The following is a 57,671-nucleotide window of genomic DNA, read 5'->3' as shown; positions in this document are numbered from 1 at the left end:
CAAATCACTTGGAAACGTTGTTTTGGCTCAAGATGCGATTGCAAAATTTGGTGGCAATACGTTGCGAATGATGTTATTATCTACCCATTATCGGGCCCCGGTTAATTTTACGGAAGAAGTCGTAAGGTCAAGCCGGATTGAAATCGATAAAATCGCCCAAGCATACCGCCAATTAGCTGTTTACCTGCAGGAGAACAATAATTTTGATGATAAAAAGAAGGGTTCTCATATGGATAGTTTCTTAGCGGAATTGGCTAATGACTTAAACACTTCGAATGCAATTACGGAACTTTTCAAAGTCGTAAAGGACGCGAATCTCGCTTTGCGTCAAAAAGTTGATATTGAGCAATTACAAGGATATTTCTCAACGATGAGAGATATGATCGGTATTCTCGGATTTGAGATTGATTATCCTCGTTTAAATGCCGAAGACAAGAAGCTGCTTTCAATGTATCGTGAAGCGAAACAAAAAAAAGATTTCGCATTAAGCGATCAACTCAGGGCCTTACTTGCTCAGCGTCACATTCTATAAAGAAAGTAGGTGGAAAATATGACGTTACTCGATAATACATTTACCCTTTTTGCCTCTGTTAGCCCGTTATCGGTTGATAAAGTTATCGTCGACTGGTTCAACAGTTTCGGTATGTGGGGCAATACGGCTCTGGTGGCCGTCAGTCTTCTTATGACCTTCATCCTCTCGGGGATTATTGGATTTGAGCGGGAATATCATGGTCATGCGGCGGGTCTTAGAACCCATATTCTTGTGGCAATGGCCTCATGTCTTGTGATGATTATTTCCGTTTATGGATTTGATAATTTAATCTCTCCCAATCGCGACCCAGCCCGTTTAGCAGCACAGGTTGTCAGTGGCATCGGCTTTTTAGGCGCCGGCACAATTATTCAAACCGGGACCGATATTAAAGGTCTTACCACCGCAACCACGATTTTTCTAACCATGTCCATCGGTTTGGCCTGTGGCGCGGGAAGATTTGTTTTCGCCACGATGGCGACTATCCTTTCTTTCTTCATTCTTGTCAGCCTAAGAAAGATTGAACATTATGCCAACCGCCGTTCGCCAAAAATCACTATCGTTGTTCCTAGCGATGTTTCGGTTCTCAAAGACGCTCATCTTATCGCGGCTCGTTACGGGGTCAACATTCGTGATATACAATCGCAAATGGTTGTCATCAATGGCTTCTCATGCTTACGCGTGACATTAAATTGCGCTTTTGCATCTAAAGCAACCGTTACCGCCTTCAGCGAAGAACTGAAAGATCGAATTAAACCGCTTGAATTTAAGATTTCTACGGACTATTAATAAATGGGAAAAATGTACATATTTGGGCGTAATAGTGTAAAAGCGGCGTTACGGGAACATCAGGTTCAACATTTATTCATAAACTCATCTTTGCATGATGTTGAAATTGATAATCTTATTTCCGCGGCCAAGTGCAGTTTCGAGCGAGTGGATAGCAGTCTGTTGGCAAAATTATCTATGGGTGGCAATCACCAGGGACTTGTAGCGGAAGTAAGTACTTTTTCTTATGCCTCTTTTGATGAAATAATTAAGAAAGCTAAGGAAAAGAAATATCCGCTTATTTTGATTTTGGCAGAGTTGAATGACCCGCACAATTTAGGGGCGATTATTCGCACCGCGGATGCGTTTGGCGTCGATGGTATTGTTATTAAGAAGACCAATCAGGTGGGAGTGACACCGACGGTGATAAAAGTGGCTACCGGCGCGCAACAATATGTTCCAATCGCTCAAGTCACCAATCTTGCCTCCAGCATTCAAACACTTAAGGAGGCTGGATTTTGGATTGTGGCTTCGGATGGAAAGGCCAATCAAACGTATGATATGGTTCGCTATGATACCCCAACCGGACTCATCGTCGGCAGCGAAGGATTCGGGATTCCGGAGCTTTTGCTGAAAAAATCGGATTTTATCGTTAAGATACCGATGGTGGGACATGTTAATTCACTTAATGCCTCAGTGGCGGCCGGCATTCTTATCGCCGGAATTCGCTTTTTGCAAACTAATTATTGAGGAATACAAGGAGGTCTTTATTTTATTTGAAGATGAACAAGCCAGTATTAAAAGAATAGTCGGGCAAGTAAAAGATGAAAACGAGTCGGCGATAAAAGAGTTGTTAGAGCAATTTGCTCCTCTTATTCGCAATACCGCTTTTACGGCCTTTGAAACAACAGGCTTTTCGGGCCTGGAAGTTAATGATTTGATATCGGTTGGTAATTTTGCCATTTATAATGCCGCCAAAAATTATCAGGAGCAGCGGGGACCATTTCCCGCCTATGCTAAACTTTTGGTTCGTCGCAGCATATGGAATTATCTTCGCGAAAATATGGCCAGCAGTCACTCACTGTTAAATGAAGCCCACTCTTTGGATGAAGAATTAAATTACGGAGAAGGTTTAACCCTCATGGATAGCGTAGGCGATGAAGATCCCTACATAAGTAAGCATCTACTTCGTGAAGACGATGTTGAAAATATGGAATCATACTTGCCGTTTTCGCTAACACGGCAAGAAAAAATGATTATTCTTTTTCGCCTGCAAGGTTATTATCCGCAGGAAATAATGCGGGCGATGAATTTGTCAAAATACTATTACTATCTGTTGATTGAAAACATTAAACTAAAAACCAAACAATCTTTTTAATTATTTATTATGTAAAAACTTGGCAGTAAATAAAAAATGCAACAATAATTGTAGTAACGGATAATACGCTACGTAATGGCAAACCATAAATTTAAAACGAAGTGTAGAGTTGTAAATGATGTGAGACTAATTTCTTTAGGGAAAGAAGACTGATTTGCTAATATCATTTAGGCAAACATTTCTTTCATTATTAATTATTCTCTTTTTTGTAAAGGCGTGATTCATTCAAGCGAAGAACTGCAGATATTGTTCAATTGGATTAATTTTTCCTTCTTTTTGTTTTACTAAACTTAATGATTGCAATATCGACTTTTACAAGTTATAATTCTATCGATAAAATTATTACATAAGGATGTGATTTTAGGTGCGGGAAAAGGTTCTTTTAATTTGCTCAGAATGTCTATCACGAAACTATACAACCACACGGCGGAAAGACGCCAGCGTAACAGAGCGTCTTGAGTTAAAAAAATTTTGTCCAAAATGCAACAAGATGACGATCCATAAGGAAAGCCGCTAGGAGGATATTATGTCAGCAAAGAAATATTTTGGCGAAGTCGTCAAAGAAGGAAAAAGAGTTCGGTGGCCCAAGCGGGAAACGATTATTCCTCTTATTGTCGTGGTTGTTATTATCACGGCGATTTCGGCCTTGATTTTAAATTTAGAGGACTTGGCGGCGGCGCGCTTATTAGGCGCGGTTGAAGATGCCTTTAAAGCGATCAAAGGATAGGGAGTTCTAAATGGAAAATAATGAAAAAGATGTTCAATGGTATGTTGTTAATACCTATTCTGGACACGAGAATACAGTTAAACTAAATCTTCTACGGCGTGCTGATTCGATGAATTTGCATGATTTTGTCTTTCGGGTCATTGTCGCAGAAATTGAAGTTGATGTTCTTAAAGATGGTCTCCCCACGGGTAAGAAAAAGATGAAGAATCTTTATCCCGGTTATGTCTTTATTGAAATGATTATGTCGGATGAGGCATGGTATATGGTGCGTAATACCCCAGGCGTCACCGGATTCGTCGGCTCCAGTGGCGGTGGCACCAAGCCATTCCCGGTTCCCCGCGAGCAGATTGAACCGGTTCTAAAACGGATGGGTGAAATTGATGCGAGTATGTATGACCGCTACACGGTTGGAGACTTCGTCAAGGTTATCCATGGATCTTTTGAAGGAACGGAAGGAAGAATTACTTCCATTGATAAAGATACGGGCAACGTTAAACTTGAAGCCGTCTTCTTTGGCCGGCCGACGGTTCTCGAAGTTGAATTCGCGCAAATAGAGAAGATTTAAAAATTATTCCCACGTAAAAGTGGGAATTTTTTTGTTGACAATATGAATGCCCGTTCATATAATGTAGACGGTATATGAATGATTATTCATATTTGGGAGATGCGTTATGACAAGAAAAATATTGCCAACCGAAGATGTGCTAGAAAAAATGGAGCATCTATTGAGTATAACCGCAGATTATACGCGATTAAAAATTTTGTGTGCATTACTAGATGGGCCAAAGTATGTCGGAGAATTGCAAAGCATTGCCGATGCTTCCCAATCGCTAATTTCTCATCAACTTAAGGTATTAAAAGATGCTTCGTTGGTAAAAAATGAGCGAGAAGGCAACCGTGTGAGTTATTCTTTAAGCGATGACCATGTCGCTTCACTCTTGTCAGTGGTTTTTGATCACGCATCCGAGTAGAGGTTTGAATATGAAAAAACTATATGATATCAAAGGTTTCGACTGCGCCAATTGCGCATTAAAAGTATCCCGTCACCTAAGTAGTGATCCAAACATTAAAAGTGCCAGCATCGACTTTGTAAACGAGAAACTGTATGTTGATTACCAAAAAGATGAACTTTCGATTGAGGAATTAAAACGGAAGGCCGCTGAAGTGGAAAGCGACCCGTTAGAAATACGTGAGCACAGAAACTCGCAAGTGGTTAAGACCCCCATTTTAACAAGGGCAATTAAAATAAAAATATTGCGCATTATCATTAGCGCGGTTTTACTTGGCTCAGTCTACTTTTTTGATCGGTATCCGCTCTTAACGACTGCGATGAACGAAGCACTAATCATCGCCGTTTCAATTATTAGTTATTTGCTTATTGGCTATGACATATTATTTAAAGCGGGTAAGAATTTATTTACGGGAAGAAGCGTTTTTGACGAAACGGTTTTGATGAGTGTGGCAACTTTGGGAGCATTTGCCATTCAAAGTTATGAAGAGGCAGTCTTGGTAATGCTTCTTTTTCAAATCGGTGAAATTTTTGAAGATATATCGATTGAAAAATCTCGTCGATCAATTGTTGCCGCCCTAGATTTAAGGAGTGATATCGCCCATGTATATCGCAATGATGAATATATGGATGTCGATCCTTCAATATTGGTAAAAGGTGATGTTATCATGGTGCGCGTCGGGGAGATTATTCCGGTAGATTCGACGGTAATAAGCGGAACTGGATCATTAGATACATCGTCATTAACTGGCGAATTTTTACCTCAAGGAGTGGTTGCGGGGGATGTCGCTTTAAGTGGGACAGTTGTGACGGATGGAATTCTAATTTTGAAAGTCGAAAAAGCCTATCAAGAGTCGACAATTAGCAAAATAATTGAGCTAGTTACAACTTCGGGAGAAAATAAAGCCAAAGCTGAAAAATTTATCGCTCGCTTTTCTCGTTTTTATACTCCAATTGTAATGGCCTTAGCTCTTTTGGTGGCAATTATTCCTCCCCTTTTTAATGGTGATTGGCGCGGAAGTGCCTACACGGCTTTAACTTTTCTTGTCGTATCTTGCCCTTGCGCCATCGTAATATCGGTTCCGCTGGCTTTTTTTACGGGAATTGGATTGGCAAGCAAAAAGGGCATTGTGATAAAGGGAGCCAATTATCTTGATCGACTCAATGAGGTTAAAACAATAATTTATGACAAGACGGGGACTTTAACTACTGGAGAATTTTCTGTTACTAGTTTTTATTTTGTTAAAAGCGATGAACAAATTGCTCGGCAATTATTGGTATCGCTTGAATCACTGAGCGGACATCCGTTAGCAAAAGCCATAACTGGACATTTCAAAGATATTGAAATCTTAAATGTTGACCAGTTTCATGAGGAGACTGGCCGGGGATTAAGGGCGATATATGATGGGAAAGAAGTTTTAGTGGGCAATGGTCAGTTTTTAAAAAGCAATCATATTACTCTCGGCGAGACCATTCAAAGTGGAGTTGTTGTGTATGTTGCTTATGATAAACGAGTCATTGGCCGAGTAGAACTTAACGATACAATTAAACCGGGAGTCGCCGATATGGTTAGTAAATTGCATCGCGAGCATGTCCGTTTAGAAATGTTAACGGGCGATCGCGAAAGTAATGCGGCGCATATCAGTCAAAAAATTGGTATCGATGAATATCATGCCGAACTATTGCCTCAGGATAAAATCCGATATCTTGATGAAAAGCTGACCGGCACCAATCCAAAACAAGCGGTGGCTTTTATTGGCGATGGAGTCAATGATGCCCCATCCATTGCAAAGGCTGATATAGGATTTGCGATGGGAGGAATCGGCAGTGATATTGCTGTCAGCAGCGCAGATGCGGTGATTATGAACGATGATCCACTGAAGGTGGCCACAGCGATAAAAATAGCCCGCATTACCCGGCGGAGGGCAATAAGCAACATCGTCATTGCCCTAATTGTTAAAATTAGCGTTATGGTGCTGGCCTATTTCAATTTGGCCCCGATGTGGCTCGCCGTACTTAGCGATTCAGGATTAGCAATTCTTCTTGTTATAAATTCTCTGTTACTAATAAAAGCAAAAGTGGAATAAAAAAACCACGATGGAAATTTTCTTCCCATCGCGGTTTTACTTAATTGCCGGCGTGTTCGATTGGTTCTTTGTTAATAAAATTACTGAAATCTTCGATGTCACCATTTAATCCAACAACGAATACTATGTCACCGGGATGAATCTTATCGAGCGCTTTCGGGGCGAAAGTTTTGCCTCCGCGCTGAATCAGTATAAGGTTTACCCCAAACTCGTTGCGCGGATTTAAAGCTTGAATAGTCACGGGTCGATAATCATTTCTAATGGTAATTTTGACGACTGAATAATCGCCAGCAAGGGAATAGTAATCGAGAAAGTCGTCGTTTCCTAAACGATTGGCCAGCCCCAGTCCGGCGAGACGTTGAGGGGTAACAACCTCGGTAGCGCCGAGTTTTTTAATAATGGGAATGTAGGTTTCATTATCCATCCGTACAATAACATGCTTGATGTTCATACTCACCAGTAAAACAGTAGTAAGAATTGAAGCCACAGTGTTGTCGCCATAGCAAACGATGGCATGCGAAACATTTTGAATTTCTAGTTCCCGCAGAGCCTTCTCATTTGTGGAATCACAGACAAAGGCTGTAGGGGTAAGTTCAGAGGCGATACGAACGGCTTCCTCATCTTTGTCCAAGGCGATGACATCTTTGTTGAGAGAAACCAACTCTTCAACAATAGACATTCCAAATTGACCAAGACCAATTACGACGAAAGTTTTCTTTTCATTGCTATTTGTCATATTTCCTCCTAGCCGACAATTACGTCAGCTTCTATATTAGCGTAATGTAATTTTTCTTCCCGATTCATGGATTCGCTGACGGATGAAATTAAAGTCATCGGTCCAACTCGGCCAAAGAACATTAACGTACATAGCACTATTTTACTACCGGTCGATAGGTAAGGGGTAATTCCAAAAGAAGTGCCCACTGTTCCAAAGGCGGAGAAGCATTCGAATACAACTGCGGAAAGACCATAAGTCGCGTATATGTCATTGCTGGGATTGTTTTGTTCCAAACGATTTACCACCAACACACCAACCATGATGGCCATAAAAGCAAAGAAGACAAGGGTTGTAGCCTGAACAAAGTTCTTTTGGGAAAAGGAGCGCTTAAAAGCTTGAGCTTTTTTACCGCGGATAAAGCTCCAGCCGGTGATGAGAATCACGAACCAAGTGGATGTTTTAGTTCCGCCTCCGGTTGAAAGCGGAGAAGCTCCGATAAACATCAATAAGAGTAAGATTCCTCGGGCGCCAGTGGTAAGCCCGCTTATTTGAACGGTATAAAATCCTGCGGTTCTAGCCACCACACTTTGAAATAAAGCGTGATAAAAACTGATACCACCCTCATCTAACAAGAAAACTAAAAGCGCACCACCAAAGGTTAGTATGAATGACATCAAAAGAGAAATCTTGGTAATTATGCTCCAATTACGAATGCGCTTTGTTTTCAAAATATCACCGATGACAAGGAAACCAATTCCCCCTAAAAAGACCAGCATAATTGTGTTTAATGTCACAATATAATTTCCATAATACGGCATCAGTGAGGAGTCGCCGATAAGGTCAAACCCGGCATTGTTAAAAGAACTAATGGCTTGGAAAACCGCTTTTCCAACACCGACCCAAAATCCGTATTGAGGGATGAACACAAGCATAAATGGAATAGATCCGATAGCTTCGATTATCAAAGAAATAACGACCATTTGGCGAATAAAACGCAGTATGTTCGCGTTTTGACCGACGCTGAAAGCCCGTTTTAACAAATAGCGATCAAGGACGGAAATTCGTCTTCCAAAAAGTGTGACGGTGAAAGCAAAAATTGTAATAAAACCGAGTCCGCCTAATTGAATCAAAAGTGCGATAACGACTTTTCCAAAGACGGAAAAGGTGTCAACCAAACTACTGTATACATTCAGTCCGGTAACGCATACGGCGCTCGCGGCCGTAAAAAAAGCATCGATGAACTGTGGCATTTCGCGATTTTGATAGGCCCATGGAGTCCATAAAATAAAACTGCCGAGCAAAATGACGAGAAAAAAACTCAATGCCACGGCAAGATATGGAGAAATGTGCAACTTTTTTAAAAGCCGATACATAGTATCCTCAATGAGTTATCAATAACTCTAGCGTGAATATAGCACAAGTCCCAGTAATTGTCTACACGACCGGGTTAGGCTCTTATTGACCGCTAAATAACACTTTTATATAAAATGTTCAATATTTTTTTAGTAAATATAAGAAAAAACGTTGCCTTTAGTCTATTAAACATTTATAATACCAAAGCGTAGGTTGGAGGAGTATGGCTTCTTATAACCTACGGTTTGTTTTGTGGAAGGGTGCACGATTAGCCCTTTGACCACAGCACGGACAACATACTATTTATCAAGGAGGAAAGTCACGTGAGTAAAAAAATCGCTAAGGTAGTTAAACTAGAACTCATTGGTGGTGAGGCTAAACCAGGACCAAAGCTTGCTTCGGCCGGTATTGTCATGCCCAAGTTCTGTACAGATTTTAACGCCAAAACGGGTGACCGGAAAGGTGAAGTGGTTCCGGTTATCATTACTGCCTATGAGGACAAGTCATTTGACTATGTCATCAAGACTTCGCCGGTTGCCGGATTGCTTTTAAAAGCAGCGGGCATCCAAAAGGGTTCTAGCAACGCTAAAACCCAAGTTGTTGGCCATATTAGCCAAGAACAATTAAAGAAGATTGCCGAATACAAATTGCCTGATTTAAATTGCGATGATTTGGAAGCAGCGATGAAGGTTGTCGAAGGTTCCGCTCGTAATATGGGCATTGCTGTCGATAAATAAAACGTGGAAGAGCAGAATGCTCGTTAATACCACCAAGGAGGAAATTTTATGAAGAAAGGTAAAAAGTATCAAGCGGTTGCGTCTCTTGTTGATGCGACGAAGCTTTACGAGATTGCGGATGCGGTTGAGCTCGTTAAAAAAACTTCTACCACCAAATTTGATAGTACCGTTGATGTTTCTTTCCGTTTAAACATTGATCCCCGTCAAGCGGATCAACAAATTCGGGGTACGTTAGTGCTCCCCCACGGCAATGGCAAAACCAAAAAAGTTTTAGTCATTACCAACACCAAACTTGATGAAGCAAAAGAGTCCGGCGCCGATTTCTTCGGTGGCAAGGAAATGCTCGACAAGATTAAAAATGAAAACTGGTTTGCTTTTGATACAATCATCGCCACCCCAGATATGATGGGCGAAATCGGAAAATTAGGCCGGGTTCTCGGACCGAAAGGCCTGATGCCAAACCCTAAAGCCGGAACGGTCACGATGGATGTTGCAAAAGCTGTTGCTGAGGTTAAAGCCGGAAAGATTGAATATCGTCTCGACAAGGAAGCCAATATGCATGTTTCCTTTGGCCGGGCTTCATTCTCCGCTAGTGATCTCGCCGACAACCTAAACGCCATTTGCGAGCGGATAGTTCATGTTCGTCCGTCAAGCGTAAAGGGAGTCTACATTAAGAACGCTGTTATCCATACGACCATGGGACCAGCTATCCATATTACTTTTAATGGTCGCTAATTAAGTTTCGAAAGCATTCAATATACCAAAGACAGCAACGGCTAGATTAAAGCTTAATAATGTTGCCGAGGTGTAGGATAAAGATTATTCTCGAAAACTCCCATCCAGGGAGTTACTCATGGATATTGGAAGCCTCAGAAAATACAAAAATTTTTTACAGGAGGTGGAACTATGAATCAGAGCGCTTTGCAAGCGAAAGAAGCGGTAGTTAAGGAAGTCGTTGAATCGGCCAAAAACGCCAAATCAGTTCTTATCTGCGAATATCGCGGATTGACTGTGGCGGAATTAACTGAACTTCGTCGGTTGCTCAAAAAAGAGAATGCGAAGTTGGCGGTTTATAAGAATTCATTGGTCGAACGTGCGGCTGCTGAACTCGGATATACAAGCCTTAATCCATTGCTCGAAGGACCTAATGCTATCATATTTGCAGATGATGCAATTTCGGGAGCCAAAGTCCTTACCAAATACGCGAAGGCCAACGATAAGTTGGTTGTCAAAGGTGGAATCGTTGAAGGTTCTTTACTTGATGGCAAGCAATTGGTTACTTTATCAAAGTTACCGGGACGCGACGGCCTAATTTCTATGTTCTTGTCGGTGCTGAACGCACCAATCCGGCAATTCGCGGCTACAATTAAAGCCGTTGCCGATGCCCAAAACTAATACCATCAGGAGGAAAAAAACATGGCAAAGTTAACAAAAGAAGAGATTATTGCCTCTCTTAAAGAGATGAGCGTTCTCGAACTCAATGATTTAGTAAAAGCTGTTGAAGAAGAATTCGGTGTCTCCGCCGCCGCTCCAGTCGCTGCGGCCGCTGCTGCTCCAGCTGAAGAAGAAGCTGCTAAGGGACCATCTGAAGTCTCGCTATTCGTTAAGGCGGTTGGCCCAACGAAGGTTCAAGTAATTAAAGCAGTCCAGGCCATTACCGGTCTCGGACTTATGGATGCCAAAAAGTTAGTTGACAAGGCTCCAGTTGCTATCAAAGAGAAGATTTCTCCAGTCGAAGCCGAAGAACACAAGAAAGCTCTTGTCGAAGCCGGTGCTGAAGTCGAAATCAAATAAGTTAGCTAGAGTCTAGACGTTAAAACTCGCTTACCAATAGGCGGGTTTTTCGCGCTTTTAGGGGGGTGAGAATGTGAGCCATTATTTTACCAGTGACGAGGGTGTTAAAAGCCAGCCGCATCTGATTGAATATACGATATCCAACCACACTTTCTCCCTTATTAGTGACTATGGCGTTTTTAGTCAAGGCAAGTTAGATCGAGGAAGTGAGGCGCTGCTTAAGCACCTCACTTCTATCAATCTAAGCGGAACAATTCTCGATCTCGGAGCTGGGATTGGAGTAATTGGAATTACCTTGAAAACATTTTTCCCCGAACTAAAGGTAATCATGCTCGAAATTAATGAACGAGCGATTAAAATGGCGAAGGAAAATATTAGGCGCGACAATTTAGCGGATATCGAAGTTCGAACTAGCGACGTTTGCTCAGCTCTTAGGGAGAACGAAAAATTTGTTGCCGTTGTAACTAATCCCCCAATTCGTGCCGGAAAAAATACCGTCTACAGAATGTTCAAGGAAGGTTACGACCATCTATTTGATGGCGGTTCGCTCTTCTTCGTAATGCGAAAGAGCCATGGCGCACCCAGCGCCCAGAAGTTTGTGGCAGAGTTGTTTGGTAATTGTGAACTAGTGAAGCGAGATCACGGTTACTATATCTTCCATGCAGTACGAAATAACGAGCAAAAATAACAAGCAAAGCGAGGCCATTTATGTCTAACAACTTCAATTTACCTAAAAAAACTTTGACCAATCACCGGATTGATTTTTCAAAAATCTCCGGAACTCTATCTCTTCCTTATTTGGTGGAAATCCAAACGGATTCCTTCAAGTGGTTCTTAAGCGAAGGAATCGAAGAGGTTCTAAAAGATGTATTTCCAATTAACAACTACGCGGACAATTTAGTCATCGAGTATGTTGGATGTCACTTTGAAGAACCAAAATATGACTATTTAGAATGCAAAACCCGAGATTTTACCTATAGTGCTCCTTTAAAAGTTAAACTTCGTTTGCGGTTTAAAGAAACCGGCGAAATTAAAGAGAGCGATGTCTTTATGGGCGACTTCCCGTTAATGACCGATTCGGGCACTTTTATTGTCAATGGTGCTGAGCGCGTTATCGTGAGCCAACTTGTGCGTTCACCAGACGCCTACATGTCAAAGACAATGGATAAGTCCGGAAAGTGGATTTTTGAAGGCGACCTGATTCCGACCAGAGGAACTTGGCTCGAATTTGAAAGTGATGCCAAAGATATTCTCAATGTTCGAATTGACCGGCAAAGAAAGATGTTTGCCTCGATCTTCCTTAAGGCGCTCGGTCTTACGGACGATGAGAAAACATTGGAACTTTTTGATTCCCATCCGGCCAAAAAATCACGTAAAAAGAAAGCGGATGAAAAGGGAGATGACGAATTGTCTCCGTTGGAACTCACCTTGCGCAAAGATGCGGAAACACGGAGTTCAAATCAAGCTCTTTTTGAAATTTTCCGGAAACTTAAGCCGGGAGAACCGTCGACTGAAGAAGGAATTGCCAACTTTATCGTGCAGAAATTCTTCGATCATAAACGCTATGATTTGGGACGGGCTGGACGTTATAAATTTGCTAAGAAATTAGGCATTTATAACCGTTTAACGGACATGATTTTAGCGGAAAATCTCGTCAGTGCCGATGGAGAGATTGTTTTCCCTGCCGAAACCTTATTAACTAAGGAAATAGTCGAGGATTTACAAGCTCAAAAATTCTTTGAGAAAGGTGCTCATGTCGAGCATATTTCCATCAATCAATCTCTAGATTCACATGACGCGGTTAATGTAGTCAAAGTCTATACTAATGATAAGAAAGAGAGAATCGTTTCTATTGTGGGAACGGATTTGACCCTTTCTGATCAATGTGTGACAATCCCCGACATGATTGCTACGTTCTCTTATTTTATGAATATTCAATTTGGCATCGGCCAAACGGATGACATTGACCATTTGGGCAATCGTCGTGTTCGCTGCGTCGGAGAATTAATTCAAAATCAGTTCCGGATCGGACTTTCAAAAATGGCCAAGGCCGTTAAAGAAAAAATGTCCATTAGTGAAATTGATTCCGTGACTCCGCAATCATTAGTTAATATTCGTCCATTAACGGCGAGTATTAAAGAATTCTTTGCCAGTTCGCAACTTTCGCAGTTTATGGATCAAACCAATCCGCTCGCGGAATTAACGAATAAACGTCGGTTATCGGCTTTAGGACCTGGCGGTCTTACAAGAGACAGAGCCAGTTTTGAGGTTCGTGACGTTCACTATTCACATTATGGTCGTATCTGTCCGATTGAAACCCCAGAAGGTCAAAACATCGGTCTTATTAATAACCTCGCTTGCTATGCAAAGGTCAACAAGTATGGTTTCCTTGAAACTCCGTATCGGAAAGTGGAAAGAGGAACCGGAAAAGTTCTTGATCGCAGTGAGTACTTATCGGCCGATCAGGAGCGCGAATTTGTTATTGCCCAAGCCAATGTCAAGCTGAATGCGGATAACATTATTATTGATGAAAATGTCGTAGCTCGTCATGATGGCGAAAACATTGTTGTGTCTCCAACTAAAATTGATTATATTGACGTTTCCCCTAAACAGATTGTCTCGATTGCGGCCGCCTGTATTCCTTTCCTTGAAAACGATGATGCGATGCGGGCCCTTATGGGTGCGAACATGCAACGTCAGGCGCTGCCACTATTAAGACCACACGCGCCTTTTGTTGGCACGGGTATGGAAGCGAAGATTGCCCACGACAGCGGATCTTCCGTCGTGGCCAAAGCCGATGGCATTGTCACTTATGTCGATTCACGGAAAATTATCGTTGATGAGAACGGCACGAAGAAGGTTTATCTGCTTCAAAAATATGCCCGTAGTAACCAAGGAACCTGCTTCAACCAAAAACCGATAGTCAATATTGGCCAAGTGATTAAGACGGGTGACGTTATCGCCGATGGACCAGCGATGGAGAATGGCGATTTAGCCCTCGGACAAAATGTCACGATAGCTTTTATGACTTGGAACGGATACAACTATGAAGACGCGGTTATCATGAGTGAAAGACTTGTGAAAGACGACGTCTACACTTCTATTCATATCGAAGAATACGATGTCAAATGCCGGGAAACCAAACTTGGTAAAGAAGAGATTACCCGCGACATTCCAAACGTGGGTGAAGATGCGAAGAAGTATCTGGATGAACGGGGAATTATTGTTCCTGGAGCGGAGGTCAAAGAAGGCGATATTATCGTTGGCAAGACCACGCCAAAGGGACAAAGTGAACCTTCTCCGGTTGAAAAACTGATGATGGCAATAGCCTCTGACAAGGCTAAAGAAGGAAAAGATACATCCCTTCGGGTTCCGCATGGCGGAGCCGGAACGGTTGTTGACGTAAAAATATTCACTCGTAAAGCCGGAGATGAGTTACCTCCGGGTGTCGATCAAGTTGTTCGCGTTTATATTGCTCAAAAACGGAAGATTTCCGAGGGTGATAAGATGAGCGGACGGCATGGTAACAAGGGTGTTATTTCTCGCATTCTTCCGGAAGAAGATATGCCATTCCTGCCGGATGGCACACCCGTGGATATCATGTTGAATCCACTCGGAGTTCCTTCACGGATGAACATCGGTCAGATTTTGGAAATTCACTTAGGCATGGCCTGCAAGCGTTTGGGAATCAAGATTGCAACTCCCGTTTTTGACGGAATGAGCAATGAGGAAATTTTCGCGCTCATGAATGAGGCCGGACTTCCCAAGGACGGAAAAACCATTCTTTATGATGGCCGTACCGGTGAACGTTTTGATGAACGAATCAGTGTCGGCGTTATGTATATGATTAAATTGGTACACATGGTTGATGATAAACTACATGCTCGGGCGACCGGACCATATAGCCTTGTCACTCAACAACCACTCGGTGGTAAAGCACAAAATGGCGGTCAGAGATTCGGTGAAATGGAAGTTTGGGCGCTCGAAGCCTATGGAGCGGCTCATACTCTGCAGGAAATTCTTACCATCAAGTCGGATGACCGTGTTGGGCGTCGTCGGGCCTATGAGTCAATCATTAAGGGTCGGCCGCTTCCGCAACCCGGCATTCCAGAATCTTTCAAGGTTCTAACCAAAGAATTCCAAGGACTTGCGCTTGATGTTCAATTGCTCGATTCGGATGGTAGTTCCATCGATCTCAACCAAATCGCCAAAGATAATATCGAAGAGGAAAGACGTATTCGTCGTTCAATCCGCGATAAAGACGAAGGCGATGATCAAGAAGAGATTGTCGTGGATGAAACGGAATTAACGTCTACCATTGCAGACGGAGAATAAAAGGAGGAATGAAAAATGTTTGATGTAAATCGCCTGGCGGCTATGAAAGTGGGCCTGGCCTCCCCCGAAAAAATCCGTTCCTGGTCTCATGGTGAGGTAAAAAAGCCCGAGACCATTAACTACCGGTCTCAAAAGCCGGAAATGGAAGGCTTATTTTGTGAACGCATTTTTGGTCCTAGCAAGGACTATGAGTGTCACTGCGGAAAGTATAAGCGCTCACGCAATCGTAATATCGTTTGCGAAAAGTGCGGCGTTGAAGTTATTTCGAGCGAAGTGCGGCGGGAAAGAATGGGGCATATTGAACTTGCCTCACCCTGCTCCCACATTTGGTATTTAAAGGGAATTCCATCGCGCATGGGATTAATCCTTGACGTGTCTCCCAAGCAATTAGAGGAAGTTATCTATTTTGCCGGACACATTTGTTTAAACCCAGGTACATCTAAGGTTCTTTATTATAAGGAATATTTGGATGAGAAGGTTGCCCGTGATGTCTTTAAACTTACGATTCAGGAATTCAAGGATACCCTTCCCGAAGGTTCCTACGAGGCCGCTCAAGCTGAAGAGATTGTGGCTAAGATGGAAAATGTTGCCCAACCATTCGACTTTTACACGGTTTCAAAATTTATTTCTAAATATACGGGAGCCGAATTTGGCGAAGGTGCGGAAGCTATTAAGCGTCTTTTGAAAGAGATTGATCTCGACAAGGAGTTTAATGGCATTACGGAATCGCTCAAAAACTCCACCGGACAACGGCGGCAGAAAGATGTTAAACGTCTTGAAGTTATCGAAGCTTTCCGTAATTCAGAGAATCGTCCCGAATGGATGATTTTAGACGTCATTCCGGTTATTCCACCGGATTTACGTCCGATGCTTCAACTTGATGGCGGTCGGTTTGCCACCAGCGACTTAAATGACTTATATCGTCGGGTTATTACCCGTAACAACCGGCTTAAGAAACTGATTGAAATGAATGCGCCCAGCGTCATTCTTATGAACGAAAAGCGGATGCTTCAGGAAGCGGTTGATGCTTTGATTGATAACGGACGGAGAAACAAACCGGTCACCGGCAGCGGCGGTCGGCCTTTAAAATCTCTTTCCAGTGCCTTAAAAGGTAAACAAGGTCGTTTCCGGCAGAATCTTCTAGGTAAGCGGGTCGACTATTCCGGACGTTCGGTTATTGCCGTCGGTCCAAGCTTAAAGATGTATCAATGCGGTATTCCGGTCGAAATGGCAATTCAACTATTCCGTCCTTTTATCGCCAGTGTTTTAATTACCGAAGGCAAAGCCAACGGGCATCGGAATGCTGACAAGTTAATCGATAAATATGATGAATCGGTTTTCGATATTATCGAGCGGATTATTGGCGAACACCCAGTTTTACTAAACCGGGCCCCAACGCTTCACCGTCTAGGTATTCAGGCTTTCCAACCGGTTCTGGTTCAGGGAAGGGCAATTCGTCTTCACCCTCTAGTTTGTACTGGTTTCAATGCTGACTTTGATGGTGACCAGATGGCGGTTCACGTTCCTTTGGGCAAAGCCGCTCAAGAGGAAGCATTGGATCTTATGCTGGCCAGCAACAATATTCTTGGCCCGAAAGACGGCCGACCAATTGTCACTCCTTCTCAAGATATGGTTATCGGTAACTATTACCTTACGACCGAAGAAGATAAGGAAGAATTTAGCAAGCGGGCCGAGGATGATCGGGCGCGCGGCGACGAGGAAGAAGCCGCTCTTTACGATATGTATGCCGCAAGTGAAGGCAAGGTTTTTAAATCAATTGAAGAGGTGCTTTTAGCCTATCAGACTAAGCAAGTGCATCTTCACAACCGAATTGCCATTCCGGGCTCGGCCTTGAAGAAAAAAGGCTTTACCGTCGAGATGAACAACTCCTATATGTTAACGACCGTCGGCAAGATTATCTTTAACCTAATTTTCCCGGCCGATTTCCCTTATGTCAACGAGCCGACAAAAGAGAACCTTGAAAACGATTTGATTAAATTCTTTGTTCCTAGAGGAACGGATATTAAGTCAGCGATCGCTTCAATTCCTCTGCGTTCCCCCGTTAAAAAAGGCGATATTTCCAGAATAATCGACAGTGTTTTCCACCGCTATGGAACTTCGAAAACATCCGCTGTACTTGATAAAATCAAGGACCAGGGATTCCGTTTCTCTACGGTGGCGGGACTTACGGTCGGTATCGCGGATATTCGTCTTGTTGAAGGCAAGAATCAAATTATTGCTAACGGCGATGCGCAAGTGGCTAAGATTAACCATGCGTTTGCAAAAGGCCTGCTTACCGAAACGGAACGTCATGCTCACGTCATTGAAACATGGCAGGATGTGTCGGATAAAGTTAAGGATGCCTTGACCATTCAGTTTGATGCCGATAAACACAACCCTCTATTTATGATGAAGGATTCCGGAGCTCGCGGTAACATCTCGAACTTCTTGCAGCTTGAAGGTATGCGGGGACTTATGAGTTCGCCAAATGGTGATACGATTGAGCTTCCGATTAAATCCTGTTTCCGGGAGGGAATCTCCGTTTCCGAGTTCTTTATCGCCTCACACGGTTCTCGTAAGGGCGGTGCTGATACCGCATTAAAAACCGCCGACTCAGGCTACTTAACGCGTAGACTTGTCGACGTAGCACAAGATGTCATCGTTCGGGAGGACGATTGTCATTCCGATCATGGCTTTGTTGTCACGGAAATCAGTGAGACCAAGCAAGGACAAAAATCAGTTATTGTCTCCTTAGCCGATCGGCTTATCGGCCGGTATGCGGTTCGGGATATTGTCGATCCGAAAACGGGTGAATTGCTTATTAAGGGCAATACGTTGATTAACGAAGATGATGCCAAACGAGTTGGCAACTCCAATGTTGAATCAGTCGAAATTCGTTCATTGTTCGGTTGCGAAACCAAGGACGGAGTTTGCCGTCACTGCTACGGTCGTAACTTGGCAACGGGCAAAGAAGTTGAAATTGGCGATGCGGTCGGCGTTATGGCCGCTCAATCTATCAGCGAACCCGGTACCCAATTGACGATGCGTACCTTCCATACCGGCGGTGTTGCCGGTGGAGAAGACGTTACGCAAGGTCTACCTCGGGTTCAAGAATTATTTGAAGCTCGCAATCCAAAAGGTGAAGCCGTCATTTCGGAAATATCCGGTGTTGTATCGGGCATTTCGGAGAGCAACGGACGCTTTACGATTGAAGTTAAAAACGATCTTGAAAGCAAGACTTACCTCACTAACTACGGAGCCCGTTTACGGGTGAGCATGAAGCAAGAGGTCAAGAATGGCGAACGGTTGACGGAGGGAACAATCTCTCCGAAGAAGTTACTTGAGGTCAGTGATATTACGGCGGTTGAAAACTATATTCTCAATGAAGTTCAGAAGGTTTATCGAGTTTCAGCCGCGGTCAATATTTCCGATAAGCACATTGAAGTTATCATTCGGCAAATGTTGCGTAAAGTCGTTGTCGTCGATGGCGGTGATACTGAATTATTACCGGGAATGCGGGTCAATGTCATTCGCTTTACCGATATTAATGAGCAGGCGCTTAACGAAGGCAAACGGCCAGCGGTTGCTCGGCCATTAATTCTTGGAATTACCAAGGCGGCATTGGAAACGGAAAGTTTCCTCTCTGCAGCTTCCTTCCAAGAGACAACCCGGGTTCTTACCGATGCGGCGATTAAGGGCAAGATTGATCCTCTTCATGGCTTGAAGGAAAATGTCATTACCGGCAAGCTCATTCCTGCGGGTCGGGGCATGCTTACGCGCGAGGAAGAAACGGGTATGCTTGACGCCTTTGAAGTTCGCGAAAAAATGGAAGAGGTTGATGATCATTATAAAAGCGATTACGATAAGTAATTCGTAAGATAAACCCACCTAAAAATTTAGGTGGGTTTTTTTGTCCTAGAGGCCAAAAAAAATATATAATATAGACATTATGATTAAATTAGGCCTTCCCTTCAAAGCAGAAATGACAGATTCCCTTTTAAAGGCTCTAAAGGAATATTTTATCTTGCTTTTAAGCGGTTTGATGTTTTTTATGTTTATGCCGGATCTTTTTCCGGCCATTTTATTATTGATGATTGCGCTATCGCTTATTGTGAAGTTTGCCGGATCAAAGGATTTTTTTATTCGATTAGATCCGCTCTTTATTGGACCAATTGTGATGCTTCTTTTCTTTTTTACGGGCAGCGGCAGTGAAAGCGAAATCAGCATATACCGTGGCGGACTGATTGTTACTTTTTGGTTAGCGGGAATCTTTTTTATTCTTCTGTCAATTATTTTTCATTTTTTGCCGCCAAGGATAATGAAGCATTTCTTGCCCTTAAAAATCCGTCAGGCTTTAAAAGTTTTCTTCATTATAGGGGGCTTAATTGTTTTAATCTTCACTCAGTTGAATACGTTTTCTTTAATCAACTGGCCGTTATTAGCCCTGACCGTGATCGGTTGTGCGCTGGCGGTTGTACGTATTCTTAAGGTGAAATCAAGGCCGAATGTATTGCGGATAATCTCATTTGCGCTTCTGTTTTTACTTTTGCTTTTTGGCCTTGTCGAAGCGATAGGCAACCGCTCCCTCCTAGATTTTCCGCATATTGTCGAGACTTCTTTTGCCTGGGACACCTATCAATCATCTTTCTTTTTACTCATCAAGCCGCTAAGTTTTCTTCATTTTGATTTGACTAGTATTCTAGTTATACTACCGACGACCTTCGTATATTTTCTAAATAGTTATGATCTAAAAGAAAATATAGACAAGGACCGGGAGATGAATTCACAGTCACTATTGATAACGATGATATTAAGCCTTTTTGCTTTTTCTCCGATCGATATTTTAAATAAAGATACTAAAGCGCAAAAATCAAGAAAACCGGTCTTGATTTTGATCTATGCGATTATTCTTTTGTTGACCGCATTCATAGTGCCGTTAATTTTAGGAATGCTTAAAACCTTTAGTCCCAATGTGTTCATCGTTTTAATTTCTTTAGAATTAATACTTGTCATCATAAAGCCGATTTTTAAGGGGTCAATTGCCATAAATATATCTGCCGATAGAATTAAGGAATATGTTTTAACCGGAATATTTATAATGGGCGAATTAGTGTTGATTTTTGATTTAATTTACTGTGATCGTTTCGGTCATTTTATTCCCTTTGGAACGGGCTTTTATGTTCCCGGTTTCATTCCAATACTTGTCATTTTGCTACTTGTACAATCGTTTTGGCCGGCCAAAAAAAAGAAACCGCTTTCACAATAAACAAAGATAGTTTTTGATTGCCCTCAATGACACTTAGTAATAACGTAAGCATACATGAAAAGAGGATAGAGTATGAAAAAAATTCGTTTATTAATTCCAGTAGCCTCGGCTTTATTGATCGTTGGCTGCGCAAATGGGGGAGGGAGCAGTAGTGAAGTAACTTCTGGCGAGTCAAATACCAGTGTTAGTGAAAGTACAACCAGTGAATCAACGCCTTCGTCTGAAGCGTCCAGTTCGATTGAGATTGTCAATCACCCCAATACACCAAGCAATTATTATCAGTTGAACTCATCAGAGTATTTGACCGGTTCCACTCACTATGATGTCCGCACCTCGGATGGGTATGTGGATATGCCTTCAACTGGAGACCAAAAGTTATTGGTTATTCCAGTCGAATTTACGGATGCTCCGGCATCAAGTCTGCCCGGAGGAGCCGAACAAATTCGCTCTTATATCCATGATACTTTCTTTGGGGAAACCGGCACAACCAGTTGGTATTCCTTGGCTGAATACTATTCAGTTTCAAGTTTTAATCATTTAAATTTTAGCGGAGAGGTTACCGATTGGTGGAGTTGCGGCTTAAGCAAATCAGAAGCCGCTGCCGGCGGAACTGCTAACGTTCATGATATCGTCAATAATGCAGTTGAGTGGTATAAGAGTGTCAACGGAGAAGAATCGACCAAGCAATATGATACGGATGGCGATGGTTATGTTGACGCTGTTTATCTAATCTATAGTGCCAGTATTTCCGGTGACGCAACTTCGTCCGACGATGATTTCTATTGGGCCTACGTGACTTGGACCGACAATAACGCCAATGTGGCTTCGCCGGTTCCTTTCAACTTTATGTGGGCAAGTTGGCAGTTTATGTTTGAGGCGGAATATAAAAGTTCGTCCGGAACATGGAACTACGCAAGCATTGCTAACGGCACCGCTAAAGTTGATGCGCATACCTTTATCCATGAGACCGGTCATTTAATGGGCCTAGAAGATTACTATACCTACGATGAGCCAACCGTCGACTATGAAGCTTTAGGCGGTCTTGATATGATGGACTATAACATCGGTGATCACAATATCTGGTCGAAATGGATTCTCGGCTGGGCGGATCCTATCGTTGTTACGGATTCAACTTCACTTACCTTGGAGCCATCCAATCTTAATGGTCAGTTTGTATTACTTGCACCTAACTACAGGAATCAGGTGTATGGAGAATACATTTTACTTGAATTCTATGCGCCGACAATTTTGAATGAAAAAGACGCGACCAGCAGATACGCCGGTTATTATCCGCTTAATTACAGTGAATATGGAGTGAAGATTTACCACGTTGATGCCCGGATTGCGGAGTATTCATACTCGGTCAGCGGCAACGATGTTACCTTTACCTTAATCGATTATATTGATGCGGTTGGGGAAAGTAATTATTATCAAGGATTGGCTCACTACAATACGAAGAGTTACTCCATGAACCCGGCCTTTAAACTTATTTCAATTATGGAACCGGGCGATCGCGGAACTTTAAAAACGAAAATTCGCCAACAAGGTTCTTCCGATCGGACGCTGGGCTACTATAACTTAGCCTCCAACAGTTTCCTTTTCCAAGAGGGTGACACCTTCGGTTATGATTCATTTACGAATTATAAACTCGACAGCGGCGCGCAACTTGGTTTCCGCTTTGCTGTCACTTCCTTAACTGAGGAAGGGGTAAACATAAGTTTTGACAAATTAGCCTAATATACATTAAACTAAAATACCGGTCATTACTTGGCCGGTATTTTTTAAAGGAGAGCATTCAATATGAGACGAAAAAAAATATGGCTTGGAGTAGTGGCTTCGGCGTTTCTTTTAAGTTCCTGTTCGGGAATATTTAATTTTTCAAGTTCCAATTCGCAAACATATATTCCGCCATCTTCTACAGACGGATATTATAAGGCCGATACGCTGTCGGCAAACTATTATCAATACGGACAAGCACAGGGAACGCAATTTCTTCCAAGTCTTGGCAATCAAAAAATATTAGTTGTGCCGGTTGATTTTTCAAACTCCTATAAGAACAGTCTTCCTGCTGATGCTCTCGATCGCTTGGATAAGGCTTTCTTTGGCAGCAGCGATGATACCTCTTGGCAATCGGTGGCCAGTTTCTATCACGAATCCAGTTATGGTCGGCTTACAATAACGGGCGAGGTCACGCCTTGGGTAAATTTGAGTATCCGGAGCAATTATCTCGATTCAATCAGCGGCAGCCGTGAATATCTTGATCCAACCTATTATGTTCTGGAGGAAGTGTATAAGTCTTTAAGCGCTTCGACTCTTGCCGAATATGATTTGGACAATGATGGTAATATCGATGCTTTATGGCTGGTTTATGCGGCGCCAACATATGCGCAGAGCACATCGATGAGCGATACTTTCTGGGCCTATACTTATTGGTATTATCAAAGTGACTATTTAACTCCGACAGCTGGAAAACCCATCCCCGGGGTCTACGCCTGGGCCAGTTATCACTTCCTTGAAGATGGCTATGGAACATCGGGAATCGATGCCCATACATTTATTCACGAGACGGGACATATACTGGGACTTGATGATTACTATGACTATGATGGTAAAGCGGCTCCCATGGGGTATATCGACATGATGGATGCCAATATTATCGATCATAATGCGTTTTCGAAGATTGCGTTAGGCTGGATTGAACCAACTGTCGTCACGGATTCCTCCACAATTACCATCAGCCCTTCTTACGCCAATCAAGATGCCATTTTAATCAATAATTCTTGGAACGGACTCCCGTTTGACGAATATATTTTGCTTGAGTTCTATGAGCCAAGAGGACTGAACGAAAAAGATTCTCAAGCTCCTTATCCGGATAATAATTATCAGGGTTTTACAATCTCCGGCATTCGCGCCTATCACGTTGACGCTCGGCTGGTTCAAACCCGGTATGATGAGAATTTTGACTTGCAAAGTTTCTCCTATGTCGATGCTATCAGTGAGGGTTATCAAATTGGCAATAGCATTTTCTTCACTGAAATCGCTCATTCAAACACACCATCACGGAGCATAGCTACCGATAATTATCCTTTCCTTTCAATTGTTGATGGAACGAGCAGATTTACCCGTGATTCGGTCGCGGATAACCAAACCCTTTTCTTGGCGGGAGAATCTTTGTCTTTGGGAAATTTCAACGATGGATCAAAAATCGGCTATTCTTTTGAGGTGTTGTCGATTTCTGATGATTCGGCGACCATAAAATTTACGGCACAATAATGCTTTTATTTGTTCGTTTTCTCGGCTAAAAGCCACTATAATGGGGATATGAGTAAGAAATCATTTTTTTTCGGTAATATAATCGGCGGATTGCTTCTTTTAAGCAGTTGTACTTTTACCATAAAAAGCACATTTTATCAATTTGTCTCGTTTAATGAGATTTCTTCGCTTCCTGAGGCGGCGAATTATTATCATGCCAATTTAGATGAAACGGCCTTTACTCAGTTTTATCAACTTAACAATGGCGAATATTCACGCAGATACAATCTATCTTCACAGGGAACAAATAGCGTTTTGGTTTTGCCGATTGATTTCCCTGCTTATCCTTCCAGTGACTTGCCCGGCGGCGGCGATTTTGCTAAGACCATTATTCATAATGCTTTTTTTGGAACGGAGGAATCTTCCATTTGGCAATCGGTAGCAAGCTATTATGATCAATCTTCCTACGGAAAATTTCATCTTACGGGTGATGTCGCAGATTGGTACCGAGTAACGGATGAAGCGATACTTGAAAAGATAACGGCGTTTGAAGGCGGCAATTCTTCCTATAGTAAAACTGCGCTTACTAACGATATCTTGCGATTGGCGGTTGCAAACTATTTACAAAACATTACCGATCAGCAGATGTTTACGGATAAATATGATACGGATAACAACGGCATTATTGATTCTGTGTTTTTGGTTTATTCGCATCCCATCGGCAATACGAGTATCACCCGACCGATTGAAAAAAATGATTCCGGCAGTTTGTTTTGGGCTTTTACCGCGCATGATATCAATAACGGAAATTCAAATTTGCGCGCCAACGGCTACGCTTGGGCTAGCTACTATTTTCTTTATCCGGATTATTCTTTAACAAAAAATCTTCCCGACGCCCATACCTTCATTCATGAAATGGGCCATTTACTTGGGCTTGAGGATTATTATAATACGACTCTTAACGGAACTTTTTCTCCTACTGGCGGCATGGATATGATGGACAGTTCAATCGGCGATCATACCGCTTTTTCTAAAATGCTTTTAGGATGGACTAATCCATATGTTATTACCGGCGATGGTCCTATCACTATCCGGCCGTTTAATACCAGCGGCGATGTCATTCTTTTTTCCGCCGGGTTTGATGGTTCGGTATTTAACGAGTACTATTTGCTTGAATTTTATGCGCCGACCGGACTCAACTATTATGATGCTACCATGGGAAGCAGCAGTCGTTTATTTACTAATTACGGCATAAAGTTATATCACGTTAATGCCGAGGTGACATATCGATATAAGAATGACGGAGTTTCGATCGAAAGCGCCAGTTTTCGCTATAATAATTCACTCACCGCCACTCTTGCGGAGCAAGGGACTCCGGTTCTTTATGAATTGTTAGCAAAATCAGGCGGGGATAAACTCCTTCAGGGACAAAATGCTTCCAATGAAGATATATACTACCTTGGGGATAAGTTTAATTTGGATTTTAGTATTCGAACCGATGAAGACCAATTGCTCAATATTGGATTTGAGGTGACGGATTTTTCCCGGTCAAAAGTGACTATTCAATTTGCCCTTAAATAGTTGATCATATAAAGGAAATTTTGTTTTAGACTGATTTTAATTCGGGTGATAAAAAAGCCGATGAGAGCAATAAGGTTTTTGCTCCATAAATGACATTTACTGCAGAGTTATAAATGATGTGCGACCAAATTCTTCAAAAAACAATCAATCAACGATATTTTCAAATCCCTGAAGTACGCATGACACATAAGTTGTATATATTATGTAGACAACTCAAAAATCCAATGCGATATTTCTTGGACAAACCAGTTAGAGCAATTTGGTATGCAGAGAAAAATAAATGGTGATATTCAGTGGTTGATGTCATTTCCAACATCGCAACTTTTTTAATTCCTAAGAAAGGTCTCACAACAATTGTAAAGTAACATTTTTATTTTATAAATGGTATTTATTTTATTGACAACAATTATCTAAATCGCTATAATCGCTATGTGTGTTTAGGTGCTTTTGGCGCTTTTTTTCTTAGGAAAGATGATACGCCCGGAAATGTGTGCCTAATCAAACTTAACTTAAAAGTAAGAAAGGAAGGAGGACTCGCTAATGCCAACTATTCAACAATTAGTTCGCCAAGGCCGTAGTCAATCAGCTTACAAATCAAAGTCACCGGCTCTTAACAAGAGATGGAATTCACTCGCTAAAAAAGAAACCAATCAGGAATCTGGACAAAAGCGCGGGGTTTGTACTCGTGTTGGAACTATGACCCCAAAGAAACCAAACTCTGCATTACGGAAATATGCCCGTGTGCGTCTCAGCAATGGTTATGAAGTTACTGCCTATATCGGTGGTGAAGGACACAATCTTCAAGAGCACTCAACCGTGATGATTCGCGGTGGTCGTGTTAAGGATTTACCTGGTGTTCGTTATCACATAATTCGTGGTACGCTTGACTGTGCCGGTATCGAAAAACGGCGTCAAGGACGTTCACTCTATGGCACCAAAATGCCAAAAGAGGCTAAGTAACTGTTTATAAATAAGAGGTATATTTTCCAGTATTAAGGAAGGAGGAATTTTATATGCCACGTAAAGGAAGCGTTGCTAAACGCGATGTGTTGCCCGATCCAATTTATAGTTCAAAACTTGTAACACGTCTTATTAACAAAATTATGTACGATGGAAAACGCGGAACTGCGCAAACCATTTTATACAATGCGTTTAATAGAATTGAAGAAAAAACTAGTAAACCGGCTATGGACGTATTTGCCACAGCCTTAAACAACATCATGCCCGAGGTGGAACTAAAAGTTCGTCGTGTTGGAGGTCAGAACTACCAAGTTCCTACCGAAGTCACCGCTGAACGCAAGGTTACATTAGGACTACGCTGGTTAGTTAATTATTCGCGTCTGAGAAATGAAAAGACGATGGAAGAGAAACTTGCCGGAGAAATTATCGATGCCGCTAATGGTGTCGGTGCATCTGTAAAGAAACGGGACGATACGCATAAGATGGCGGAAGCCAATAAAGCCTATGCGCATTATCGTTACTAAGGAAGGGCTAAGTTATGGCACAACGTGAATATGATTTAGCTCATACGCGCAATATCGGTATTATGGCGCACATCGATGCTGGTAAAACGACCACCACCGAGCGTATTCTCTACTACACCGGAAAAATTCATAAAATCGGTGAGGTTCATGAAGGCGCAGCTACCATGGACTGGATGGCTCAAGAGCAAGAGCGCGGTATTACTATTACTAGCGCCGCGACAACCGCTTTTTGGAAAGGCAATCGAATTAACATCATTGACACTCCCGGGCACGTCGACTTCACGATTGAAGTTGAACGCTCCCTACGGGTTTTAGATGGTGCGGTCACGGTTTTGGATTCAAAAAATGGTGTCGAACCCCAGACGGAAACGGTCTGGCGGCAAGCTAGCAAATATCACGTCCCTCGGATTGTTTTTGCAAATAAAATGGACGCGATCGGAGCCGACTTCGAAATGTCGGTAGCTTCAATTGGCGAACGCCTTGGAGCGAATGCCGCCGCCATTCAATTCCCGATAGGTGCATCCAATACTTTCATTGGAATGATTGATTTAATAAAGATGGAAGCAATTGTCTATGATGATAATCTCAATGACGCTCCGTCCATAACAGAAATTCCCAGTGAATTAAAGGATAAAGCTCACGAGTATCACCAAAAATTATTAGAGGCCCTTGCCAATTTCAACGATGATTTAATGATGATTGTTCTCGAAGGTGAAGAACCACCGGTTGAGATGATCAAATCAACGATTCGGGCAGCGGTTTTGACCGGTAAGTTCTTCCCCGTACTATGCGGATCAGCTTACAAAAACAAGGGTGTTCAACCTTTGCTTGATGCCGTCATTGACTATCTTCCATCACCGATTGATGTCCCGGCTGCTAAGGGCGAAAAAATTGATGGTACGGAATATGATTGCCCATCAGATGACGATGCCCCTTTAGCCGCGTTGGCTTTCAAAATTGCGACCGATCCATTTATTGGCCGGTTGGCATATGTTCGGGTTTATTCGGGCGTATTAAAAAGTGGATCTTATGTTCTCAACTCCACCAAAGGAGTCAAGGAACGTATTGCTCGACTTGTATTAATGCACAGTAATCATCGGCAAGAAGTGGATGAACTTCACGCTGGAGATATCGGCGCGGTTGTTGGTTTCAAAAATACGACGACCGGCGATACGATTTGTAGCGAGGACTTCCAAGTTATTCTTGAGAGAATGGAATTCCCCGATCCTGTCTTGGAAGAAGCGGTTGAGCCCAAGAGCAAGGCCGATCAAGAAAAGATGATGGTGGGACTATTGAAACTGGCCGAGGAAGATCCAACATTCAGAGTTCGTACCGATAGCGAAACGGGTCAGACCATTATCGCTGGTGTCGGCGAACTTCACCTTGATATCATCGTCGATCGTTTACGGCGGGAATTTAACGTTAATGTTAACGTTGGTGCTCCTCAAGTTAATTATCGGGAAACGATTCGTTCGAGTGCGGAGTGTGAAGGAAAATACATTAAGCAATCAGGCGGTCGCGGACAATACGGACACGTGTGGATTCGCTTCGAACCCAATCCGACCAAAGGATATGAATTTGTCGATGCCATTGTCGGTGGAAGTGTTCCTAGAGAATACATTAAGCCAACAAACGATGGCTTGCGCGATGCTCTCGATCGCGGTTTGGTTGCCGGATTCCCGGCGATTGATATCAAAGCGACACTCTTTGATGGATCCTATCATGAAGTTGACTCTTCGGAAGCCGCTTATAAAATTGCCGCCTCTATGGCATTAAAAGAAGCGGCCAAAAAGTGTAATCCTGTAATTCTTGAACCGATTATGAAAGTTGAAGTTACGGTTCCGGAAAATTATTACGGTGATGTTGTGGGCGATATTGCTCGCCGGCGTGGAAACATGACGGGTGAATCTCATCGTGGTAATGCCAAAATCATCGAAGCCGAAGTTCCGTTAGCCGAAATGTTTGGCTATGTTACCGATCTTCGTTCGATGACGCAAGGTCGTGGAATGTATACGATGCAGTTTGATCATTATGGTGAAACTCCTCGCTTCGTCCAAGACGAAATTATTAAGAAATCAGGCGGCGTTTCGGCCCGCTGATTGCCGCGCAAGCGGCTTATTGCCGGATATTGATTTTTATTCAAACTTTGCTATTATGATATCGTTGAATTATCAGACGATCTCACAAGGAGGAAATTCACATGGCAAAAGAAAAATTTGACAGAAGTAAAGTCCACGTTAATATCGGTACCATTGGTCACGTTGACCACGGCAAAACCACTTTAACGGCGGCCATCACCAAAGTCCTCGCGGAACAAGGTGGTGCGAAAGCGATGGCCTACGATCAAATCGATAGTGCTCCGGAAGAAAAAGCTCGTGGTATTACAATTAATACTGCTCACATTGAATACCAAACTGCGAAGCGTCACTATGCGCACGTCGACTGCCCAGGGCACGCTGACTACGTCAAGAACATGATTACCGGTGCCGCCCAAATGGATGGTGCGATTCTTGTTGTTGCCGCTACTGATGGTGTTATGCCACAGACCCGTGAGCACGTCTTACTTGCTAAGCAAGTCGGCGTTCCTTACATTATTGTCTTCTTAAACAAAACTGATCTTGTCGACGATCCAGAACTCGTTGACATCGTTGAAATGGAAGTTCGTGATCTTCTTACCGAATACGGATTCCCTGGCGATTCAGTCCCGGTCATTCGTGGTTCAGCGCGGAAAGCTCTCGATGGCGACAAAGAGTCAGAAAAAGCTATTCTTGAACTTATGGATGCCGTTGACGCTTACATTCCTGACCCAGTTCGTAACAATGAACTCCCATTCTTAATGCCAATCGAAGACGTTATGACCATTTCCGGTCGTGGCACCGTCGTTACTGGCCGTGTTGAACGGGGACTTATCAAAGTTAACGATACGGTTGAAATTATTGGTATTAAGCCAACAATCAGCAGTGTTGTTACCGGTCTAGAAATGTTCCGTAAAACCCTTGACTTCGCCGAAGGCGGAGACAATGTTGGTGTTTTGCTCCGGGGTGTTAACCGTGATCAAGTTGAGCGTGGACAAGTCCTTGCTAAACCCGGATCCGTTCAACCGCATAGCAAATTTACGGCTCAAGTCTACGTTTTAACCAAAGAAGAAGGCGGCCGTCACACGGCTTTCCTTTCCAACTACCGTCCACAATTCTTCTTCCGTACTACCGATATTACCGGTGTTATCACTTTACCAGCTGGTACTGATATGGTTATGCCTGGCGATAATGTTGTACTTACGGTTGAACTTATTCACCCAGTCGCGATCGAACAAGGAACTAAGTTCTCTATTCGTGAAGGCGGCCGGACCGTCGGTGCTGGTACCATTACCGAAATCATTAAGTAATTGGTTATTGGACGCAAACAAAAAATGGCTCTCGTGTAATTACGGGGGCCTTTTTTTATTCTTTAATAATTTTCAATTAACCTATATAATATTTATATGTCGTTTTAAGAAGGAATTAATAGAAACATGGAAGAAAATGCTAATTTAAAAGTTAAAGAATCACCTCGGGAAGCGCGTACCGCTCCTTTACCCCGACCAGGGAGACGGATTGGAGCAGCAGTAATAGACCTTTTTCTTTTTGTTATTGCTCTTTTTGCGGTTGACTTGGGGGTGATGAATCCAATTATGGATGGGGCAGTCGCTATTTCCGAGCGACGGACCACCTTTACCAATGATCAAAAAGACTCGCGCTTATACGTAGTTACTTATGTTGATGGCAACGGTTCGGAAATTTCCGAACCGACCAGCGATGATATTGAAAACGGGACTTTTAAAATAACCTCGCTTGATGCCGCTAAATACTCGCAGGCGGTATATGAATATTACACAGTTTATAAAGTTGCGCGGATTAATGACTTAAATAACGAAGACCCAGAACGAGCCGGCGCTAACCAAGCAATTAAGGATGCCATGGGAGAAGATTTTGCCAATGATCCTACCGAATGGTATATTGCCAACATTCTGCAAGCGGATGTTGAAGATTCCTTATTTACGTTAACTGCTCCTGCTTCCCCCAGTGGACTTGAGAGCAGCGAAAACCCCAGTGATACGAGCGCGGTTACCTCGGAATCACAAACTACCAGTGAAGGATCAAGCAGCGAAGAAGTCGGCAAGGATGTCTTTTTACCGGAGGGTGTCTATTTTAAGGCAGACACCACGGATAGTGATTTAACGACCTTTTTTACAAGTCACTATTCCAATGCAGTATCGGATTTTAATGCCGAACCCGACCATGCGCAAACTATCAGTTACAACAATATGATTTTAATTGTTTCAATGGTTGTTTCCAGTATGATCGTTTACCTTTTATTCCCACTTGTTTTTGCCGGTGGCGCTACCTTAGGTAAGAAACTTCTCAATTTGGGAGTTGTTAACACCTACGGATATAAGGCGAGATGGTGGCAAATTGTCGCCCGCTATCTAGCAACTTTCATCTTTGAAATTTTGCTGGGATATATGACAAGCTTCATCACCACATTCATTTCATTCACGATGCTGATGTTTGGCAAAAAGGCTCGAGCTGCCCACGACTTTATCGCCGGCACACGGCCGGTTGATACGAAGGAAGCCAAAATTTATCGTGATGCAATGGAAGAAGATGAACTTGATCCGTTACCGCTTTTTGAAAAGCCATCTGCGCAAGAACAAACGGAGAAGAATGCATCAAATTCCTTCTATGATCGCTTAAGCGAAGATGAAAAAGTGGTTGATGCCGAGTATGAAGATAAGGAATCAAGTCATCTTGAAGATGACGGCGATGACTCAAAAAAGAGCAAGTAATAAATGCAAAGCAAGCATATTGTCTTAGCGGATACTTTTCGGCGCTTATTTTCGATAATCATCGATGTTGCCATTGTTTTTTTTGGCGCAGCCATGCTTTTTTCTTATATTGCCGTACCCATTGTTAACCAATACTATCAAGGAAACGAACTGGCTGATCAGGCTTACGCCATTCAAATATCATCCGGCCTTTTTCAAAGTGGAGAAGATAACGGAGGAGTTATCGCTTATAGCGAAGAAGAGTATCCTAAGGCGATTTATAACTATTATGTTACGAGTGGATTGGCCTCTATAAATTATTCTTCAGAAGAATACTATAGTAATTTTTTAAAGAAAGACGCGGAAGATACGCTCTTTAATTGGTATGTGGATATTCCTGATAACGAGCCTTGGAAAGTCGCTTATCCTGACGATAAGGAAGCGGATGTTAAAGCGCTTTATAAAGATTTATATCAAAAAGCAATCGATGATTTGGAGATTAATCCCGCTTATTCCGACTTAAACAATAAACTGAGTAACCGTCAGGGAGCGGCGCATCTTATATCCTTGGTACCGATGGTTTTAATAGTATATCTGGCAACCCCACTTTTATTTAAAGATGGAGCTACGTTGGGCGAGTGGTCGCTGGGTATCGCCCATGCAAATTCTCTGGGCTACCGGATGGATAAAGGGCAAATTGTTTTTCGCGGATTATCGTTTATTCTGATAAATTATATCGGCCTATTTCTTGGGGGGCCCATAATTTCTTTCGCGATGGCGGCGATTAGAAAAGATAGGCGTAGTTTAACGGATTTATTGGCCCTTTCAATTACGGTTAACCGGCGTGAGTCGCTAATTTTCAATGATGTAAACGAAGAGGAAAGATTCGATAAAAAAATTGTAACGCAGGCAAGAATAAATGCGGATCAAATTGCTCAGGCAAAGAAGGAAATAGAAGAAGAGCGGAATCGATAATAGTTGAATTTAACTGGTTTTTTCGGTAAAAATATGTCGACAAGCTTTGTTTTATCGCCCGTATACCGATGATATGGGCTTTTTAAGTAATTTTTTAAGTAAGCCCTTACATTTTTTCTATTTTTTTCGGTGGTTAATAAGAAGTAAGTATGCTAATATAATTTAGTGCTAAACGCAGTGTGTTCTGTAGGAGGAAAAACCATGGAAGTAAAGCTTGAACACTTAACAAAGATATTCCCCGGACGAAAAACTAAAGAAGGTATCAGTGAGGATGTACATGCCGTTGATGACATGAGCATCATCGTTCCCGACGGAAAATTATTGGGCCTATTAGGTCCATCAGGATGTGGAAAATCCACCACTCTTTATATGATTGCTGGATTACATAAACCAACTGGCGGAAAAATTTGGTTTGGCGATTTGGATGTTACTAACGTTCCGCCGGAAAATCGGGGAATTGGATTAGTTTTCCAAAACTATGCCCTTTATCCGCATTTAAGCGTAAGACAAAACATTCAATTTCCTTTGTATAACGTTCGTCCAAAGTTAAGCAAAGAAGAAATGGAAACATTGGCTCAAGAGGCCGCTAATTTGGTTGATATCGGAAATCTTTTGGATCGAAAACCAAAGGAATTATCCGGCGGACAACAACAACGGGTGGCAATCGCTCGGGCTTTGGCTAAACGTCCGCGGGTTTTGTTACTCGATGAACCATTATCCAACCTTGATGCCCGCTTGCGGTTACAGACTCGGGAAGAAATTAAACGTATTCAACGTTCAAGTGGAGTAACAACCGTTTTCGTTACCCACGACCAGGAAGAAGCGATGTCGATTTCTGATGTTATCGTTGTTATGAACCACGGTGTCGTTCAACAAATTGACGAACCGCAAACCGTTTATGATGAACCAGCCAACTTATTTGTCGCCAAATTCCTCGGTAACCCGGCGATCAACATTTTTGAAGGCGAATTAAAAGCCGGCAAATTATATATTGATGGCAAATTGTTTGATTCGGGTTACAAGAGCAAGGGAAAATTCTCTTTATTGGATGAGGGTATTTTCCAAATTGCTGCCGAATTTGGGTTTAAACCTTCATTTGAAGAATATATGACAATGCTTAACGGCGAAGCGGTTAAGCCCTTTGTTCCTACTAAGGGCAACCCGGTTCCATCGGGAGAACCGGAAAAGATTCCGTTTGCTCTCACTTTGGAAAACATTTATCTATATGTTTCTAACAACGGGTGCCATTTAAAGGCCGATGATTTTAAGCAAAAGGTATTTTCTTATCGGGCTTCGTTAGGCGTAAATCGTCCAGTGATAATTGGTATCAGACCAGAGTCTTTCTCTTTAGTCAAAGTCGAAAGCGAAGGCATTATTCCGTTGGACATCCGTTATATTGAACATATCGGACGGGATATTTCCATTATTGGTAAAGTTCATGATCAGGAAAATTCCAAAGTCCGGGTTATTATTCCATCGGAATTAAGAAAAGATATTCTTGGAAAAGACAGAATCGACATGTTCGCCAAGCGCTTCTACGTTTTTGAAGAGAGTGGCGAGAGAATTAAATAAGGAGGCGGCATGAGAAAAATCGTAAAAAGTCCCGATGCGGAAGTTTCTTCCGGCGGAACTTCGCTAAAACTCAGCGAACGCCCGACCTTAGAAACCCGCAAGCCTAAACGCAATATATCAATTTCGGCCAAGGCGTGGATTGCCTTGATACCAGCTTTATTTTTTCTAACAATATTTACGGTATATCCAATCATCAATACCACCATTATTGCCTTTATTAATAATTTTAACTGGCAAGATGGCGCGGGCTCTTTTGCCCTCAGCAATTATTTTGTTCAGTTGGCAAACTCCCAAAACCCGGATCTTTTGACGCCGGTTACCGCCCCGTCATTTGGTTTTCAAAATTTCTACTATGTATTAACGAGTTCGGATTTTCTACGCTCGCTTCTTAATACAGCTATTCTTACTTTGGTTTCGGTTCCGTTGACTATTCTCATATCCTTACTGATTGCGGTTTTCCTGAACTCGCTAAAGTGGATGCGCGGAGTTTATCAAACCATTTTCTTTCTTCCGTATGTTACCAATACGATTGCTCTAGGAATGGTGTTTAATGTTATGTTTGGCCCGTATGAATCGGGGCTAGTCAATCAACTTATGGCCCTATTTGGCGTTTCGTCGCGGTCGTGGATTTCAACGGGTATCTCCGGGGTTATCGCTCCGACGAGATTCACCATGGGCGTGGCTATTATTACCTATACAGTTTGGACCGGGATTGCCTTTAAAATTCTCGTTTTTATGAGTGGCCTTGCCAGTATTGATCGTCAATATTACGATGCGGCTAGAATAGACGGCAGCAGTCGATTCACTATTTTTAGGCGAATAACAGTTCCACTACTCAGCCCTCAGTTACTATATATTACAATTACGTCGTTTATTGGTTCATTTAAAGCCTATACGGGAGTTATGTCTCTATTCGGCAACGGATCAGCTAATAATGGCGCTGGCGACTTCGGCGGTGCGTCAACCACCGAATGGTTGACAGTTGTTGGTTATATTTATGCTAATCGTCAATTGAGACTTCCAGTAGCGGCAGCCGGTTCGGTTGTTCTATTGATTATCATTCTTTTGATTACCGTGATACAGATGCAGGTTTCGAAAACCCGCGTTCACTACTAAGGAGGAAATCTTATGGCACAACATGAAATGTACTTCGCTAGTGAAAAAGAACGGAAGATTTGGAAGACCAAATTTGTTATTTCTCGGGTTCTTCTATTTACCTTTTTGACTTTATTCGCTTTGTTTATTTTGCTACCGTTCTGGTTTATGATTGTTACTTCATTAAAATCATCGGACGCTTACCAGATTGAGCAGCAAAGAAAAATTCTTCGCTTATTTATTCCATTCAATGAGATATCGTTCTTGAATTTCTCAAAGATTTTTGGGACTAAAGGTAACTTCGGGCAGTATTTTCTCAATACGGCCATCGTGGCAATTGCTTCAACCGCATTTACCGTCGTTACCTCAGTTTTGGCGGCCTTCGCTTTTGCTCGCTTAGAATTTAAAGGAAAAAATCTTCTGTTTACCGTCTTCTTGGCAACGATGATGGTTCCAGGCGAAATGATGATTATCACTAACTATCAGACGGCAATTTCATTGCAATGGGCAAATACTTTCGCCGCTTTGATTTTGGTACATGGTATCAGCGTTTTCTATATTTTCTATCTGCGACAAACATTCCAGCAAATTCCAAATGAATTATACTTGGCATCGAAAGTTGATGGTTATGGAGAATTCCACTACTTGGTCAAAGTCATGGTTCCAATCGCCATGCCGACCATAGTAACAATCATCATCTTAAATATGATGGGTTCGTGGAATGCCTATATATGGCCGAACCTAATTGCAAGTGGTACTAACCCAATCACGGGACAGGATATGAAGTTGGTTTCCAACGGCTTAATGAGTTTATTTACCAGTGAATTCAAAAGCGAGGATACCGTCAAGATTGCTGGCTCCATGGTTGTTACAGCACCTTTATTGTTAGTCTTTATTTTCTTCCGGAAATATATCATGCGTGGTGTTTCCAGAAGTGGAATTAAAGGCTAAAATAGAGTATGGTTAGAATATAGATTGTTGCAAAAAAACAATTGAAAGGAGTTTTTCAGAGGACATGAAAAACAAAGTTCGTTTCTTAAGTTTAGCGGCGCTTACTTCTGTTGCTCTTCTCTCGGGATGCGGAAACAAGAAGTCAATTACTTTTTGGACGGGATTCGGGGCTACGGTCAACGGCGTATTACAGCCATTAATCGATCAATTCCAGAGTGAAAATCCGGAGTTTGCGATTAAGTATGAGACTAAAGGTGGATATGACAATTTACAGCAAGCCATCAATCTTTCAGTTTCAAATTCAGCCTATCCCAACATCGCTGTTGGTTATCCAGATCATATGGCAAGCTATATGATGGCTAACATTCTTTTACCGCTTGACAGTTATATCGCGGGCGAAGATGGTGTTGATCTTACCGATTTCAACCAAGACTATCTTGTGGAAAATCAAAGTTTGGCTTTCCACAAAAATCAGGATGGGACTAATGACTATGAAAATCCATACACCATGGGGCTTCCATTCAACAAATCGACGGAAGTAATGGTGGCCAATCAAACGTTCGTTGATTGGATTATGGCCAAGGATGAAACCAACACCATTAAAGTTCCAGAGACCTGGCAAGAAGCAAAGGTTGTCGGTGAAAAGATTCTTACAATTATGAAAGACGGCGACTATTACGGAAAATATATCGATTTAGACGGAAACATTTTGGTTCCGGCGGGCGATAAATTGACTTCTGAAGAAAAGGCTCAAGTTTTATTGGATTTAACACAGACCAACGAAAACAACTTCCGTCCTTTCTCATGGGATTCAACGGCAAACTTCTTTATCACGATTGTCCGTGATTGGGGTGGAACTTATACCGAGATGGGTAATGATATCCGCAGCGGGTATCTCCAATTTGATTCAGCTGAGACCCGTGCTGCCTTATCGTTCTTCCAAGAGATGGCGCATGAAAGCGTTATTGGTGTTCCTCAAAACTGGGGTGAATCAAGTTTCTCCTCGACACCATTCAATGCCAATAAGACTATTTTTACAATTTCTTCTTCGGCGGGTGTCACTTCGAACATTCCACCGAATAATGCTTTTAAAGTAAGCATCAACGCCATTCCTTTTAACCAAGGAGAGACCAAGTATGTTATCTCCCAGGGAACTAACTTGATGTTATTTGATCAAGGCAGCGACGAAGCAAAAGCTTATAGCTGGAAGTTGATTAAGTATTTAACCACCCAGGTTAATGATAGATTTGCTTTAGGAACGGCTTATTATCCGGTTACTAAAACAATGGCTAACACTCAGACCTATCTTGATTTCTTAAGCAATACCGATGGTAAAACAGCTTCCCAATTGGCAGTAATTAATGCGGCTCAATTGAATGTTGATGTTTATGATGCCGAAGACAGTTCTTGGGTAAAGTTTGTTGATCCAGGATTCTATGGCTCTTCAGAGATTCGTTCGGCGGTAAGCAACATTGTCCCCCGCGTTTTCAATGATGAAGGGGCGACGGTTGATGGTGTTTTAGCCGACATATTGACGACTTTGAAACCATATATCAAGAAATAACAAGGAGAAAAATAATGAAAAAAGTAACTTCAACAATTTTTGGTCTTGTCGCAGCTTTTGCTCTTGTCGGTTGTTCCGGCAGCGGTGAAAGTGTTGATGCTTCCTCGTTGGTCTCGACAGCAATCAACAATCCGGCGATTTTGATTTACAACAATCGCGGAATGTTAAACACCGAGACAATCGAACTAGATGGCAATACCGAGGAAACGGTTACCATCACGACTCAACTTACAGTTAGTGGTCATCCGGTTGGCATTCAATGGGTGCCAAATTCAGGCAGCGTGTTTTCTTTCGGTGCCGAAGACGATAATCACCACATTGTTGCCACTCCAAATTATCCGGAAGTGGGCGGCGATAATATCGGTGCCACATTGACGGCCAAGGCCATTTTTGATGGCGTTGAATCCGATCCGATGACTTACACCTTTGTTTTCAAAGCTCCTGAGAAGAAATTCGAAAAAATGCCGTTGAGCGAAATCCGGACTAAAGCTACAAGTAAAGAACGGGTTTGGGTTGAGGGCGAAGTTACGGCTATTATGCCTGACTTTGATATCGCCTATATCCAAGAATATGGATATGCCATTGGTTTATATAAGTTATCTACCTCCGGTAGTCAAATAACTTTGCTTGATGGATCAACTCGGGACATTCAAATTGGTGACTATGTTAAGGCCATTGGTGAATATTCACCTTACAATGGTTTGGCCGAAGTCAGCTTTATTGAAAGTCTGGTTGAAGTGGAAAAGCCGGTCGGATTCGAGCTCGGCGAAGTCAAGACGCTTACCGGCTCTGATTTTGAAATTGATCCGATGACACAAATGTTCCCCGTTACCAATTACGACGGAACACTCGTCCAGGTAAATGGTCTTGAATTTGTTAAGTTTACGGATAAAGATGGAAACACAATTAGTGCGCTTCCAACGGATGGTAAAACTCACTCCAATATTGTCTGTATGTTAGGTGACACCCAAGTTTCAATCTATGTTTCCTATCATATCGGTTCCGCCAATCAAACCGCGATTGCTGGGTTCTTCAGTTCATTATCGGCTGGAGCCAAGTTTAACTATAGTGGTATTCTTGGTTGGTACACCAATCCGAATTTGGGCATTATTTCGGTCAGTGATTTGTCACTCGCCTAATAATCCTAAATAGTTCTGATTACTAAAGGCTTAGAGAAAAACTCTAAGCCTTTTTTCCTTCTTGCAATAAATCGTTTCTTGATATACAATAACAACGCTTTGTTGCGGACCGTTAGCTCAGTTGGTAGAGCAGCTGACTCTTAATCAGCGGGTCTAGGGTTCGAGTCCCTAACGGTTCACCATGAGATAAATTCTCCCTTTCGAGGGAGTTTTTTATTTTTAATTCCAGCGCGTATAATATGAGTATCAGGAGCGAGCATAAAATGGGCAAAATGAATCTAACATTAGCGCGACGTTATCTGGCCGCTTTAAAAAGAGGCCAAGCGCAAAAATATCTCAATCGCGATGATCTCGCAAAATTAATCGGAGTTTACTCGGATGTTGTAGCCTTGGATTTAAGTTTCTTTGACCCCCTGGTTAATATGGATTTTGACTATGATCTTCTAACACTGATTCCGAGCATCGAAATTTACATTGCCGGGATTGTCAAACAAAAAAGCAAATCCTCCAAGAAATTACATATAAAGCGCGATGAACTAGATCGCTATAGTTCAATTGGGGAATTTGTTTTTGCCAAGATGACAATCGGGTCCAGCGGAATCGTCAATAAAAATGTCACTCTTAGCGATAAAGATTTGCTTTTGTTAAAAAAACTTATTTTGCGCGAAATTAAAAATCGAAATAAAAAGTAAATATCTTTTTGACCCACAAGCCGGCATTTGGTAGACGGGCAATTTTTTTTGAAAAAAGTGGAGGGAAACCTTAATTTTAGATGTTTATTATTGTATAATAAAAAGCGGTTATGAAATGATGGAGGAAAAATATGTCAGAAATTAAAAAATCATTCTTATCCGTCGATGGAAATACGGCAGCAGCCTTAGAAAGTTATAACTTTGCTGAAGTCGCTGCGATATATCCTATTACACCATCGTCCCCTATTGCGGAATACATCGACCTCTATGCTTCTCAAGGAAAGAAAAGTTTCTTTGATAACACGGTAAAAGTCGTTGAAATGCAATCGGAAGCAGGGGCGGCGGGCGCAGTCCATGGTGCCTTACAGGCCGGCTCTTATGCCGTTACCTATACCGCTTCACAGGGACTCTTATTGATGCTTCCAAATATTTATAAGATCGTGGGCGAAATGTTACCTGCTGTCTTCCATGTTGCGGCTCGTAGTATTGCGACCCGGGCGCTTTCTATTTTTGGTGATCACCAGGACATCTATGCCGTTCGGCAAACCGGTGCGACGATGATCTGTGCTCATAGTGTTCAAGAAGTGGCTGATTTGGCGCCGGTGGCGCACCTTGTGGCCATGGAATCTATGAACCCGGTTATTCACTTCTTTGATGGTTTCCGTACCTCGCATGAAATTCAAAACATTGAATTTGTCGATAATGAAGAGTGGAAGAAACTATTACCTTTAGATAAGATTGAGGAATTCCGGAAACGGGCACTTAATCCTCATGGCCACGCGGTTACTCGCGGTGGGGCCGAGAATGATGATATTTACTTCCAGGGAAGAGAAGCCGCGAATCTACATAATGACGCGGTTATCGGAATTGCTGAGAAGTATTTTGCCGAAGCAAGCCGGCTAACCGGCCGTGAATATGCTCCGTTTGTCTATGTGGGCGCTAAAGATGCGACCAAAGTCATCATTGCGATGGGCTCAGTTACCGAGACAATTACGGAAGTGGTCGAAGATTTAAATAGAAAAGGAGAAAAGATTGGATTAGTTAAAGTTCATCTTTACCGTCCTTTTTCAGCCAAGCACTTGGTTAACGTTATCCCAAGCACGGTTAAGAAAATTGCCGTTTTGGACCGGACAAAAGAAATCGGCGCCTTGGGTGAACCGTTATATGTGGATGTAGTTACGTCCTTTGCCCAAGTCGGTCGGCAAGTCGACGTTATTGTCGGCGGTCGCTATGGACTTAGCAGTAAAGACACTCAGCCGAAGCATATTAAAGCCGTCTTTGACTTCCTTGACAACAAGCCATGGAACTCATTTACTATCGGCATCGAGGATGACGTCACCCATTTGAGTGTTTCTCCGGATGAAGAGTATGTCCTCAAGCATGACTATCGTTCCTGCTTGTTCTACGGATTAGGTTCGGATGGAACGGTTGGCGCCAATAAATCTTCCATTAAAATTATTGGTGATGCCACCGGACAATACGCGCAAGCTTACTTTGCCTATGACTCGCGGAAGTCAGGCGGAGCAACTCGCTCTCACCTGCGGTTTGGCAAATCGCCGATTCACTCAACCTATTACGTTGAGAATGCGGATTTTGTCTCCTGTTCCCTTGATTCCTATCTTTTCCAATTTGATATGGTTAGAAATCTCGGTGAGGGAGGAACCTTCCTGCTTAACACCGATATGGACGATGAGACATTGGAAAAAACGATGCCGAATCGGATGAAGTATCTCCTAGCCAAGAAGCATGCAAAATTCTATGCTATCGATGCAAATAAAATTGCGGAAAGCATTGGCATGGGACGTCACACCAATACGACTTTACAAGCGGCGTTCTTCTATCTCAATCAGGATATTATGCCTTATTCTGAGGCCCAAGATTGGATGAAGAAACTCGCCAAAAAGACCTATGGTCGTAAGGGCGACGAAATTGTTCAAAAGAACTATAAAGCGATCGACATGGGGGCCGAGGGTCTCCGTGAAGTAAAAGTAAAAGCCGAGTGGATTAAGTTGAAGCCGGTAAAAGAAGTAGTTACCACCGGTGATGACTATTTTGATACATTTGTGACTCCAATCGATAAATTGGAAGGTAACGATTTACCAGTCAGCCGTTTCACTAAGGATGAACTTCTCGATGGAACAATGCAGAATAACGTTACATTCAAACAAAAACGGAAAATTGCCTCTATGGTTCCGCATTGGAACAAGGACAATTGTATTCAATGTAATACCTGCTCGTTTGTCTGCCCCCACGCTACAATTCGGCCTTTCTTAATCAGCGAAGAAGAGATGAAGGGGATGCCGGAAGTCATCAAGGATGATGTGCTTCAAGCGATGGGACCAAATGTCAAAGAATTTAAGTTCCGGATTCAGGTTTCAACGGCCAACTGTGTCGGATGTGGACTATGTGCCGTCACTTGCCCAGGCAAGGGCGGACAAAAGGCCCTTACCATGGTCGAAGCCCGTGGCGAATATCCGTTGGAAGCCGGTGCTGATTACCTATATCAACACGTTTCCTATAAGGCGGATAAGTTCCCGACGAACTCACCAAAGGGTGTTGGATTCCTTCGTCCTTATCACGAAATCAGTGGCTCTTGCGCTGGTTGCGGTGAAACTCCTTACTATCGTTTAGTTACACAACTGTTCGGAAAAGATATGATGATAGCCAATGCGACCGGTTGCTCCTCAATCTATTGTGGCAGCACTCCGGGCACGCCATTTATTTCGGATGAGAACGGTGATGGTGTGGCTTGGGCCAACTCTTTATTTGAAGATAACGCCGAATTTGGCTTCGGTATGCGGACGGCTAATGACTACAAGTTATCGACCATTTGCAAAATTCTCGATGCCAATAAGGCGGAAGTTGAGCCTGAACTGCAAGCGCTGATTGATGAATATGAGAAGAGCATTAAAGATCGGGAAGCTTCACGGAAGATTATTCCCGGTTTGATTGCAGCCTTGAAGAAGAGCGCTAATGAACCGATAAAAGAAGCGCTGAAATATGAGGCGGATTTCCTTGATAAATCAATTTGGATTGTCGGTGGCGATGGCTGGGCTTACGATATCGGTTATGGTGGTTTAGATCACGTTTTGGCCAGTGGCGCGGATGTTAATATCCTTGTCCTTGATACCGAAATTTATTCCAATACCGGCGGCCAGGCTTCCAAATCGACACAAACCGGCGCTATCGCTAAGTTTGCTGCCAGCGGTAAGACTGGAGCCAAGAAGAATTTAGCGCTTATGGCGATGGCCTATGGCGATGTTTATGTCGCTCAGGTTTCACTCGGTGGCAATCCGATGAAGACCATTCAAGCCTTCAAGGAAGCCGAATCCTATCATGGACCTTCGATTATTATCGCCTATTCTCCATGTACGGAGCATGGCATTAAAGGTGGACTGTCCAACCACAACACAGTGGAGAAAAAAGCGGTTGAATGTGGCTATTGGCCAGTATTCCGCTATGACCCACGCAAAGAAGTTGCTGATAAATCAGGCTTAGAGATCGACTGTAAGGAACCCGATTACAGCAAGTTTAGAGAATTTGTTATGGGTGAGACACGGTTTGCTCAATTGCCGGCGGTGAACCCGGACAATGCCGAATTCCTCTTGAACAAAGCCCAAGAAGAAGCTAAAAAACGGTTTGACCGCGTTAAGAAATTTGCCTAATAAAAAATGCCTCCCGAAGTTTTATCGGGAGGCTTTTTTAATATCGAACTATTATCTTTTAATCTATAAACAAATAGCTTGTCATCGATAGAGATCCAAACGTATAACCTTTGTTGAACACTTCAATCTGATCTTTCGAAGTTACTAGGCCCAGAATATATAGCAAAGGATAAAAGTGATCAAGATAGGGAACGGCTAAATGGCTGCCCGATAATGAAGTATAGGAAGTGACCTTATCGAATTTTCGATCCAAGATTGCTTTTTCTATTTCATCATCAAACGCTTGAGCCCAAATAAATGGGTCATCAAGGTGTCGGGAATCCATAAGCCGAAGGTTATGAACGATATTGCCACTGCCGATGATTAAAACATTTTTATCGCGCAGAGAAGATAATTCCCGGCCGATATTAAAGGCTTCGTCTGCTGATATATTGCCATTAACGCTCAATTGTAGGACCGGAATATCGGCCTGCGGGAACATTTTTGATAAAACGGACCATGTTCCGTGATCAATTCCCCAACTATTATCAACTTGGATTTCGCCTTGAGTAAGCCGGATAATTTGCTCAGCTAGACGGGGACTACCCGGAGGATGATATTTCAACTGATATAATTCAGCCGGAAATCCATACATATCATAAATTTGGCGCGGTAAATCTAAATTATTGATGACGTTTTTGTCGGTAAACCAATGAGCGGAAATAACAAGAATTGCGTCTGGACGGACAATCCTTTTAGCAATTTCTTGCCACCCGTGCGTATATATATTATCTTCGATGGCATTCATTGGCGAGCCGTGGCCAATAAAAATAACAGGTTGCTTTTTTGACATAAGTTATCCCTCTTTCTAAATGATAGCAAAAAAAAGAGAATAAAAAAATGGTCGGAACGAGGAGATTTGAACTCCCGACCCCTACCACCCCAAGGTAGTGCGCTACCAAGCTGCGCTACGTCCCGACCGCAATATCTATTATACTAACCTGCCTTAAATTTTCAATTGCCAAATTTATAGCATATTCTTTTTGATGGTAAAATTGCGGTAACAAACCTAAGGTAAAAAGCCAAGCCGAGGTAATATTGCTTTTCTTCCTTTAGTCTGATGGTAAAAAAAGTAGTCAAAACAATATCATGATTTGCTTACATGGGGTAAAATAACTAAATGAGGTGTTACTAACTATGTCCCGTGATGAAATTATTATTAAAGGCGCTCGCAACAACAATCTAAAGAATATTGATTTGACGATTCCCAAAAATAAACTGGTCGTTTTTACTGGGCTGTCCGGATCTGGAAAATCGACTTTGGCCTTTGACACGATATATAACGAAGGACAGAGGAGATTTGTCGAGAGTCTTTCAAGTTATGCTCGGCAGTTTTTGGGCGGAGTGGAAAAACCGGATGTTGATAGTATCGAAGGATTGTCCCCGGCCATCAGTATCGATCAAAAAACGACATCAAATAACCCGCGCTCCACCGTGGGGACGGTTACGGAAATATACGACTATCTACGTCTTTTGTATGCGCGAATCGGCATACCTTTTTGTCCAACGCACAACGAACCAATTATCGCTTTTACCGCGACGGAAATTGTCAATATGCTGATGGCAAATCCCGAACGTACCCGCCTACAGGTGCTTTCACCGATTGTTCGTGATGAAAAAGGGACCCATAAGGAAACTTTGGAGAAAATTCGCGCTCAAGGCTTTGAGCGACTTAGAGTCGACGGAAGCATGGTCAGAATCGGTGAACTGGCCGAGTTAGAAAAAAACAAGCGTCACAGCATTGATATTGTTATTGACCGTATTGTCTTAAAAGACGATATTCGTTCACGGCTTTTTGATGCCGTTACCTTAGCGTTAGATTGGAGTCATGGCTATATCCGAGTCTTGGTTGATGACGACGAGCGTTTTTTCTCCTCCCATCATACCTGCAAGTACTGCGGCTTTTCGGTACCTAAGCTTGAACCTCGGCTTTTTTCTTTCAATGCGCCAATCGGCTGCTGCCCGGATTGTAACGGATTAGGAATAAAACAAGAAGTAGACCCGGAGCTGTTGGTCCCGAACCCTAATCTTTCCATTAACCAAGGGGCAATTGATTATTACAAAAATACCGTAGGAACGACGAATCTTGAATGGCAAGAATTTGCCCTTCTTTGTGACTTATATAAAATTCCTCGGAATATCCCCTTTCGGAAATTGGAAGCTGAGCAGCGACATATTATCTTTTATGGTTCTCCGGTTCCACATAAGTATGTTTTAAAGTCCTCTTCGGGAAATCTCAATCATCGCGATGGAATAATTGAGGGCGTAAAGAATAAGATTGAACGTCTTTATCGTGATACCTCCTCGGAATTTATGCGGGACTATTATAAGAAGTTTCTTCGTGACACAGTTTGCACGACTTGCCACGGCGCTCGTCTGAATCCGGCGGCTCTTTCGGTCCGTATCAATGATAAAAATATTTATCAAGTGACGCAGATGTCGATCCGTGATTCTTTAACGTGGTTTCTTAGTTTGGATGAGCATTTAAGTCCGACTGAGAAAGAAATATCGAAATTAGTTACAAAAGAAATAACCAATCGTCTTCAATTTTTGGCCAATGTTGGCCTTAATTATTTAACTTTAGATCGAATGGCGATGACCCTGTCCGGCGGTGAAGCCCAGCGAATTAGATTGGCCACGCAAATCGGTTCCCGCCTAAGTGGAGTTCTCTACGTTCTTGATGAGCCATCAATCGGACTTCATCAGCGCGATAATGACCGATTAATTGCGACGATGAAGGGCATGGTGGATTTAGGCAACACGCTAATTGTTGTCGAACATGATGAAGATACTATGCGCGCGGCCGATTACTTGGTTGATATTGGCCCGGGAGCGGGAATCCACGGTGGCGAAGTAGTAGCCACCGGCAGTATTGAGGATTTGGAAAAAGCTCCGCGCTCATTGACCGGAAAATATTTATCCGGCGAAAAATATATTCCCTTACCGCCGGTTCGCTTAAAGGGAAATGGAAAGTACTTAACCATCAAAGGCGCACGACAAAACAATTTAAAAAATTTGACGGTGAAAATCCCCCTAGGAGAGTTTGTAGCCATAACCGGAGTTTCCGGATCGGGCAAGTCATCTTTGATAACTGAAATTTTGTATAAGGGTTTGAAAAGAGCCATTGGTCAGGGGGAAAGTTTAATTCCCGGCGACTTTGATTCAATAGAAGGAACCGAAAATATTGACAAGATCGTCGATATTTCGCAGGAGCCAATCGGGCGTACCCCACGTTCCAATCCGGCGACTTATACCAAAGCGTTCGATGAAATCCGCGACCTTTTTGCGGAGACAGTCGAAGCTAAAAGCCGTGGATTTAATAAAGGAACTTTTTCTTTTAACGTCCCCGGAGGAAGATGCGAGAATTGCCAAGGAGCAGGGGTTACCCGGATTCCGATGAATTTTTTGCCTGATGTCTATGTTAAATGCGATGTATGCGACGGCCATCGATATAATGAAGAAACTCTGTCGGTTACCTACAAGGGTAAAAATATTTATGATGTATTAAATATGACGGTGGAAGATGCGCTGGCTTTCTTTGTTAATCGCAGCTCAATTGAAAGAAAAATACAAACTTTGAATGATGTGGGTTTGGATTATATTAAACTTGGCCAGCCGGCAACGGAACTTTCCGGTGGGGAAGCGCAAAGAGTTAAATTGGCTTTTGAATTACAAAAAAAGCCCACGGGCAAAACTATTTATATTTTGGATGAACCGACGACAGGTCTTCATACGGATGACATTGCCCGCTTACTTGATGTTTTGCAAAAAATTGTCAATAATGGCGACACGGTTGTGGTAATCGAGCATAATCTTGATGTTATAAAAGTAGCTGATTGGATAATAGATTTAGGCCCCGAAGGAGGAGATGGTGGCGGACAAATTGTTGCAACTGGGACTCCGGAGCAGGTCGCGGACAATCCAAAATCTTACACCGGGCAGTACTTGAAACCAATCTTGGAAGCTACTCGGAAAGCAATGCGGCGGTATGCCGATTGAGTTAATGTCTCTATTGTGCTAAACTCGGGAAGTGATTGAGGAATTGTAATATGTACGCTAATTTTATTTTTTGGCTTGGTATCCTAGTTACCCTTGTAGGCGGGGGATTGTTTTATTTGTATTTTTCACCGATTTTCAAGGCAAATAATCAGAGTATTTCATTTAAAAACATTGCTTATCGAAAGTTGTTTGTAGCGGTTGTAACGATAGCAATTGGAATTCCGATTTTATTCGCGGGCATAATTTCCATGAATGAAATATCGGGTTTAATTGGCTATAAAGTAATGACCATCGGCGGCGGTTTATTATTTGGTTTAGCCTTTTCGGTATTCCTCTTTGGCTTAATATTCTTTTTTGGAAAAGATAATGTTGGCAAATTCAAGCGCATGGTTAAATATAGCGCGATAATTGGCGGCCTGTTGTCTTTAATCGCAATCTTTATTATCTTGGATGGTTTCACTTATCTGGAATTGATTACCTATCCGTTAGTGTATCAAATAGTTATTTATAAGGGATTTTCCGTTCATTTTTATGCTCTATTTATTCTTGGTGGAGCGATATTAGTTTACTTTATCTGTGATCATTATTTTTATATTGAGTATGGGAAACATGGATTAATTGAAAATCTGTTTTATATTGCTTTTCCGGCTGGGATTGTCGGTGCACGCCTCTGGTATGTGATCGGCAATTGGTATCGTGAAGGATTTAATGAAAGGCCACTGGACGCATTTGCGGTTTGGGATGGAGGACTTGCCATCATGGGCGGGGCCCTTCTCGGTGGTATCGTAGGCATTCTATTTTTAAAATGGAGACGAAAATGGATTCCGACGCGCCATGCCGCTGATTTAATTGTTCCAACTATTTTAATTGCCCAGGCAATCGGACGATGGGGTAATTTCTTTAATCAAGAGGTATATGGAAATATCACCAACAGCGCTTATTGGTGGTTCTTGCCCGAGTTTATTGTTCGCCAAATGACAATTTCGGGCTCAATGCGCGTTCCGCTTTTCTTGATTGAGGGAATTGTCAACCTGTCGGGGTATTTTATAATTCGCTATGCCGTCGGTCACGGGTTAAAAAAGTATACCAAGATGGGCGATTTGGCGCTTCTATATGTTATATGGTATGGCTTGACCCGCTTTATTCTTGAGCCGATGCGCGATCCCGCTTTTAATATGGGAACAAACGATAAATGGTCATGGATTTGGTCAATCGTCTTTATTGCGCTTGGAGTTTTGGCGATTGTTGCCAATCATCTATATGAGCGTTATCATACGCCTAAAACGGGCACAATTGACGATGGCAAAGTCGCAATTAAAGTGAAAAAGTAATAGATATGTATAAAGCTATTGTTTTCGATATGGATGGGACTCTTGCCGATACTGACTTGGTGATTGTTGCCACTTATATCAAAATGTTTAAAAAGTTTCGCCCTGATTTTGTTCCGTCTTTAAAAGAAATGGTGTATTTTTCCGGGCCGCCGCTTGATTTAACTCTGAAAACTTATTTTCCCAACTACGACTATGATTTTATTCTCAAGGAATATAAGCGTTTATCTAAACCCAACTATAAAAAATACATTCTTCCCTTTCCTAACGAAAGAGAGGCACTGGAAAAATTGAAATCCTATGGCTATCATCTAGTGGTATTAACCAATAAGGTTCATTCGGCAACGATGCTTTCGCTTGCGTTAATGAACATACCGGCGTCTTTATTTGATATGATAATCGGTAGTGACGATATGCCCCTTCCTAAACCGGACCCAAGCGGGATGCGAATCGTCATGGAAAAATTGCGTCTTCAGTCAAATGAGGTTCTCTATGTTGGAGACAATGGGGTTGATTTTCAGCTTGCCGAAAATGCGGGGATTGATTCCATGTTAGTTACTTGGACATTGAGGGAGATTCCCCAATATGCCAAGCCCAAGTATTTTGTTTCTTCATTTGCCGATATAGTGGAGGTATTAACTAATGGATAGAAAAACAGATGTGACAATTGTCGGCAGCGGTCCTGCCGGAATAACAGCGACCATTTATTTAAAAAGAGCGCTCATTGATGTTGTCTTGTTAGACAAATATGTTCCGGGCGGAAAAGTGAATTTTACGGCGGAAATTGAAAATTATCCCGGATTTAACAAAATAACCGGTCCCGATCTTGCCGGAAAGTTCTTTGAACAAGTTCAAAACTTCGGGGTTGAAGTTACTTATGGTGATGTACTTGATATTGAAAAAAAAGACGATGAATTTAAGGTTATAACCGACGACGGAACGATTACGAGCAAGTTTGTTATTTTTGCCACGGGTACCGATGAGCGCAAAATGAATATTCCCGGCGAAGATGAATTCAAAGGAAAAGGTGTTAGTTACTGTGCGGTTTGCGACGGATCTTTTTATAAAGGAGAAAACGTGGCTGTTGTCGGAGGTGGGAATTCCGCGCTTCAAGAAGCGCTTTATCTTTCCGGCTTCGTTAAGAAAGTCTTTCTTATTCATCGCCGACAGGGCTTTAGAGCTGATGAACTATTGGTGAAAAAAGTGAAATCGACGGGCAATATCGAATTGGTTCTCGACAGTGTAACTTTGGCGGTTGAAGGAGAAAAGTTTGTCTCGGGAATAAAAATTAAAAATGCGATCACCGGCGAAGAAAAAATATTGCCGGTCAAAGCCGTTTTCCCATACATTGGGCAAATCCCGGCGACTAAAGGGCTATCCAAACTTCAGGTCCTTGATGAGCATGGATATGTTATTGTGGATGAAAATATGGAAACAAAGGTTGGCAACTTATTTGGAGCCGGCGATGTTGTAAAAAAGAATCTTCGCCAAATAGTTACAGCGACTAATGATGGGGCTATCGCGGCGATAGAAATAACCCATCGTTCTCTTTAGAGATGATAACCATTAGTAGGCAAAGGATTTTGCCTACTTTTTATTAATCGAAGATTAACAACAGCTGACTGCGGTTACTTGTTACCTTTTAAAAGCACTTCATCAACTAAGCACTAAAGTTCCTTTCTCATTACATTTACATTGCTTTTTAGATTACTTTTACTGATTATTGTTTATAGATATACTTTTAAGGAGAATTTAAAATGGCTAAAAGAAATTCATATTATTTAGCGGGTTTGTTGGCTTTCGTGGGAATTCTGTTGTCTACGATATGTTGGATAATTGAGGGATTAGGCGGAAATATACCATTTATTGCTTGGATAGGATCATTGTCACTCCTTTTGGCGGCTTTTATTTCCGCATGGAGTTTTGTTTCCACCCAAAAAATAACATGGCGATATGTTTATTTTGTTTTGGTTGTTCTGTCAATATTTGGCTGGCTGATCGGCAGCAACATAATACACTTTTAAATCAATTTAAATTTTGTTTCATAAAAAAACCGGTACACTCTATTTCAGATAGGTAAAAGAAAACGGTTAGTTTGCTTTTTGAAGACCAATTTTTTGCCATAGAAACGGTCTCAATTATTTAGCAAACGGAAAATATCAATATTATTTGAAAAGAAACTATCAATTTATTTTTCTTTTTTTGTTATTTGATTGTCGTTTTTCATTGTAAAATAAAAGGCGAGGTAGTCTGATGAAAAAACAACTGGTTATTTTAACGGGATTAAGTGGCGCGGGACGTTCGACCGCCTCTTTTGTGCTGGAAGAATTAAAATATCGAGTTATTGATAATTTACCGGCGGAACTGATTGAAAGCCTACTGAGTCTTTTGATTAACGAACCCAGTCATCATAGTGCCAAGACCGCCATAACGATAAACATTATGGAAGCGGAGAAACTTATTCTATCGCTCAAAAACAGCAAAGATTTCGATATAAAATTATTTTTGTTCGTGGCATCTAAGGAAGATATTATTAGCCGATATAAGTTAACCCGGCATTCACATCCGCTTCAAGTCAACGGATTGTCGCTTGAGGACGGAATAGATAAAGAAATGCAAATGGAGACTCGGATTCGTGAGCAAGCGGATTTTTTTATCGATACCAGTAATATGCGAGTCATTGATTTGCGGAAGCAAATGTTTTCAATACTAAAGAATTCAAAAACTCCGGCCATTAAAATCAATCTTGTCTCTTTTGGCTTTAAATATGGACTTCCTTTAAATGCCGACATTGTTTTCGATGCACGATTATTACCGAATCCGTTTTATATTCCTGAGCTAAGAAACAAAACAGGAAAAGATCAAGCGGTTGTGAAATTCTTGAACAATCAAAGTCAAAGCGAAGAATTGATCAATCGCATTTTCTCATATCTTACCTTTTATTTATCGAAGGCGAGCGACGAGGCTCGGGGAATGATTGTGGTGGCAATTGGGTGCAGCGGTGGTCAGCATCGTTCGGTTTATTGCGTTGAAAAAGTGGCGGAAAAATTAAAGGGAACATTTTCTATATCAGCCACACATCGCGATCTTAGACGGGGTGAGCGCTGATGTTTGATTATATTTCCTTTACGATGATGGTTAAAGAAGACATCGTACGTCCCAAAGAAGAGGGCGAGACTAAATATGCTTTAGCGCGGAAAAAAGCTATTCTTTCCGCCTTTATGCGGATGAACGGTTCGCTGTCGATCGCAGCGCGCCAAGCGCGCCTTTTGCTACGAACAGAAAACGCCAAAGTGGCAAAATATATTTACTCTTTAATAAAAGAATTCTATGGAATCGACCCATCCTTTCATTATCAAAAAAATATGCATTTTAAGAAGAATACATATTACATTATTGCAATTGAAGACCGGGTGGATTTTATTCTTGAAGATTTATCAATATCCTTTCCAGGTGGAGCGATTGATCGAAAAATTGTCTATAGCGACGATACGGCCAGCGGTTATGCAACCGGAGCTTTTTTGGCTCGGGGCTCGGTTAATTCGCCAAAAAGTGGCAATTATCATTTAGAAATAGCAACTAAAGACGAAGTTTTAGCCAACAAACTTTGCCGCCTTATCGAACGTTTTCATCATGCCAATTTTACGCCCAAAGTCATTCAAAGACGCGATTACCATGTGGTATATTTGAAAAAAAGCGACCAAATTGGGGAATTTCTGATCTTTATTGGGGCGACAGCTTCCTCCCTGCAATATGAGAATGTGCGCATTGATCGCGATATGCAGAATGCTTCACAAAGAATGGCGCTTTGTGACGAGCATAATTATCAGCGAACTCTGTCTAGTGCCCAAAATCAGATTGCCGATATAAAACTGATTGAACAAAAAATCGGCTTTAATCACTTTGATAATCCTAAATTGCGGCTTCTTTGCGAACTTCGACTGAACTACGAAGATGCTAATATGCAAGAATTAGCCGATCGCATGACGGAAAAATTGGCAACTGAGCGACCTATTTCCAAAAGCAACGTAGCCCATCTATTTCGCAGTCTGAATAAGATTGCAGAAAATTATCGGCGAGGAAAATAGAGTGTTTGGTATCAAAGAACAATTGGGCATGAGAATTGTCTATCTGCGTAAGAACCGGCATTGGTCACAGGAAGAGTTGGCTTTTCGCTCCGGCATAAATAAAAATTATCTTTCGGACTTGGAAAATGGCCGGCGCAACCCATCATTGACGGTCATCAGCCGGATTGCGGCCGCACTGGGAGTTTCTCTTTCCGAACTGTTTAAAGGCTTAGAAGATCTTTAATCGGTCAAAAAATGCCGAAAACGATACCTTTTTTTGATTGTCTCTCGCCAACAAATAATTTTTGCGCGCTTTCCGCTTATATCACCTACAAATTTATTAAATTTGTTGTATAATAAAACCGCAAAGTAATAAGGAGGACATTCAGATGTCAGTTAAACTTGCAATTAATGGCTTTGGTCGGATTGGTCGCTTGGCTTTCCGTCGGGCCGAAGAATCTGGCGAATTTGAAGTCGTTGCCATCAACGATTTAACCGACGCCGATAACTTAGCCTATCTTTTGAAATATGATACCGCACACGGAAACTTCGCTAAAGATGAAATTTCTGTCAGTGCCGATGGCAAGTCCATCATCTTTAAAGGCCGTGAAATCCCGGTTATTGGACAACCCGATCCAAACTTGATCAAGTGGTCCGATTATGGAGTTGATATCGTTCTTGAGTGCACAGGCCGTTTCAAAGGCTATGAAGATGCTAAAGTCCATGTTGAAGTGGGCGGAGCTAAAGGCGTTGTTATTTCGGCACCGGCCGATAAGGGAACACCAACCTTCGTATATGGTGTCAATAGTCAAAAGTTAACCAAGGACATGATTGTTATCAGCGGTGCCAGTTGCACAACCAACTGCTTGGCTCCAGTAGCAAAAGTTCTTAATGAAAAATTTGGTTTAAAGGGTGGATTTATGACAACCGTTCACGCTTATACCAATGACCAGACTACGCTTGATCTCCCTAAGAAAAAGAATCTTCGTCGGGGACGGGCGGCCGCAGCCAACATTGTTCCAACATCAACTGGAGCAGCGAAAGCAATCGGCTTGGTTTTACCGGAAATTGACGGACGTCTCCAAGGCGGAGCACTCCGGGTACCGGTAATTGATGGATCTTTGGTTGATCTTTCACTTCTTTTAGAAAAGAAAGTCACGGAAGAAGAAATTAACGCAGCGATGAAAGAAGCTAGTGAGACAACACTAAAAGACGTTCTCGGCTATACCGAGGATGAAGTCGTAAGTTCCGATATTATCGGCATTACTTATGGTTCATTATTTGATGCCACCCAAACGAAGGTTTTCGAAAAGGACGGCACCCAATATGTCAAAGTGGTTTCCTGGTATGACAACGAATATAGTTATACCTGCCAATTCGTCCGTTTAGCCGGCGAAATGGCCAAAGTCTTGGGCGTTAAATAATCATAAAAGATTAGAGGAAGCGCCCTTAGTGGGCGCTTTTTTTCAAAAAACAAGGAGATTAAAAATGAAATTAGTCAGTGACTTAGATGTCAAAGGCAAAAAGGTTCTTGTCCGAGTTGACTTTAATGTCCCATTAAAGGATGGAGTTATTCGGGATGATAACCGAATGGTCCAAGCACTTCCGACAATTAAGGAATTGCTCGATAAAGGCGCGGCGGTTATCTTAATGAGCCATCTTGGAAAAATCAGTTACAAGAAGACCCCGGAAGAAATTGACGAAGCTAAGAAGAAAAACAACATGGTTTTTCTGGTTAACCATCTTCAGGAGTTGCTTCCTAAGAATGATGTCAGTTTTTGCCCAGATACACGGGGCGAAAAACTGGCCTATTTTGTCGATATGCTTAAACCAGGAGAAGTATTACTCGTCCAGAACACCCGTTATGAAAAGGGCGAGGAAAAAAATGATTCGGTCCTTTCTCAAGAATGGGCTTCAATAGCCGATGCCTTCGTGATGGATGCGTTTGGCAGTGCCCACCGGGCACATGCTTCGACCTATGGCGTTCCCGAAGTGATGAAAGCGGAGGGGAAACCGGTCGCAGTCGGTTTCTTGGTTGAAAAAGAAGTCGAAAATTTAACGCGCTGTGTCGAAGTAAAACCGGAAGACCGCCCCTATGTCGCTATTTTGGGCGGATTCAAGGTTAGCGATAAAATCAAAGTCATCGACTCACTTCTAAAAAAATGCGATAAGATTTTAATTGGTGGAGCGATGGCATATACCTTTAAGAAGGCGTTGGGCTATACGGTTGGCACTTCGCCAGTTGAAAGCGATCAATTAGATTACGCCAAAAAGTGCTTTGAAGAAGCAAAAGGGCGCATTCTTCTACCGGTGGATAGCGTCGTTACCAACGGATTTGAAGGTTGGACAGAGAAAAAGGTCGTGGGTCAAGATATCCCTGAGGGATACGAAGGCATGGATATCGGCCCTGAAACGGCTAAAATATATGCCTCTGAAATTGCCAAATCAAAAATGGTATTTTGGAATGGGCCTATGGGCGTATTTGAACAATCAGATTTCGCTGTTGGCACCATTGAAATTTGTAAGGCGATCGCTGAATTAAAGGGCGCTTTTACCGTTATTGGCGGTGGCGATAGTGCAGCGGCCGTTGCCCAATTCGGCTATAAAGATGAGTTTAGTCACGTTTCAACTGGCGGAGGAGCATCATTGGAGATGATTGAAAATGATGGTCACTTGCCGGGAATAGATATTATTAGAGGTTAAAATGGGACGCAAAAAATTATTAGTTGGCAATTGGAAAATGAATAAGACGATTTTAGAGGCGGAAGCTTTTGCTAAAGCCTCATTGGACTTATCTGCCTTTGCCGAGCAACGCGAAATTGAAATCGGAGTATGCCCGACTTTTCTTGGATTAAAAACGGTTAAAGAAATCAATCCGAAATTGATTGTTGGTTCGCAGAATTGCAGCGAATTTGATCATGGTGCCTATACGGGTGAAATTTCAATTCCTATGCTTAAGGAGATTGGAATCAATTGGTGTCTTATCGGACATTCGGAAAGACGCTCGTATTACGGAGAAACCAATGAGCATTGCAATGCCAAGATTAAAGCTTTAATTGCGGCTGACATGGTGCCTTTGTATTGCGTTGGCGAAACCCTTGATCAGTTTGAAAAGGGCGAAACTAAAGCGGTGGTTGAAGAACAGATTCGCATCGGCCTTTCAGGTCTTTCGGCCGATGATGTTCGGAATTTAGTCGTGGCTTATGAACCGGTTTGGTCAATTGGCACCGGTAAAAATGCCAGCAAGGAAATAGCCCAAGAGGTCTGCGGATATATTCGCAAGCTCCTCCGTGCTTCCTTTGGAGAAAATGCGGAGAAGATTCGTATTTTATATGGCGGTAGTGTCAAACCGGTAAATGTCAAAGATTATTTGTCTGAACCGGACATCGATGGGGCTCTTGTCGGCGGAGCTTCGCTTGCCGTTGAAAGTTTCCGCGAACTCATTGCCAACATTGGCGAATAAAAAACAAAACAGAACTTCGGTTCTGTTTTTTATTATTTCCAACTTTAATATATGATATATTGTTTTTATATGGAGGCAACATTATGGCAACTTATGTAGATACGTCAACCAGGGAAAGAAATCGGCTTTTGTCAGCGTCTTTCGGCTGGATGTTTTTAGGCTTACTCATAACAGCGGTCGTCGCTTTTGGAACGGTTGGAATATTGTCCTTAGGTTTAAACGGCGCCAATCCGGAATTAGCTTTGAGTAAGTACCTTTGGCTTTTGGTCGGAAGCGCAATTTTTCAAATTATCTTAATTATTTATATTCAAGTTCGAGTGTTTAGACATGGTGGCGATGCCAATATTCTTATTCCTTATATATTATATACAGCGAATATGGGACTTATGTTATCGACTCTTATTTTGACCTACGAATTGGAAACGTTAGGCATCGCTTTCGGTTTAACCGCTGGCGTATTTGGAATTATGGCGCTCTATGCTCGCTATACTAAGCGCAATCTTTCTGGAGTCGGTCTCGTAGGAATCGGCCTCTTCTTTGGCAGCATCATTCTTATGCTGATAAATATCTTTATGCGGTCGACGCAAATTATGTGGATTGTCAGTTTTGTATCTTTTGGCGCCGTCATGCTTATTACTATGTATGATGTTTGGCGTATTACCAAAATTAGTGAGTCGGGTGTGGAGTCGCGCAACTTGGCTTTATACTTCGCTCTTACTCTTTATGTCGACTTCATTTATCTGTTTATGCGAATACTTCAATTCGTTGCCGCCGCTCGCAGCCGTTAGTGTAAGAATAAGGTCCTCCAATCCGGAGGACCTTTTATATTATTGAAACATGGCTATTCAATTAAATTAATCAGTATTTTTACTTTACAGGTGGCTATTTAAACGCCTAAATAGCGCCTTTTTTGTTTTATAGAAAAAAAGTTATTTTTTTAAAACAAATGTCTTGCAATGCCCAGTAAGTTAAAGTATAGTTAACAACGTTGCAACCGCTAAGGCGGAAAACAACAATCCGCTCTTAACTATGTTAAGGGGCGCAAAAAATGTCGAGCGAAAGATAAAAAAATCGCTTGACAACAAGCAAACCCAATGATAGTATAGTTAAGCGCAAATCAAGCGCAAGCCTATCATCTGTGAGAGCAGATGGCGCATCTGATCTTTGAAAACTAAACAGAAGTACAAGCAAAACAAACGTCAATTTTTTAACCAGTATGAATAATTAGACTAGGAAATATAACTTAGAGAGTTTGATCCTGGCTCAGGATGAACGCTGGCGGCGTGCCTAATACATGCAA

General features: G+C 42.2%; 47 protein-coding genes, 2 tRNA genes, 1 rRNA gene, 1 pseudogene and 1 other annotated feature (1 of these 52 running past the window's edge). Of the genes and pseudogenes, 47 read left to right on the top strand and 4 right to left on the bottom strand.

Annotated features, from left to right (window positions below):
• The 9 genes from cysS to PKC96_00215 form a co-directional block, all read left to right on the top strand.
• Positions 1 to 532 carry the final stretch of a cysteine--tRNA ligase gene (gene cysS / locus PKC96_00255; GenBank protein ID HML99756.1) on the top strand. It extends 797 nt beyond the left edge of the window, so only the last 532 of its 1,329 coding nucleotides appear in the window; its start codon lies beyond the left edge, outside the window; the stop codon is at positions 530 to 532.
• An 18-nt stretch (positions 533 to 550) separates the two neighbouring features.
• Complete coding sequence (locus PKC96_00250) at positions 551 to 1,318, top strand: MgtC/SapB family protein (GenBank protein HML99755.1); 768 nt, start codon at positions 551 to 553, stop codon at positions 1,316 to 1,318.
• A gap of 3 nt (positions 1,319 to 1,321) precedes the next feature.
• The gene (gene rlmB, locus PKC96_00245) at positions 1,322 to 2,047 is read left to right on the top strand and encodes a 23S rRNA (guanosine(2251)-2'-O)-methyltransferase RlmB (GenBank protein ID HML99754.1); all 726 of its coding nucleotides are present in this window, start codon (positions 1,322 to 1,324) and stop codon (positions 2,045 to 2,047) included.
• Complete coding sequence (locus tag PKC96_00240) at positions 1,971 to 2,675, top strand: sigma-70 family RNA polymerase sigma factor (GenBank protein HML99753.1); 705 nt, start codon at positions 1,971 to 1,973, stop codon at positions 2,673 to 2,675. Before rlmB ends, PKC96_00240 begins: the two co-directional genes overlap by 77 nt.
• A gap of 364 nt (positions 2,676 to 3,039) precedes the next feature.
• Positions 3,040 to 3,192 carry a 50S ribosomal protein L33 gene (rpmG, locus tag PKC96_00235; protein ID HML99752.1) on the top strand — a complete coding sequence of 51 codons (153 nt, stop codon included), beginning with the start codon at positions 3,040 to 3,042 and terminating at the stop codon, positions 3,190 to 3,192.
• 9 nt (positions 3,193 to 3,201) lie between these two features.
• Positions 3,202 to 3,402 carry a preprotein translocase subunit SecE gene (secE, locus tag PKC96_00230; protein HML99751.1) on the top strand — a complete coding sequence of 67 codons (201 nt, stop codon included), beginning with the start codon at positions 3,202 to 3,204 and terminating at the stop codon, positions 3,400 to 3,402.
• 10 nt (positions 3,403 to 3,412) lie between these two features.
• On the top strand, positions 3,413 to 3,967 hold the full coding sequence (gene nusG / locus PKC96_00225; protein ID HML99750.1) for a transcription termination/antitermination protein NusG: 555 nt from the start codon (positions 3,413 to 3,415) through the stop codon (positions 3,965 to 3,967).
• Between the two features lie 106 nt (positions 3,968 to 4,073).
• Positions 4,074 to 4,373, top strand: coding sequence for a metalloregulator ArsR/SmtB family transcription factor (locus PKC96_00220; GenBank protein ID HML99749.1), 300 nt, complete (start codon positions 4,074 to 4,076; stop codon positions 4,371 to 4,373).
• A 10-nt stretch (positions 4,374 to 4,383) separates the two neighbouring features.
• On the top strand, positions 4,384 to 6,498 hold the full coding sequence (locus PKC96_00215; GenBank protein HML99748.1) for a heavy metal translocating P-type ATPase: 2,115 nt from the start codon (positions 4,384 to 4,386) through the stop codon (positions 6,496 to 6,498).
• Positions 6,499 to 6,538: 40 nt separating this feature from the next.
• Here PKC96_00215 and PKC96_00210 read toward each other — a convergent pair whose 3' ends face one another.
• Together PKC96_00210 and PKC96_00205 are read right to left on the bottom strand one after the other, a co-directional pair.
• Positions 6,539 to 7,234, bottom strand: a complete 696-nt coding sequence (locus PKC96_00210) for a TrkA family potassium uptake protein (protein HML99747.1) — start codon at positions 7,232 to 7,234, stop codon at positions 6,539 to 6,541.
• 8 nt (positions 7,235 to 7,242) lie between these two features.
• Positions 7,243 to 8,589 carry a potassium transporter TrkG gene (locus tag PKC96_00205; protein HML99746.1) on the bottom strand — a complete coding sequence of 449 codons (1,347 nt, stop codon included), beginning with the start codon at positions 8,587 to 8,589 and terminating at the stop codon, positions 7,243 to 7,245.
• Between the two features lie 303 nt (positions 8,590 to 8,892).
• On the opposite strand from PKC96_00205, the gene rplK reads away from it, so the two are divergent.
• The 25 genes and pseudogenes from rplK to nifJ all read left to right on the top strand — a co-directional run bounded on the left by rplK (position 8,893) and on the right by nifJ (position 43,475).
• Positions 8,893 to 9,306 (top strand): 50S ribosomal protein L11, encoded by a 414-nt coding sequence (gene rplK / locus PKC96_00200; GenBank protein HML99745.1) that lies wholly within the window; start codon positions 8,893 to 8,895, stop codon positions 9,304 to 9,306.
• Positions 9,307 to 9,354: 48 nt separating this feature from the next.
• On the top strand, positions 9,355 to 10,041 hold the full coding sequence (gene rplA, locus PKC96_00195) for a 50S ribosomal protein L1 (protein HML99744.1): 687 nt from the start codon (positions 9,355 to 9,357) through the stop codon (positions 10,039 to 10,041).
• 7 nt (positions 10,042 to 10,048) lie between these two features.
• Positions 10,049 to 10,168: a sequence feature (ribosomal protein L10 leader region), on the top strand.
• Positions 10,169 to 10,212: 44 nt separating this feature from the next.
• The gene (gene rplJ, locus PKC96_00190; GenBank protein HML99743.1) at positions 10,213 to 10,701 is read left to right on the top strand and encodes a 50S ribosomal protein L10; all 489 of its coding nucleotides are present in this window, start codon (positions 10,213 to 10,215) and stop codon (positions 10,699 to 10,701) included.
• Positions 10,702 to 10,722: 21 nt separating this feature from the next.
• On the top strand, positions 10,723 to 11,100 hold the full coding sequence (gene rplL / locus PKC96_00185) for a 50S ribosomal protein L7/L12 (protein ID HML99742.1): 378 nt from the start codon (positions 10,723 to 10,725) through the stop codon (positions 11,098 to 11,100).
• A gap of 73 nt (positions 11,101 to 11,173) precedes the next feature.
• Positions 11,174 to 11,788, top strand: a complete 615-nt coding sequence (locus PKC96_00180; GenBank protein HML99741.1) for a methyltransferase — start codon at positions 11,174 to 11,176, stop codon at positions 11,786 to 11,788.
• 20 nt (positions 11,789 to 11,808) lie between these two features.
• On the top strand, positions 11,809 to 15,435 hold the full coding sequence (locus PKC96_00175) for a DNA-directed RNA polymerase subunit beta (GenBank protein ID HML99740.1): 3,627 nt from the start codon (positions 11,809 to 11,811) through the stop codon (positions 15,433 to 15,435).
• Between the two features lie 15 nt (positions 15,436 to 15,450).
• Complete coding sequence (rpoC, locus tag PKC96_00170; protein ID HML99739.1) at positions 15,451 to 19,305, top strand: DNA-directed RNA polymerase subunit beta'; 3,855 nt, start codon at positions 15,451 to 15,453, stop codon at positions 19,303 to 19,305.
• Positions 19,306 to 19,384: 79 nt separating this feature from the next.
• Positions 19,385 to 20,701 (top strand): hypothetical protein, encoded by a 1,317-nt coding sequence (locus tag PKC96_00165; GenBank protein HML99738.1) that lies wholly within the window; start codon positions 19,385 to 19,387, stop codon positions 20,699 to 20,701.
• Positions 20,702 to 20,773: 72 nt separating this feature from the next.
• Positions 20,774 to 22,438 (top strand): hypothetical protein, encoded by a 1,665-nt coding sequence (locus PKC96_00160; protein HML99737.1) that lies wholly within the window; start codon positions 20,774 to 20,776, stop codon positions 22,436 to 22,438.
• A 63-nt stretch (positions 22,439 to 22,501) separates the two neighbouring features.
• Positions 22,502 to 23,974, top strand: coding sequence for a hypothetical protein (locus PKC96_00155; protein HML99736.1), 1,473 nt, complete (start codon positions 22,502 to 22,504; stop codon positions 23,972 to 23,974).
• Between the two features lie 48 nt (positions 23,975 to 24,022).
• Positions 24,023 to 25,534 (top strand): immune inhibitor A, encoded by a 1,512-nt coding sequence (locus PKC96_00150; protein ID HML99735.1) that lies wholly within the window; start codon positions 24,023 to 24,025, stop codon positions 25,532 to 25,534.
• A gap of 540 nt (positions 25,535 to 26,074) precedes the next feature.
• Positions 26,075 to 26,494, top strand: a complete 420-nt coding sequence (rpsL, locus tag PKC96_00145; protein ID HML99734.1) for a 30S ribosomal protein S12 — start codon at positions 26,075 to 26,077, stop codon at positions 26,492 to 26,494.
• Positions 26,495 to 26,547: 53 nt separating this feature from the next.
• A complete protein-coding gene (gene rpsG / locus PKC96_00140; protein ID HML99733.1) occupies positions 26,548 to 27,018 on the top strand; it encodes a 30S ribosomal protein S7 in 471 nt (156 codons plus the stop codon).
• Between the two features lie 14 nt (positions 27,019 to 27,032).
• Positions 27,033 to 29,117 carry an elongation factor G gene (gene fusA / locus PKC96_00135; protein HML99732.1) on the top strand — a complete coding sequence of 695 codons (2,085 nt, stop codon included), beginning with the start codon at positions 27,033 to 27,035 and terminating at the stop codon, positions 29,115 to 29,117.
• A gap of 101 nt (positions 29,118 to 29,218) precedes the next feature.
• Complete coding sequence (gene tuf, locus PKC96_00130) at positions 29,219 to 30,403, top strand: elongation factor Tu (GenBank protein HML99731.1); 1,185 nt, start codon at positions 29,219 to 29,221, stop codon at positions 30,401 to 30,403.
• Positions 30,404 to 30,529: 126 nt separating this feature from the next.
• A complete protein-coding gene (locus PKC96_00125; GenBank protein HML99730.1) occupies positions 30,530 to 31,843 on the top strand; it encodes an RDD family protein in 1,314 nt (437 codons plus the stop codon).
• Positions 31,844 to 31,846: 3 nt separating this feature from the next.
• Entirely contained in the window at positions 31,847 to 32,797 is a 951-nt protein-coding gene (locus PKC96_00120; protein HML99729.1) for an RDD family protein, read from the top strand.
• 201 nt (positions 32,798 to 32,998) lie between these two features.
• Positions 32,999 to 33,769: pseudogene (locus PKC96_00115) on the top strand (ABC transporter ATP-binding protein).
• A 609-nt stretch (positions 33,770 to 34,378) separates the two neighbouring features.
• Positions 34,379 to 35,485 carry a sugar ABC transporter permease gene (locus PKC96_00110; GenBank protein HML99728.1) on the top strand — a complete coding sequence of 369 codons (1,107 nt, stop codon included), beginning with the start codon at positions 34,379 to 34,381 and terminating at the stop codon, positions 35,483 to 35,485.
• Positions 35,486 to 35,497: 12 nt separating this feature from the next.
• Positions 35,498 to 36,415 carry a carbohydrate ABC transporter permease gene (locus tag PKC96_00105; protein HML99727.1) on the top strand — a complete coding sequence of 306 codons (918 nt, stop codon included), beginning with the start codon at positions 35,498 to 35,500 and terminating at the stop codon, positions 36,413 to 36,415.
• A 64-nt stretch (positions 36,416 to 36,479) separates the two neighbouring features.
• Positions 36,480 to 37,979 (top strand): extracellular solute-binding protein, encoded by a 1,500-nt coding sequence (locus tag PKC96_00100; protein HML99726.1) that lies wholly within the window; start codon positions 36,480 to 36,482, stop codon positions 37,977 to 37,979.
• A gap of 14 nt (positions 37,980 to 37,993) precedes the next feature.
• Entirely contained in the window at positions 37,994 to 39,118 is a 1,125-nt protein-coding gene (locus tag PKC96_00095; protein HML99725.1) for a hypothetical protein, read from the top strand.
• A 106-nt stretch (positions 39,119 to 39,224) separates the two neighbouring features.
• Positions 39,225 to 39,300 (top strand) — tRNA-Lys (locus PKC96_00090).
• Positions 39,301 to 39,381: 81 nt separating this feature from the next.
• Complete coding sequence (locus PKC96_00085; GenBank protein ID HML99724.1) at positions 39,382 to 39,810, top strand: hypothetical protein; 429 nt, start codon at positions 39,382 to 39,384, stop codon at positions 39,808 to 39,810.
• Positions 39,811 to 39,950: 140 nt separating this feature from the next.
• Positions 39,951 to 43,475: a pyruvate:ferredoxin (flavodoxin) oxidoreductase gene (nifJ, locus tag PKC96_00080; GenBank protein ID HML99723.1), complete on the top strand. Its 3,525-nt coding sequence runs from the start codon at positions 39,951 to 39,953 to the stop codon at positions 43,473 to 43,475.
• A 58-nt stretch (positions 43,476 to 43,533) separates the two neighbouring features.
• Here nifJ and ygiD read toward each other — a convergent pair whose 3' ends face one another.
• Positions 43,534 to 44,307 (bottom strand): 4,5-DOPA dioxygenase extradiol, encoded by a 774-nt coding sequence (gene ygiD / locus PKC96_00075; GenBank protein HML99722.1) that lies wholly within the window; start codon positions 44,305 to 44,307, stop codon positions 43,534 to 43,536.
• A 48-nt stretch (positions 44,308 to 44,355) separates the two neighbouring features.
• A tRNA-Pro gene (locus PKC96_00070) sits at positions 44,356 to 44,432 on the bottom strand.
• A 219-nt stretch (positions 44,433 to 44,651) separates the two neighbouring features.
• Here PKC96_00070 and uvrA point away from each other — a divergent pair.
• The 13 genes from uvrA to PKC96_00005 form a co-directional block, all read left to right on the top strand.
• A complete protein-coding gene (uvrA, locus tag PKC96_00065; protein HML99721.1) occupies positions 44,652 to 47,513 on the top strand; it encodes an excinuclease ABC subunit UvrA in 2,862 nt (953 codons plus the stop codon).
• 50 nt (positions 47,514 to 47,563) lie between these two features.
• Positions 47,564 to 48,844 carry a prolipoprotein diacylglyceryl transferase gene (lgt, locus tag PKC96_00060; protein ID HML99720.1) on the top strand — a complete coding sequence of 427 codons (1,281 nt, stop codon included), beginning with the start codon at positions 47,564 to 47,566 and terminating at the stop codon, positions 48,842 to 48,844.
• 5 nt (positions 48,845 to 48,849) lie between these two features.
• The gene (locus PKC96_00055) at positions 48,850 to 49,491 is read left to right on the top strand and encodes an HAD family hydrolase (protein ID HML99719.1); all 642 of its coding nucleotides are present in this window, start codon (positions 48,850 to 48,852) and stop codon (positions 49,489 to 49,491) included.
• Complete coding sequence (gene trxB / locus PKC96_00050; GenBank protein ID HML99718.1) at positions 49,484 to 50,395, top strand: thioredoxin-disulfide reductase; 912 nt, start codon at positions 49,484 to 49,486, stop codon at positions 50,393 to 50,395. Before PKC96_00055 ends, trxB begins: the two co-directional genes overlap by 8 nt.
• A 203-nt stretch (positions 50,396 to 50,598) precedes the next feature.
• Complete coding sequence (locus tag PKC96_00045) at positions 50,599 to 50,865, top strand: hypothetical protein (protein ID HML99717.1); 267 nt, start codon at positions 50,599 to 50,601, stop codon at positions 50,863 to 50,865.
• A gap of 229 nt (positions 50,866 to 51,094) precedes the next feature.
• On the top strand, positions 51,095 to 51,949 hold the full coding sequence (gene rapZ, locus PKC96_00040) for an RNase adapter RapZ (protein HML99716.1): 855 nt from the start codon (positions 51,095 to 51,097) through the stop codon (positions 51,947 to 51,949).
• Positions 51,949 to 52,929, top strand: a complete 981-nt coding sequence (gene whiA / locus PKC96_00035; protein HML99715.1) for a DNA-binding protein WhiA — start codon at positions 51,949 to 51,951, stop codon at positions 52,927 to 52,929. The genes rapZ and whiA overlap by 1 nt, the downstream gene beginning before the upstream one ends.
• Before the next feature lies 1 nt (position 52,930).
• Positions 52,931 to 53,152 carry a helix-turn-helix transcriptional regulator gene (locus tag PKC96_00030; GenBank protein ID HML99714.1) on the top strand — a complete coding sequence of 74 codons (222 nt, stop codon included), beginning with the start codon at positions 52,931 to 52,933 and terminating at the stop codon, positions 53,150 to 53,152.
• A 145-nt stretch (positions 53,153 to 53,297) separates the two neighbouring features.
• A complete protein-coding gene (gene gap / locus PKC96_00025) occupies positions 53,298 to 54,332 on the top strand; it encodes a type I glyceraldehyde-3-phosphate dehydrogenase (GenBank protein HML99713.1) in 1,035 nt (344 codons plus the stop codon).
• Between the two features lie 64 nt (positions 54,333 to 54,396).
• Positions 54,397 to 55,611, top strand: a complete 1,215-nt coding sequence (locus tag PKC96_00020) for a phosphoglycerate kinase (protein ID HML99712.1) — start codon at positions 54,397 to 54,399, stop codon at positions 55,609 to 55,611.
• 1 nt (position 55,612) lies between these two features.
• Complete coding sequence (tpiA, locus tag PKC96_00015) at positions 55,613 to 56,371, top strand: triose-phosphate isomerase (GenBank protein HML99711.1); 759 nt, start codon at positions 55,613 to 55,615, stop codon at positions 56,369 to 56,371.
• A gap of 83 nt (positions 56,372 to 56,454) precedes the next feature.
• Positions 56,455 to 57,159: a Bax inhibitor-1 family protein gene (locus PKC96_00010; protein HML99710.1), complete on the top strand. Its 705-nt coding sequence runs from the start codon at positions 56,455 to 56,457 to the stop codon at positions 57,157 to 57,159.
• A gap of 452 nt (positions 57,160 to 57,611) precedes the next feature.
• Positions 57,612 to 57,671: ribosomal RNA gene (locus PKC96_00005) — 16S ribosomal RNA — on the top strand; the annotation flags it as partial.

The organism is Bacilli bacterium (assembly GCA_035326105.1).
Lineage (GTDB): Bacteria > Bacillota_I > Bacilli_A > RFN20 > CAG-826 > UBA7706.
This window is presented reverse-complemented; position numbering and strand designations above follow the sequence as displayed.

Excerpts from the sequence above, each read along its gene's own strand:
- PKC96_00045 (HML99717.1), top strand. The coding sequence starts at position 50,599 with ATGGCTAAAAGAAATTCATATTATTTAGCGGGTTTGTTGGCTTTCGTG.
- PKC96_00110 (HML99728.1), top strand. The coding sequence starts at position 34,379 with ATGAGAAAAATCGTAAAAAGTCCCGATGCGGAAGTTTCTTCCGGCGGA.
- PKC96_00250 (HML99755.1), top strand. The coding sequence starts at position 551 with ATGACGTTACTCGATAATACATTTACCCTTTTTGCCTCTGTTAGCCCG.
- rlmB (HML99754.1), top strand. The coding sequence starts at position 1,322 with ATGGGAAAAATGTACATATTTGGGCGTAATAGTGTAAAAGCGGCGTTA.
- rplL (HML99742.1), top strand. The coding sequence starts at position 10,723 with ATGGCAAAGTTAACAAAAGAAGAGATTATTGCCTCTCTTAAAGAGATG.
- rpsG (HML99733.1), top strand. The coding sequence starts at position 26,548 with ATGCCACGTAAAGGAAGCGTTGCTAAACGCGATGTGTTGCCCGATCCA.
- rpoC (HML99739.1), top strand. The coding sequence starts at position 15,451 with ATGTTTGATGTAAATCGCCTGGCGGCTATGAAAGTGGGCCTGGCCTCC.
- PKC96_00150 (HML99735.1), top strand. The coding sequence starts at position 24,023 with ATGAGTAAGAAATCATTTTTTTTCGGTAATATAATCGGCGGATTGCTT.
- ygiD (HML99722.1), bottom strand. The coding sequence starts at position 44,307 with ATGTCAAAAAAGCAACCTGTTATTTTTATTGGCCACGGCTCGCCAATG.
- lgt (HML99720.1), top strand. The coding sequence starts at position 47,564 with ATGTACGCTAATTTTATTTTTTGGCTTGGTATCCTAGTTACCCTTGTA.
- rapZ (HML99716.1), top strand. The coding sequence starts at position 51,095 with ATGAAAAAACAACTGGTTATTTTAACGGGATTAAGTGGCGCGGGACGT.
- PKC96_00165 (HML99738.1), top strand. The coding sequence starts at position 19,385 with ATGATTAAATTAGGCCTTCCCTTCAAAGCAGAAATGACAGATTCCCTT.
- PKC96_00210 (HML99747.1), bottom strand. The coding sequence starts at position 7,234 with ATGACAAATAGCAATGAAAAGAAAACTTTCGTCGTAATTGGTCTTGGT.
- PKC96_00175 (HML99740.1), top strand. The coding sequence starts at position 11,809 with ATGTCTAACAACTTCAATTTACCTAAAAAAACTTTGACCAATCACCGG.
- PKC96_00055 (HML99719.1), top strand. The coding sequence starts at position 48,850 with ATGTATAAAGCTATTGTTTTCGATATGGATGGGACTCTTGCCGATACT.
- PKC96_00220 (HML99749.1), top strand. The coding sequence starts at position 4,074 with ATGACAAGAAAAATATTGCCAACCGAAGATGTGCTAGAAAAAATGGAG.
- PKC96_00100 (HML99726.1), top strand. The coding sequence starts at position 36,480 with ATGAAAAACAAAGTTCGTTTCTTAAGTTTAGCGGCGCTTACTTCTGTT.
- rplA (HML99744.1), top strand. The coding sequence starts at position 9,355 with ATGAAGAAAGGTAAAAAGTATCAAGCGGTTGCGTCTCTTGTTGATGCG.
- trxB (HML99718.1), top strand. The coding sequence starts at position 49,484 with ATGGATAGAAAAACAGATGTGACAATTGTCGGCAGCGGTCCTGCCGGA.
- PKC96_00085 (HML99724.1), top strand. The coding sequence starts at position 39,382 with ATGGGCAAAATGAATCTAACATTAGCGCGACGTTATCTGGCCGCTTTA.
- secE (HML99751.1), top strand. The coding sequence starts at position 3,202 with ATGTCAGCAAAGAAATATTTTGGCGAAGTCGTCAAAGAAGGAAAAAGA.
- gap (HML99713.1), top strand. The coding sequence starts at position 53,298 with ATGTCAGTTAAACTTGCAATTAATGGCTTTGGTCGGATTGGTCGCTTG.
- PKC96_00105 (HML99727.1), top strand. The coding sequence starts at position 35,498 with ATGGCACAACATGAAATGTACTTCGCTAGTGAAAAAGAACGGAAGATT.
- tpiA (HML99711.1), top strand. The coding sequence starts at position 55,613 with ATGGGACGCAAAAAATTATTAGTTGGCAATTGGAAAATGAATAAGACG.
- nusG (HML99750.1), top strand. The coding sequence starts at position 3,413 with ATGGAAAATAATGAAAAAGATGTTCAATGGTATGTTGTTAATACCTAT.
- PKC96_00205 (HML99746.1), bottom strand. The coding sequence starts at position 8,589 with ATGTATCGGCTTTTAAAAAAGTTGCACATTTCTCCATATCTTGCCGTG.
- rplJ (HML99743.1), top strand. The coding sequence starts at position 10,213 with ATGAATCAGAGCGCTTTGCAAGCGAAAGAAGCGGTAGTTAAGGAAGTC.
- PKC96_00020 (HML99712.1), top strand. The coding sequence starts at position 54,397 with ATGAAATTAGTCAGTGACTTAGATGTCAAAGGCAAAAAGGTTCTTGTC.
- PKC96_00095 (HML99725.1), top strand. The coding sequence starts at position 37,994 with ATGAAAAAAGTAACTTCAACAATTTTTGGTCTTGTCGCAGCTTTTGCT.
- uvrA (HML99721.1), top strand. The coding sequence starts at position 44,652 with ATGTCCCGTGATGAAATTATTATTAAAGGCGCTCGCAACAACAATCTA.
- PKC96_00010 (HML99710.1), top strand. The coding sequence starts at position 56,455 with ATGGCAACTTATGTAGATACGTCAACCAGGGAAAGAAATCGGCTTTTG.
- rpsL (HML99734.1), top strand. The coding sequence starts at position 26,075 with ATGCCAACTATTCAACAATTAGTTCGCCAAGGCCGTAGTCAATCAGCT.
- tuf (HML99731.1), top strand. The coding sequence starts at position 29,219 with ATGGCAAAAGAAAAATTTGACAGAAGTAAAGTCCACGTTAATATCGGT.
- PKC96_00240 (HML99753.1), top strand. The coding sequence starts at position 1,971 with ATGTTAATTCACTTAATGCCTCAGTGGCGGCCGGCATTCTTATCGCCG.
- PKC96_00120 (HML99729.1), top strand. The coding sequence starts at position 31,847 with ATGCAAAGCAAGCATATTGTCTTAGCGGATACTTTTCGGCGCTTATTT.
- PKC96_00215 (HML99748.1), top strand. The coding sequence starts at position 4,384 with ATGAAAAAACTATATGATATCAAAGGTTTCGACTGCGCCAATTGCGCA.
- PKC96_00155 (HML99736.1), top strand. The coding sequence starts at position 22,502 with ATGAGACGAAAAAAAATATGGCTTGGAGTAGTGGCTTCGGCGTTTCTT.
- PKC96_00160 (HML99737.1), top strand. The coding sequence starts at position 20,774 with ATGAAAAAAATTCGTTTATTAATTCCAGTAGCCTCGGCTTTATTGATC.
- PKC96_00125 (HML99730.1), top strand. The coding sequence starts at position 30,530 with ATGGAAGAAAATGCTAATTTAAAAGTTAAAGAATCACCTCGGGAAGCG.
- whiA (HML99715.1), top strand. The coding sequence starts at position 51,949 with ATGTTTGATTATATTTCCTTTACGATGATGGTTAAAGAAGACATCGTA.
- fusA (HML99732.1), top strand. The coding sequence starts at position 27,033 with ATGGCACAACGTGAATATGATTTAGCTCATACGCGCAATATCGGTATT.